This is a genomic window from Kribbella sp. NPDC049174 (assembly GCF_043197365.1).
In the GTDB taxonomy this organism is placed as follows: Bacteria; Actinomycetota; Actinomycetes; order Propionibacteriales; family Kribbellaceae; genus Kribbella.
Map to the genome: position 1 here is coordinate 165,653 of NZ_JBICSZ010000008.1, position 55,227 is coordinate 220,879.

At 69.1% G+C, this 55,227-nt stretch carries 56 protein-coding genes, 1 tRNA gene and 1 pseudogene (2 of these 58 only partly in view); 33 read left to right on the forward strand and 25 right to left on the reverse strand.

The window, feature by feature from the left end; all coding sequences use genetic code 11:
- The 9 genes from ACGFIF_RS32830 to ACGFIF_RS32870 all read left to right on the forward strand — a co-directional run.
- Positions 1-326, forward strand: the 3' end of a protein-coding gene (locus tag ACGFIF_RS32830; RefSeq protein WP_393159969.1) for a hypothetical protein. Its footprint begins 862 nt before the window's first position; only the last 326 of its 1,188 coding nucleotides appear in the window; its start codon lies beyond the left edge, outside the window; the stop codon is at positions 324-326.
- Complete coding sequence (locus tag ACGFIF_RS32835) at positions 323-934, forward strand: acyltransferase (RefSeq protein WP_393159970.1); 612 nt, start codon at positions 323-325, stop codon at positions 932-934. The genes ACGFIF_RS32830 and ACGFIF_RS32835 overlap by 4 nt, the downstream gene beginning before the upstream one ends.
- The gene (locus ACGFIF_RS32840) at positions 931-2,022 is read left to right on the forward strand and encodes a DegT/DnrJ/EryC1/StrS family aminotransferase (protein ID WP_393160224.1); all 1,092 of its coding nucleotides are present in this window, start codon (positions 931-933) and stop codon (positions 2,020-2,022) included. Before ACGFIF_RS32835 ends, ACGFIF_RS32840 begins: the two co-directional genes overlap by 4 nt.
- Position 2,023: 1 nt before the next feature.
- Entirely contained in the window at positions 2,024-3,031 is a 1,008-nt protein-coding gene (locus ACGFIF_RS32845) for a Gfo/Idh/MocA family protein (protein WP_393159971.1), read from the forward strand.
- Complete coding sequence (gene wecB / locus ACGFIF_RS32850) at positions 3,028-4,092, forward strand: non-hydrolyzing UDP-N-acetylglucosamine 2-epimerase (protein ID WP_393159972.1); 1,065 nt, start codon at positions 3,028-3,030, stop codon at positions 4,090-4,092. Before ACGFIF_RS32845 ends, wecB begins: the two co-directional genes overlap by 4 nt.
- A 94-nt stretch (positions 4,093-4,186) precedes the next feature.
- Positions 4,187-5,344, forward strand: coding sequence for an acyltransferase family protein (locus ACGFIF_RS32855; protein ID WP_393159973.1), 1,158 nt, complete (start codon positions 4,187-4,189; stop codon positions 5,342-5,344).
- Positions 5,345-5,369: 25 nt separating this feature from the next.
- Positions 5,370-6,671 carry a nucleotide sugar dehydrogenase gene (locus tag ACGFIF_RS32860; RefSeq protein ID WP_393159974.1) on the forward strand — a complete coding sequence of 434 codons (1,302 nt, stop codon included), beginning with the start codon at positions 5,370-5,372 and terminating at the stop codon, positions 6,669-6,671.
- Positions 6,668-9,268, forward strand: a complete 2,601-nt coding sequence (locus tag ACGFIF_RS32865; protein ID WP_393159975.1) for a glycosyltransferase family 4 protein — start codon at positions 6,668-6,670, stop codon at positions 9,266-9,268. Before ACGFIF_RS32860 ends, ACGFIF_RS32865 begins: the two co-directional genes overlap by 4 nt.
- A gap of 1 nt (position 9,269) precedes the next feature.
- The gene (locus ACGFIF_RS32870) at positions 9,270-10,427 is read left to right on the forward strand and encodes a glycosyltransferase (RefSeq protein ID WP_393159976.1); all 1,158 of its coding nucleotides are present in this window, start codon (positions 9,270-9,272) and stop codon (positions 10,425-10,427) included.
- A 59-nt stretch (positions 10,428-10,486) separates the two neighbouring features.
- Here the strand turns inward: ACGFIF_RS32870 and ACGFIF_RS32875 are convergent, their stop codons facing one another.
- Positions 10,487-12,427, reverse strand: a complete 1,941-nt coding sequence (locus ACGFIF_RS32875) for a CocE/NonD family hydrolase (RefSeq protein WP_393159977.1) — start codon at positions 12,425-12,427, stop codon at positions 10,487-10,489.
- A gap of 254 nt (positions 12,428-12,681) precedes the next feature.
- Here ACGFIF_RS32875 and ACGFIF_RS32880 point away from each other — a divergent pair, with 254 nt between their 5' ends.
- The gene (locus ACGFIF_RS32880; RefSeq protein ID WP_393159978.1) at positions 12,682-13,587 is read left to right on the forward strand and encodes a hypothetical protein; all 906 of its coding nucleotides are present in this window, start codon (positions 12,682-12,684) and stop codon (positions 13,585-13,587) included.
- 6 nt (positions 13,588-13,593) lie between these two features.
- Here the strand turns inward: ACGFIF_RS32880 and ACGFIF_RS32885 are convergent, their stop codons facing one another.
- Complete coding sequence (locus ACGFIF_RS32885; protein ID WP_393159979.1) at positions 13,594-14,448, reverse strand: helix-turn-helix transcriptional regulator; 855 nt, start codon at positions 14,446-14,448, stop codon at positions 13,594-13,596.
- Positions 14,449-14,548: 100 nt separating this feature from the next.
- Between ACGFIF_RS32885 and ACGFIF_RS32890 the strand changes: the two genes are divergently transcribed.
- Positions 14,549-15,295: an SDR family oxidoreductase gene (locus ACGFIF_RS32890; protein WP_393159980.1), complete on the forward strand. Its 747-nt coding sequence runs from the start codon at positions 14,549-14,551 to the stop codon at positions 15,293-15,295.
- A gap of 11 nt (positions 15,296-15,306) precedes the next feature.
- Here ACGFIF_RS32890 and ACGFIF_RS32895 read toward each other — a convergent pair whose 3' ends face one another.
- From ACGFIF_RS32895 to ACGFIF_RS32905, 3 genes are read right to left on the reverse strand one after another with little or no spacing between them, the layout of a single operon-like run.
- Positions 15,307-15,771, reverse strand: a complete 465-nt coding sequence (locus ACGFIF_RS32895) for a hypothetical protein (RefSeq protein ID WP_393159981.1) — start codon at positions 15,769-15,771, stop codon at positions 15,307-15,309.
- A gap of 57 nt (positions 15,772-15,828) precedes the next feature.
- Positions 15,829-16,713, reverse strand: coding sequence for a hypothetical protein (locus ACGFIF_RS32900; protein WP_393159982.1), 885 nt, complete (start codon positions 16,711-16,713; stop codon positions 15,829-15,831).
- The gene (locus ACGFIF_RS32905; RefSeq protein WP_393159983.1) at positions 16,710-17,702 is read right to left on the reverse strand and encodes an SPFH domain-containing protein; all 993 of its coding nucleotides are present in this window, start codon (positions 17,700-17,702) and stop codon (positions 16,710-16,712) included. The genes ACGFIF_RS32900 and ACGFIF_RS32905 overlap by 4 nt, the downstream gene beginning before the upstream one ends.
- A gap of 81 nt (positions 17,703-17,783) precedes the next feature.
- On the opposite strand from ACGFIF_RS32905, the gene ACGFIF_RS32910 reads away from it, so the two are divergent.
- Both ACGFIF_RS32910 and ACGFIF_RS32915 read left to right on the forward strand, forming a co-directional pair.
- Positions 17,784-18,467 (forward strand): NUDIX domain-containing protein, encoded by a 684-nt coding sequence (locus ACGFIF_RS32910; protein ID WP_393159984.1) that lies wholly within the window; start codon positions 17,784-17,786, stop codon positions 18,465-18,467.
- A 34-nt stretch (positions 18,468-18,501) separates the two neighbouring features.
- Positions 18,502-19,182 carry an SDR family NAD(P)-dependent oxidoreductase gene (locus ACGFIF_RS32915; RefSeq protein WP_393159985.1) on the forward strand — a complete coding sequence of 227 codons (681 nt, stop codon included), beginning with the start codon at positions 18,502-18,504 and terminating at the stop codon, positions 19,180-19,182.
- Here ACGFIF_RS32915 and ACGFIF_RS32920 read toward each other — a convergent pair.
- The 6 genes from ACGFIF_RS32920 to ACGFIF_RS32945 all read right to left on the reverse strand — a co-directional run bounded on the left by ACGFIF_RS32920 (position 19,139) and on the right by ACGFIF_RS32945 (position 23,834).
- Positions 19,139-20,032 carry a carbohydrate kinase family protein gene (locus ACGFIF_RS32920; protein ID WP_393159986.1) on the reverse strand — a complete coding sequence of 298 codons (894 nt, stop codon included), beginning with the start codon at positions 20,030-20,032 and terminating at the stop codon, positions 19,139-19,141. The two genes, ACGFIF_RS32915 and ACGFIF_RS32920, sit on opposite strands and share 44 nt — an antisense overlap.
- A 119-nt stretch (positions 20,033-20,151) precedes the next feature.
- Positions 20,152-20,781, reverse strand: a complete 630-nt coding sequence (locus ACGFIF_RS32925; protein ID WP_393159987.1) for a CoA transferase subunit B — start codon at positions 20,779-20,781, stop codon at positions 20,152-20,154.
- Between the two features lies 1 nt (position 20,782).
- Complete coding sequence (locus ACGFIF_RS32930; protein ID WP_393159988.1) at positions 20,783-21,571, reverse strand: CoA transferase subunit A; 789 nt, start codon at positions 21,569-21,571, stop codon at positions 20,783-20,785.
- Between the two features lie 135 nt (positions 21,572-21,706).
- Positions 21,707-22,633 (reverse strand): hypothetical protein, encoded by a 927-nt coding sequence (locus tag ACGFIF_RS32935; RefSeq protein ID WP_393159989.1) that lies wholly within the window; start codon positions 22,631-22,633, stop codon positions 21,707-21,709.
- Positions 22,634-22,678: 45 nt separating this feature from the next.
- Complete coding sequence (locus tag ACGFIF_RS32940; RefSeq protein WP_393159990.1) at positions 22,679-23,380, reverse strand: carbohydrate-binding family 9-like protein; 702 nt, start codon at positions 23,378-23,380, stop codon at positions 22,679-22,681.
- On the reverse strand, positions 23,373-23,834 hold the full coding sequence (locus ACGFIF_RS32945) for a hypothetical protein (protein WP_393159991.1): 462 nt from the start codon (positions 23,832-23,834) through the stop codon (positions 23,373-23,375). Before ACGFIF_RS32945 ends, ACGFIF_RS32940 begins: the two co-directional genes overlap by 8 nt.
- A gap of 148 nt (positions 23,835-23,982) precedes the next feature.
- Between ACGFIF_RS32945 and ACGFIF_RS32950 the strand changes: the two genes are divergently transcribed.
- Entirely contained in the window at positions 23,983-25,179 is a 1,197-nt protein-coding gene (locus ACGFIF_RS32950; RefSeq protein WP_393159992.1) for an RNA-guided endonuclease InsQ/TnpB family protein, read from the forward strand.
- A gap of 58 nt (positions 25,180-25,237) precedes the next feature.
- On the opposite strand, the gene lipB is transcribed toward ACGFIF_RS32950, so the two are convergent.
- From lipB to ACGFIF_RS32965, 3 genes are all read right to left on the reverse strand, one after another.
- Positions 25,238-25,867: a lipoyl(octanoyl) transferase LipB gene (gene lipB / locus ACGFIF_RS32955; protein ID WP_393159993.1), complete on the reverse strand. Its 630-nt coding sequence runs from the start codon at positions 25,865-25,867 to the stop codon at positions 25,238-25,240.
- 62 nt (positions 25,868-25,929) lie between these two features.
- Positions 25,930-26,006 (reverse strand) — tRNA-Pro (locus tag ACGFIF_RS32960).
- Positions 26,007-26,015: 9 nt separating this feature from the next.
- Positions 26,016-26,975 (reverse strand): metallophosphoesterase, encoded by a 960-nt coding sequence (locus ACGFIF_RS32965; RefSeq protein ID WP_393159994.1) that lies wholly within the window; start codon positions 26,973-26,975, stop codon positions 26,016-26,018.
- Between the two features lie 26 nt (positions 26,976-27,001).
- Between ACGFIF_RS32965 and ACGFIF_RS32970 the strand changes: the two genes are divergently transcribed.
- On the forward strand, positions 27,002-27,469 hold the full coding sequence (locus tag ACGFIF_RS32970) for a GatB/YqeY domain-containing protein (RefSeq protein WP_393159995.1): 468 nt from the start codon (positions 27,002-27,004) through the stop codon (positions 27,467-27,469).
- A gap of 47 nt (positions 27,470-27,516) precedes the next feature.
- Here the strand turns inward: ACGFIF_RS32970 and ACGFIF_RS32975 are convergent, their stop codons facing one another.
- The 4 genes from ACGFIF_RS32975 to ACGFIF_RS32990 all read right to left on the reverse strand — a co-directional run bounded on the left by ACGFIF_RS32975 (position 27,517) and on the right by ACGFIF_RS32990 (position 34,867).
- Entirely contained in the window at positions 27,517-29,916 is a 2,400-nt protein-coding gene (locus tag ACGFIF_RS32975) for a penicillin-binding protein (protein WP_393159996.1), read from the reverse strand.
- Positions 29,917-30,118: 202 nt separating this feature from the next.
- On the reverse strand, positions 30,119-32,470 hold the full coding sequence (gene lon, locus ACGFIF_RS32980) for an endopeptidase La (protein WP_393159997.1): 2,352 nt from the start codon (positions 32,468-32,470) through the stop codon (positions 30,119-30,121).
- A 206-nt stretch (positions 32,471-32,676) separates the two neighbouring features.
- Positions 32,677-33,798, reverse strand: a complete 1,122-nt coding sequence (locus ACGFIF_RS32985; protein ID WP_393159998.1) for an ArsA family ATPase — start codon at positions 33,796-33,798, stop codon at positions 32,677-32,679.
- A 118-nt stretch (positions 33,799-33,916) separates the two neighbouring features.
- Entirely contained in the window at positions 33,917-34,867 is a 951-nt protein-coding gene (locus ACGFIF_RS32990) for an ArsA-related P-loop ATPase (protein WP_393159999.1), read from the reverse strand.
- Between the two features lie 86 nt (positions 34,868-34,953).
- Between ACGFIF_RS32990 and ACGFIF_RS32995 the strand changes: the two genes are divergently transcribed.
- The 4 genes from ACGFIF_RS32995 to ACGFIF_RS33010 are packed head-to-tail and all read left to right on the forward strand — an operon-like array spanning position 34,954 to position 37,200.
- The gene (locus ACGFIF_RS32995) at positions 34,954-35,115 is read left to right on the forward strand and encodes a DUF4177 domain-containing protein (RefSeq protein ID WP_165553378.1); all 162 of its coding nucleotides are present in this window, start codon (positions 34,954-34,956) and stop codon (positions 35,113-35,115) included.
- Positions 35,112-35,573 (forward strand): RidA family protein, encoded by a 462-nt coding sequence (locus ACGFIF_RS33000; RefSeq protein WP_393160000.1) that lies wholly within the window; start codon positions 35,112-35,114, stop codon positions 35,571-35,573. Before ACGFIF_RS32995 ends, ACGFIF_RS33000 begins: the two co-directional genes overlap by 4 nt.
- Positions 35,574-35,579: 6 nt before the next feature.
- On the forward strand, positions 35,580-36,407 hold the full coding sequence (locus ACGFIF_RS33005) for an NUDIX hydrolase (protein ID WP_393160001.1): 828 nt from the start codon (positions 35,580-35,582) through the stop codon (positions 36,405-36,407).
- A gap of 16 nt (positions 36,408-36,423) precedes the next feature.
- Complete coding sequence (locus ACGFIF_RS33010) at positions 36,424-37,200, forward strand: MBL fold metallo-hydrolase (RefSeq protein ID WP_393160002.1); 777 nt, start codon at positions 36,424-36,426, stop codon at positions 37,198-37,200.
- Here the strand turns inward: ACGFIF_RS33010 and ACGFIF_RS33015 are convergent.
- Positions 37,197-37,874: a Crp/Fnr family transcriptional regulator gene (locus tag ACGFIF_RS33015; RefSeq protein ID WP_360537801.1), complete on the reverse strand. Its 678-nt coding sequence runs from the start codon at positions 37,872-37,874 to the stop codon at positions 37,197-37,199. The genes ACGFIF_RS33010 and ACGFIF_RS33015 overlap by 4 nt on opposite strands.
- A 132-nt stretch (positions 37,875-38,006) precedes the next feature.
- Between ACGFIF_RS33015 and nth the strand changes: the two genes are divergently transcribed.
- The 6 genes from nth to ACGFIF_RS33045 are packed head-to-tail and all read left to right on the forward strand — an operon-like array spanning position 38,007 to position 42,574.
- On the forward strand, positions 38,007-38,759 hold the full coding sequence (gene nth / locus ACGFIF_RS33020) for an endonuclease III (protein WP_393160003.1): 753 nt from the start codon (positions 38,007-38,009) through the stop codon (positions 38,757-38,759).
- Complete coding sequence (locus ACGFIF_RS33025) at positions 38,756-39,370, forward strand: TlpA family protein disulfide reductase (RefSeq protein WP_393160004.1); 615 nt, start codon at positions 38,756-38,758, stop codon at positions 39,368-39,370. The genes nth and ACGFIF_RS33025 overlap by 4 nt, the downstream gene beginning before the upstream one ends.
- Positions 39,370-40,137 carry an NUDIX hydrolase gene (locus tag ACGFIF_RS33030; protein WP_393160005.1) on the forward strand — a complete coding sequence of 256 codons (768 nt, stop codon included), beginning with the start codon at positions 39,370-39,372 and terminating at the stop codon, positions 40,135-40,137. Before ACGFIF_RS33025 ends, ACGFIF_RS33030 begins: the two co-directional genes overlap by 1 nt.
- Positions 40,134-41,306, forward strand: coding sequence for a MarP family serine protease (locus tag ACGFIF_RS33035; protein ID WP_393160006.1), 1,173 nt, complete (start codon positions 40,134-40,136; stop codon positions 41,304-41,306). The genes ACGFIF_RS33030 and ACGFIF_RS33035 overlap by 4 nt, the downstream gene beginning before the upstream one ends.
- A 31-nt stretch (positions 41,307-41,337) precedes the next feature.
- Complete coding sequence (locus ACGFIF_RS33040) at positions 41,338-41,859, forward strand: SigE family RNA polymerase sigma factor (protein WP_393160007.1); 522 nt, start codon at positions 41,338-41,340, stop codon at positions 41,857-41,859.
- Position 41,860: 1 nt separating this feature from the next.
- Positions 41,861-42,574 (forward strand): hypothetical protein, encoded by a 714-nt coding sequence (locus ACGFIF_RS33045; protein ID WP_393160008.1) that lies wholly within the window; start codon positions 41,861-41,863, stop codon positions 42,572-42,574.
- On the opposite strand, the gene ACGFIF_RS33050 is transcribed toward ACGFIF_RS33045, so the two are convergent.
- From ACGFIF_RS33050 to nhaA, 3 genes are all read right to left on the reverse strand, one after another.
- The gene (locus ACGFIF_RS33050; RefSeq protein ID WP_393160009.1) at positions 42,531-43,382 is read right to left on the reverse strand and encodes an alpha/beta fold hydrolase; all 852 of its coding nucleotides are present in this window, start codon (positions 43,380-43,382) and stop codon (positions 42,531-42,533) included. The genes ACGFIF_RS33045 and ACGFIF_RS33050 overlap by 44 nt on opposite strands.
- Positions 43,383-43,435: 53 nt before the next feature.
- Positions 43,436-43,867 carry a phage holin family protein gene (locus ACGFIF_RS33055; protein ID WP_393160010.1) on the reverse strand — a complete coding sequence of 144 codons (432 nt, stop codon included), beginning with the start codon at positions 43,865-43,867 and terminating at the stop codon, positions 43,436-43,438.
- Positions 43,868-43,944: 77 nt separating this feature from the next.
- Positions 43,945-45,159, reverse strand: a complete 1,215-nt coding sequence (nhaA, locus tag ACGFIF_RS33060) for a Na+/H+ antiporter NhaA (RefSeq protein WP_393160011.1) — start codon at positions 45,157-45,159, stop codon at positions 43,945-43,947.
- Between the two features lie 438 nt (positions 45,160-45,597).
- Here nhaA and ACGFIF_RS33065 point away from each other — a divergent pair, with 438 nt between their 5' ends.
- Entirely contained in the window at positions 45,598-46,356 is a 759-nt protein-coding gene (locus ACGFIF_RS33065; RefSeq protein ID WP_393160012.1) for a GntR family transcriptional regulator, read from the forward strand.
- Between the two features lie 373 nt (positions 46,357-46,729).
- The gene (locus ACGFIF_RS33070; RefSeq protein ID WP_393160013.1) at positions 46,730-47,842 is read left to right on the forward strand and encodes an ABC transporter substrate-binding protein; all 1,113 of its coding nucleotides are present in this window, start codon (positions 46,730-46,732) and stop codon (positions 47,840-47,842) included.
- A 296-nt stretch (positions 47,843-48,138) separates the two neighbouring features.
- Here ACGFIF_RS33070 and ACGFIF_RS33075 read toward each other — a convergent pair whose 3' ends face one another.
- On the reverse strand, positions 48,139-48,801 hold the full coding sequence (locus ACGFIF_RS33075) for a sugar isomerase domain-containing protein (protein ID WP_393160014.1): 663 nt from the start codon (positions 48,799-48,801) through the stop codon (positions 48,139-48,141).
- Between the two features lie 46 nt (positions 48,802-48,847).
- On the reverse strand, positions 48,848-49,507 hold the full coding sequence (locus ACGFIF_RS33080; RefSeq protein ID WP_393160015.1) for an NAD(P)-dependent oxidoreductase: 660 nt from the start codon (positions 49,505-49,507) through the stop codon (positions 48,848-48,850).
- 74 nt (positions 49,508-49,581) lie between these two features.
- Here ACGFIF_RS33080 and ACGFIF_RS33085 point away from each other — a divergent pair, with 74 nt between their 5' ends.
- Together ACGFIF_RS33085 and ACGFIF_RS33090 are read left to right on the forward strand one after the other, a co-directional pair.
- On the forward strand, positions 49,582-49,935 hold the full coding sequence (locus ACGFIF_RS33085) for a winged helix-turn-helix transcriptional regulator (RefSeq protein WP_393160016.1): 354 nt from the start codon (positions 49,582-49,584) through the stop codon (positions 49,933-49,935).
- Between the two features lie 26 nt (positions 49,936-49,961).
- Entirely contained in the window at positions 49,962-50,408 is a 447-nt protein-coding gene (locus ACGFIF_RS33090) for a MarR family winged helix-turn-helix transcriptional regulator (protein WP_393160017.1), read from the forward strand.
- On the opposite strand, the gene ACGFIF_RS33095 is transcribed toward ACGFIF_RS33090, so the two are convergent.
- Positions 50,390-50,533 carry a hypothetical protein gene (locus ACGFIF_RS33095; RefSeq protein ID WP_393160018.1) on the reverse strand — a complete coding sequence of 48 codons (144 nt, stop codon included), beginning with the start codon at positions 50,531-50,533 and terminating at the stop codon, positions 50,390-50,392. The genes ACGFIF_RS33090 and ACGFIF_RS33095 overlap by 19 nt on opposite strands.
- A 263-nt stretch (positions 50,534-50,796) precedes the next feature.
- Between ACGFIF_RS33095 and acs the strand changes: the two genes are divergently transcribed.
- From acs to ACGFIF_RS33115, 4 genes and pseudogenes are all read left to right on the forward strand, one after another.
- Positions 50,797-52,731 (forward strand): acetate--CoA ligase, encoded by a 1,935-nt coding sequence (gene acs / locus ACGFIF_RS33100; RefSeq protein ID WP_393160225.1) that lies wholly within the window; start codon positions 50,797-50,799, stop codon positions 52,729-52,731.
- A gap of 63 nt (positions 52,732-52,794) precedes the next feature.
- Positions 52,795-53,235, forward strand: coding sequence for a hypothetical protein (locus tag ACGFIF_RS33105; protein WP_393160019.1), 441 nt, complete (start codon positions 52,795-52,797; stop codon positions 53,233-53,235).
- Positions 53,232-54,975: pseudogene (gene asnB / locus ACGFIF_RS33110) on the forward strand (asparagine synthase (glutamine-hydrolyzing)). Before ACGFIF_RS33105 ends, asnB begins: the two are co-directional and overlap by 4 nt.
- A gap of 81 nt (positions 54,976-55,056) precedes the next feature.
- Positions 55,057-55,227: the start of a MarR family winged helix-turn-helix transcriptional regulator gene (locus tag ACGFIF_RS33115; RefSeq protein WP_393160020.1), read on the forward strand. Its footprint extends 246 nt past the window's final position; the window shows 171 of its 417 coding nt (coding positions 1-171); its start codon is at positions 55,057-55,059; its stop codon lies beyond the right edge, outside the window.

Consider the following 55,227-nt stretch of genomic DNA (forward strand, 5'->3'; position numbering starts at 1 on the left):
TCGGTGACGCCGACATCGTTGTAGACCAGCTCAGAATCGGCCTGTACGGCGTGGCGGCGGCCGAGGCACTCGCCGCCGGGCGGATCGTCGTCTCGTACGTCGGTGACGCCGTGCGCCGGCGGGTGCGTACTCTGACTGGGCGAGAGGTGCCGATCGTGGAGGCAGACCCGGACACGCTGGGTGATGTCGTCACCGGCCTGATCGCTGATCGTGACGCCGCCGCCGAGCGGGCGGCCGCCGGCCCCGGCTACGTGGCGGAGCTGCACGACGGAAGCCGCTCGGCCGAAGCACTCACCAGCTGGCTCACTTCGAAGGAGACCTTGTGACGTCCCGCATCGCAGCATCCGCTGACGTCGACGACAGCGCCCAGATCGGCGACGGTTCGTCGGTCTGGCACCTGGCCCAGATCCGCGAGAACGCGGTCCTGGGAGAGAACTGCATCGTCGGTCGCGGTGCCTATGTCGGGACCGGGGTCCGGATGGGCGACAACTGCAAGATCCAGAACTACGCGCTGGTCTACGAGCCGGCCACGCTCGAGGACGGCGTGTTCATCGGCCCGGCCGTGGTGCTGACCAACGACTACTTCCCGCGGGCGGTCAACCCGGACGGTTCGCCGAAGAGCGGGCACGACTGGGAGCCGGTCGGGGTGACCATGAAGCAGGGCTGCTCACTCGGTGCCCGCAGCGTCTGCGTGGCACCGGTCACCATCGGCCGCTGGGCCACCGTCGCCGCGGGTGCGGTGGTGACCAAGGACGTGCCAGACTTCGCGCTGGTCGCCGGGGTTCCGGCCCGCCGGATCAAGTGGGTCGGCAAGGCCGGCGTTCCACTGCTCGCTGTCGGGGACGGCGAGTGGAAGTGCCCGAACACGGGCGAGATGTACATCGAAACCGACGGACGGCTGCGGCCGGCCGGTGAAGACATGGAGGAGAACTGATGGTGCAGCCGATTCCGGCCGCGAAGCCGATCATCGGGAAGGAGGAGCGCGAAGCCGTCGACCGTGTGATGCAGTCCGGGATGCTGGCCCAGGGCCCCGAGGTGGCGGCGTTCGAGCAGGAGTTCGGCGCAGCGCTGGTCTCCGGCCGGGCGTGCGTCGCGACCAACTCGGGCACGTCGGGTCTCCACCTCGGCCTGCTGGCCGCGGGCGTCGGCCCCGGTGACGAGGTCATCGTGCCGTCCTTCACCTTCGCCGCGACCGCGAACAGCGTCGCGCTGACCGGCGCCACCCCGGTGTTCGCCGACATCGAGCCGACGTACTTCTGCCTGGACCCGGCCGCGGTCGAGGCCGCGATCACCGAGAAGACCAAGGCCGTCATGCCGGTGCACCTGTTCGGTCACCCGGCGAACATGACCGCGCTGCAGGCGATCGCCGACAGGCACGGCATCCAGATCTACGAGGACGCCGCGCAGGCGCACGGCGCGACCTGGAACGGCGCTCCGGTCGGCACCTTCGGCGAGTTCGCCATGTTCAGTCTCTACCCGACCAAGAACATGACGTCCGGTGAGGGCGGCATGAACTCGGTCGCGAACGCCGACCTCGAGCGCCGGATGCGGCTCTTCCGCAACCAGGGCATGCTCAAGCAGTACGAGAACGAGGTCGTCGGCCTGAACAACCGGATGACCGACCTGCACGCCGCGATCGGCCGGGTGCAGCTGGGCAAGCTGGCCGGCTGGACCAAGCAGCGGCAGGAGAACGCGGCCTTCCTGGACGCGAACCTGCAGGGTGTCGCGGTACCGGCGGTGGCCACCGAGGCGACCCACGTGTACCACCAGTACACGATCCGGGTGACCGAGGACCGCGACGGTTTCGCCGACGCGCTGCGCAACGAGTACGGCGTCGGCTGCGGTGTCTACTACCCGATCCCGAACCACCGGCTGCCCTCGTTCAAGCGTGAGCTGGACCTGCCGGAGACCGAGAAGGCCGCGGCCGAGGTGCTCTCGCTGCCGGTCCACCCCTCGCTGTCCGAGGAAGACCTGAACCGGATCGTGGCCGCGGTGAACACCGTGGCGAAGGCTGGTGCGTGAGATGGCGAACCTGAAAGCCGGACTGATCGGCCTGGGCATGATGGGGCGGCACCACGCCCGCGTGCTCGCCTCCCTCGAGGGCGTCGACCTGGTCGCCGTCGCCGACCCGGGCGGTGACAAGTTCGGCGTGGCCGCCGGTCGCCCGGTGCACGAGACCATCGAGCAGTTGATTGCCGAAGGCATCGACTACTGCATGGTCGCGGTCCCGACCCAGTACCACGCCGAGATCGCGAAGGCGCTGGCCGAGGCCGGCGTGCACGCGATGATCGAGAAGCCGCTGGCCGGGTCCTCGGCCGAGGCGACCGAGATCGCGAAGGCGTTCGAGGCCGCCGGTGTGGTCGGCGCGGTGGGTCACATCGAGCGGTACAACCCGGCGCTGCAGGCGCTCCGGGTGCGCCTCGAGGCGGGCGAGCTGGGCGACATCTACCAGATCACCACCCGTCGCCAGGGCCCGTTCCCGTCCCGGATCGCCGACGTCGGCGTGGTGCTCGACCTGGCCACCCACGACATCGACCTGACCGCCTGGGTGACCCAGTCGCCGTTCGTCACGGTGTCCGCGCAGAGCGCGCACAAGAGCGGCCGGCAGTACGAGGACCTGATCGCGGTGACCGGCAAGCTGGCCGACGGCACCGTGACCAGCCACCTGGTCAACTGGCTGTCCCCGATGAAGGAGCGGCTCACCGTTGTCACCGGCGAGAAGGGCGCGTTCATCGCCGACACGCTGACGGCCGACCTGTCCTTCCACGCCAACGGCACGGTCGCCACCGCATGGGACGACGTCGCGCACTTCCGCGGTGTCAGCGAGGGCGACATGATCCGCTACGCGATCAGCAAGCCCGAGCCGCTGCGCACCGAGCACGAGGCGTTCCGGGACGCGGTGCTGGGCAAGGAAGCCGACATCGTCACGCTGCAGCAGGGTCTGACCACCGTCCGGGTGGCCGAGGCCGTGATCCAGTCCGCCGCCGAGGACCGCACCATCAAGGTCGCCGGGGAGTCCGCCGAGTCATGAAGGTCCTGAGCGTCGTCGGGGCACGGCCGCAGTTCGTCAAGCTGGCACCGGTGGCGGAGGCGTTCGCCGCCACCGACCACCAGCACGTGATCGTGCACACCGGCCAGCACTACGACAAGAACATGTCCGACGTGTTCTTCGCCGACCTGCGGATCCCGGACCCGGACGTCCACCTCGGTGTCGGGTCCGGCAGCCACGGGGTCCAGACCGGCTCGATGCTGTCCGCGATGGACGCCGTACTGGACGAGCACCAGCCCGACTGGGTGCTCGTGTACGGCGACACCAACTCGACGCTGGCCGGGACGCTGTCGGCGGTGAAGATGCACCTGCCGGTGGCGCACCTGGAGGCCGGGCTGCGGTCGTTCAACCGGCGGATGCCGGAGGAGCACAACCGGGTCCTGACCGACCACGCGGCCGACATCCTGCTGGCCCCGACCCAGGTGGCCATGGACCACCTGGCGAACGAGGGCCTGACGGAGCGGGCGCGGCTGGTCGGCGACGTGATGACGGACGTGTGCTTCCGGGTCCGCGACGCGGTCCTTGACAAGGCCCTGGTCAAGCCGCTGGACGTTCCCTTCAAGTCTGGCGAGTACGTCGTCTCGACCATCCACCGGGCCGAGAACACCGACGACCCGGAGCGACTGGCCGCGATCGTCGAGGGGCTCGCCGCGGCCGGTACGCCGGTGCTGCTGCTCGCACACCCGCGGCTGGTCGCCAAGTGCGCCGAGCACGGGATCAAGCTGGAGCGTCCGGACGGGTCGCTGCACGTCCGGGAGCCGCTGGCCTACCCGGAGATGGTCGCGGCCGTGCTCGGCTCGGCCGGTGTGGTCACCGACTCCGGCGGCCTGCAGAAGGAAGCCTTCCTGCTCGGCCGGGTCTGCACCACGCTGCGCACCGAGACCGAATGGGTCGAGACCCTCGAGGACGGCTGGAACGTCCTCACCTCCGACGTGAGCAAGCTGCCCGAGCTGGCCGCCCGGCCGGTGCCGGCAGCAGACCGCCCCATGCCCTACGGAGACGGCCAGGCCGCCGGCCGCGTCGTCGCCGCCCTAGCGGAGTAACTACGTGACCAAAGCCGCCGAAGAACAGAGCCAGCCGCCCTCCCCGGGCTCTCCGGGGCCGGCGGCTTCGGCCGTTACCTCCAACGACGGGGCGGTGGCGACCGACAGCGGTACGCCGCCGCCGGGCGCGCCGGTCAGCGCGTTCCCGGGAGAGTCCGGAGCGCCGCCGGCCGAACCGCGCAAGCGGCTGCCGCGAGTGGAGTCGCTCACCGGTTTGCGCTGGTGGGCGGCGTTCTTCGTTTTCGCCCACCACATGACCAACCTGGCGCCGCTGCCGATCTACAAGTTCCTGAAGTACGGGACGTCCGGGGTGACGTTCTTCTTCGTGCTGTCCGGTTTCGTGCTGACCTGGTCGGCCCAGCCGGGGACGAAGATCCGCACCTTCTACCGGCGCCGGTTCGCCCGGATCTGGCCGCTGTACTTCCTCACCCTGGTCGCGGCGATCTTCGTGTTCTACCGGTTCGAGCCGCCGACCGGGATGTCGTGGATCAAGCCGGTCTCGGTCACCGTGCTGGTGCTGTCGGGCTTCCTGCTGCAGGGCTGGTCGAACAACCCGACCATCCTGTACGGCGGTAACCCGGCCGGCTGGACGCTGTCGGTGGAGGCGTTCTTCTACGCGTACTTCCCGTTCGTCTGGCGGGCCACGAAGAGGCTGAAGCCGGCCGGCGGCCTGATCCTGTGTGTCTCGGTGATCGTCCTCGGTGGGGCCTATCGACTGGCGCTCTTCCACTACCGGGACGTCGTTCCGGTGTTACCGCAGCCGGTCCTGCACTCGGTCGCGTTCCTGTTCGGGATCGGCCTGGCGATCGCGCTGCGGTCCGGCTGGAAGCCGCGGATCCCGGTCTGGTTCGCGTTCCTGGTCACCTCCGGCGGCCTCTACACCCTGTACTACTCCGGTGAGCACCCGACCCAGGTGCCGTTCGCGATCACCATGGGCCTGTGCCAGAAGGAGGTCCTGACGCTGCTGTACGGCTTCCTGATCTTCGCCGTCGCGTCCCGGGACATCCGGGGCGGCCGGTCCTGGCTGCGCAGCAAGCCGCTGGTCGCCCTCGGCCAGTGGTCGTACGCCTTCTACCTGGTGCACGCCACCATCCTGTACGCGATCAAGGAGTACCACGGTGTGGCCGGCCCGATCGGCTGGTCCAACCTGACCTGGTACGCCGGTGTCTGCGCCATCTCGATCCTCGCTTCGTGGCTGCTGTACAAGTTCGTCGAGCACCCGCTGGAACGGAAGCTGCGAGGCCCCCGATGAAGAATCACTACCTAGTGGAGTTCCTGTGCGTGTCAGTGTTGTTGCCTTAGGCAAGATCGGGCTGCCGTTGGCGGTCCAGTTCGCGGCCAAGGGTCATCAGGTCGTCGGCGTCGACATCAACCCGAAGACGGTCGAGCAGGTGAACGCCGGGCAGGAGCCGTTCCCGGGGGAGGCACACCTGGCCGAGCTGCTGGCCGAGACCGTGGCCGACGGTCGCCTGCGGGCGACCACGGACTACGCGGACGCCATCCCCGGCAGCGACGCCGTCGTACTGGTCGTGCCGCTGTTCGTCGACGAGAAGACCGGTGAGCCTGAGTTCGGCTGGATGGAGAGCGCCACCCGCTCGCTGGCCGAGCACCTGAGCCCGGGCACCCTGGTCAGCTACGAGACCACCCTGCCGGTCGGCACCACCCGGAACCGGTGGAAGCCGCTGCTGGAGGAGGTCTCGGGCCTGAAGGAGGGCGAGGACTTCCACCTGGTGTTCTCGCCGGAGCGGGTGCTCACCGGCCGCGTCTTCGCGGACCTGCGCAAGTACCCGAAGCTGGTCGGCGGTCTGTCCGAGGAGGGCGCCAAGCGCGCCACCGCGTTCTACGAGGCCGTGCTGGACTTCGACGACCGTCCGGACCTGGAGCGCGGCAACGGCGTCTGGGACCTGGGATCGGCCGAGGCGGCCGAGCTGGCGAAGCTGGCCGAGACCACCTACCGCGACGTCAACATCGGCCTGGCGAACCAGTTCGCCCGGTTCGCCGGCGAGAACGGCATCGACGTGCACCAGGTGATCGAGGCGTCGAACTCGCAGCCCTACAGCCACATCCACCGGCCCGGTATCGCGGTCGGCGGCCACTGCATCCCGGTCTACCCGCGGCTCTACCTGTGGACCGACCCGGAGGCAAGCGTTGTCCGGGCCGCCCGCGAGGCGAACCTCGGCATGCCCGACTACACCGTCGGCCTGCTCGAGGGCGCGTACGGCGACCTGGCCGGAGCCAAGGTGGTCGTGCTCGGCGCGGCGTACCGTGGTGGTGTCAAGGAGACCGCCTTCTCCGGGGTCTTCCCGGCCGTGGAGGCGTTGAAGGCCCGTGGTGCGGAGGTGTCCGTGCACGACCCGCTGTACACCGACGAGGAGCTCCAGCAGCTCGGCTTCACGCCGTACGCGCTGGGCGCGCCGGTGGACGCGGCTGTGCTGCAGGCGGACCACGCGGAGTACGCGCAGCTGACCCCGGCCGAGCTGCCGGGTGTGAAGGTGCTCGTCGACGGCCGTGACCGCACCGACCCGGCTCGTTGGGCGGGCGTGCGCCGGATTGTGATCGGAAGGTCGGTTCGACAGTGACAACTGCCGACCTGCGGGTCGTGATGATGGTCGCAAACGACGTCACCAACGACAGTCGGGTCCGCAAGGAGGCCGCAGCACTGGCCGAGACCGGGGCAGAAGTGACTGTGCTCGGGGTCTCGGCCAGCGGTCTGCCGTCGAGGGAGATGCTCGACGGCGCGCTGATCGTCCGGGTGGCGGTTCCGTTCAGCCTGCGGGAGGAGCGGAAGCGGAGTCGCAAGGCTCGCCGGGACTGGCGGCCGCCCTTGGTGGGGTACAAGCACAGGTCGACGTACGTCGCGCGCAGCCAGCGGATCCAGGCCGAGCTGAAGGAGCTGAAGTCCGACTCCGGCCATGCCGTCGTGGCGGCCAAGGCGGGCCAGGGCAATCCGCTCAAGTTCAAGGCCGGCGTGGCCACCCGGTTGCTGCGCAAGTCCCGCTGGCAGGCCGCGAAGAAGGCGACCTGGGTGCGGAAGGGTGTCGGCAACAAGGCCGACACGCCGTTCAAGTTCGGCTGGCGCGCGTATGACGGAGTGATCCACCGGATGCCCTGGCCGGCGCCGTGGCGCAAGCTGCACCCCGAGGCGCTCGACCTCGAGATCGCCTTCGGTGACTTGATCGATCGACTCGAGCCGGACGTGGTGCACGCGCACGACATGCACGTGATCGGTGTCGCCACCCGCGCCGCCGGCCGGGCCAAGCTGCGCGGCAAGCACCTCAAGGTCGTCTACGACGCGCACGAGTACGTCGCCGGCCTGTCCCGGTACGGCGCTCGCACCCGCCGGTCGATCGCGGCCTGGGCCAACCACGAGCGCGAGTACATCGGCCAGGCCGACCGGGTGATCACGGTCAGCCCGGCGATCGCCCGGACGCTGCAGCAGGAGCACAAGCTCGACCACGAGCCCGCGGTGATCATGAACACGCCGAACCCGGCGGACGTGTCGGTCGAGGTGTCCGATATCCGCAGCCGGATCGGGCTGCGCGCCGAGGTGCCGCTGCTGGTCTACAGCGGCGGCGTCACCCGGGCCCGCGGTATCGAGACCGCCGTCCAGGCGCTGGTGGACCTGCCGGACGCACACCTGGCCGTCGTCTGTGTCCCGGGGGTCGGGACGGACGCCGTCCGGGAGTTGCAGACGCAGGCCGCGGCGCTCGAGGTGCAGGACCGGTTGCACTGCCTCGACCCGGTGAAGCCGGACGAGGTGGTCGCGTTCCTGCGGACCGCGGATGTCGGGCTGATCCCGATCCTGCGCTACCCGAGTCACGAGATGGCGCTGCCGAACAAGCTGTTCGAGTACGCCTTCGCCGGTCTGCCGGTGGTGGTCAGCGACATGCCGAGCATGAAGGAGTTCGTCGACCGGACCCGGATCGGCGAGGTGTTCGTCGCGGGCGACGCGCACGATCTCGCCTCGAAGGTGCGCACGGTCCTCGGTGACCTGGACACCTATCGCGAGCGGGTGGCCGACCCGGGCTACCAGCAGGAGGTCTCCTGGGCCGGGCAGGCGGAGAAGCTGCGCGGTCTGTACGGCGAGCTGGTCGGTCGTCAGCTGGAGGTCATCCAGCCCGGTGGCCGGCCGGTCAAGGAGCAGCGCCGGTTGCTGCTCGGCCCGGTCAACAGTGCCGGTCAGGCCTGGCTGTGGGCGACCGCGATCGAGCGTGAAGTGCCCGATATCAAGGCCGAGTCGCTCACCACGGGCAGCGGCGCGTTCGACTTCCGGGTGCACCGCACGGGGACGTACCGCCAGTACCGGTCCGACCTGCGCTGGCAGTTGGAGCTGACGGCGTACGCGTTGCGCGAGGTCACCCACGTGCTGTTCGAGGCCGGCCGGCCGATGTTCGGGCAGCAGCGCGGGCAGATGTGGACGAACGACGTACCGATGCTGGACCAGGCCGGGATCAAGCACGGCCTGGTCTTCCACGGGTCGGAGATCCGCGACCCCGCGCAGCACCGGGCCCGGTACCAGTGGTCGCCGTTCCGGAACGCCGACGACGAGCTGACCACTCGTCTGCAGGCCGCGAACGACCTGCTGCGAACGCACCTGGAGGGCTACGAGGGGACGGTGTTCGTCACCACGCCGGACCTGCTCGAGTTCGTCGACAACGGCATCTGGCTCCCGCTGACGGTCGACACCGGGGAGTTCAACTCCTCCGCACCGGTGCTGGAGCGCGAGATTCCGGTCGTGCTGCACGCGCCGTCGGCCAGTGCGTTGAAGGGGTCGGCGTACGTCGACCCGGTGCTCACGGACCTGGATGCGCGAGGCCTGATCAAGTACCAGCGGGTCCAGGGCGTCCCGCACTCCGAGCTCGCCGAGATGGTCCGCAACGCCGACATCGTGGTCGACCAGCTGCTGCTCGGCTCGTACGGCGTCTTCGCCTGCGAGGCGATGGCGGCCGGCCGGGTCACCGTCGGGCACATCGCGGACCCGGTCCGCGACCTGCTGCCGACCGACCTGCCGATCGCGGAGGCGACCCCGGACGACCTGTCCGAGGTGATCGAGCGGCTGGTCGCCGAGCGCGACTCGGCCCGCAAGATCGCCGACGCCGGGCCGGAGTACGTCCGCGAGCTGCACGACGGGCGCAAGTCTGTTGAGGTTCTCCTTCCGTTCCTTGGCGGAAGGTGACATGCGGGTTCTGATGATCGCGCAGTCCCCGATCGCCGGGGACTCGCGGATCCTGCGGGAGGCGACGGCCCTCGTCGCGGCCGGTCACGTGGTTCATGTGATCGGTCGCGATGTCCCGGACGGCTTCGAGGTCGGTCCGGGCGTGACGGTCGAGTCGGTCTCCCGCTCGGCCGGACTGCGGGGTAGCAACGGTGGTCCCGCGGTCGGTCACGGCCGGAACGGGCCGAAGGTGCTGGTCCAGCGGTTCGGCCGATGGTTGCTGCTGCCGGAGCATCGCAACCGGACCGAGAAGCAGTGGCGGGTCGCGGCGGCTCCTGTTGTGGCCGCCGCTGGGCCGTTCGATGTGGTTCATGCGCATGACTTCAACACGCTCGAGCTTGCCGCTACTTATGCGGCGCGGTGGTCGGCGGCGTTGGTCTACGACACCCATGAGCTTTGGTTCGACCGGGCGTTGCCGGGGCGGCCTACGCCGATGTGGCGGGCCCGGGGGCGGCGGTTCGAGGTTTCCCTTGCCAGCCAGGCGCGCTTCGTCATCACGGTGTCCGACGGCATCGCGCAGCGGTTGCGCGAACGTGGGTTGGCTGACGTTCGCGTCGTACGGAATACGTTCCCGCGGGCTGACGACGTACCGGCGGCGCCTGATCGACCGGAGGGTCTGCTGTACGCCGGACGCGTCGGAGCCGGGCGTGATCTGCCGACGGTGGTGGCCGCGGCGCGGCAGCTGGCGCCGTTCCGGACTGTGCTGATGGGTTCGGTGGACCCGAACTACCGGCTCGACCTCGGCCCGGTGGAGACGGTGGCGGAGCGCTCCATCGACGAGGTGGACGACACACTGCGCTCGTACGGCATCTCGCTCGTCACGCTGACGAACACCTGCGAGAACCACCGCCTGGCCTTACCCAACAAACTCTTCCACGCGGTCCGCGCCGGCGTCCCCGTCGTCGCCGCAGACCTCCCCGAGATGCGTGCGGTAGTCACCCAATACAAGCTCGGAACCCTCTACAAACCAGGCGATCCGGCATCCCTGACCGCAGCCGTCCGCGACCTGATCAACAACTACACCACCTACACCGACGGCATCCGCGCCGCCGCCGCAGACCTCAACTGGGAAGCCGAGTCGGCCACCCTGGTGGCTGCCTACGCCGACCTAGCAGGCTGACACGTCTAACTACCAGCCCGCCCCGGCCTCCGGCCGGGGCGGGCTGGTTATTTGTGTAGTTAGCGGGATGCCTCGACCATCTGGCGCATGAGTTCGGCTGGGTCTTTCTCCGGCTCGGGCTGGGCTAGCTGGGTGGTGGGGATGCGGGACTGCGGGACCTCGGCGGTCTGCAGGGAAGCCGTGTAGCCGGTCAGCGGGAGCGTGAGCGAGGACCGGGCGGGATCCAGCGTGACAGTCGCGCCGGTGAACGGGATGGACGGGTTGTCCGGTTCGACCGTGAGGACGAGACCGAGCCGGTGGCCGGCGGCGAACACCACGTCGTCCGCGTTCAGCTCGAAGCTCAGGTCGTACCACTTGCCGGACTGCAGCGATTCCTTGGCATACAAGGACTTGTAGTGCCCGACATCCGCCAGCGTTCGCACCACGATCGACGTGTCCGACACCGCCGTGTTGATCCGAGTCTCGGCGTAGCACCCGGTGTCGGCCTCGTTCCCGTCACCCCAGCACACGCGGGTGTTCGGGACGTTGGTGACGTTCGTGTACCGGTTCGCCGTACCGTAGTCGACCAACCGCGCCTTGATGCCGGCGGCAACCTTGTTGACCTTCACCCGGACCGAGACCTTCCCGGTGCCGGTGACCCGGACCGCCTTCTCCAACTCGTCGCTCAGGAACACCGCACGATCCGGCCGGGCCGTGGTCGGATCGAGTACGACGGTGTCCTCGGACGGCTCCGACGTACCGGTGAAGCTGACCGGATCACTCGACGCCGCGGCGATCGACAACCCACCGGTCTTGGCACCGGACGCCTTGCTGAGCACGAGTTTCGTCGACTTCGCACCGACCGCCGGCCAGCGCGGCTCGTCGTAGAAGCTGCCGTCCTCGCGCTGCACGGTCGCCTGCGGAGTCTGCATGACGCCGTTCTGCAAGCCCTGCAGCCAGTAGTCGAACCACGGGTGCAGCTTGTTCACCCACTCGTCGCGGAAGCTGAAGCCGTCCAGGTGGACGCCCTGGTGCAGGAAGATCTTCCGCGGCACGTTGTAGCGGGCCAGCTGGTCCCACCACTCACCGAAGTGCCGGGTCTTCACGTTCTCGTCGCCGAGGCCGTGGACGACGTACACACTGGAGTGCACGTTGCCCGCGTCCAGGTTGTAGTTCCTCGGATCCCACCACTTGCTGTAGCTGCCGGTGCGGGTGTCGGAGTCCTGCTCGATCTCGTTCGTCAGCTCCACACAGCGCGGTGATGCGTCGTTGCTGACGTAGTCGTGCAGGAAGCCCATGTACTCGTCGTAGAAGGGCACTCCGAAGCTGCGGGTGTAGTCGTACCAGCTGGAGATCGCGGCGATCGGGACGATGGTCTCGAGGCCGCGGACACCGGTGCTGGCGACCGAGTTGGCGATGGTGCCGTTCCAGGAGACGCCGATCATGCCGGCCTTCCCGGTGGACCAGTCGGCCTTGGCGCGGCTGCCGTCGGCGTTGTAGCCGGGCACCCGGTTGTTCAGCCAGTCGATCACGGCCTTGGTGCCGAGCACCTCCAGGTCCGCGCCGACGTCACTGCAGCCGGTCGACCGGAACGTGCCGGGCATGTCGACGAACGCGACGGCGTACCCGCGGGGCACGAAGTAGTTGTCCAGCCAGCTGCCGAAGACCTGCCGGACGCCGTTGCCGTCGAAGTAGGCCTTGTTGTCCTGTGCGTAGTACGGCGACGCCTGGATGATCACCGGGACGTCGACGCCGGCCTGCGCCGCTTCGCCGGGCCGGATCACGTCGACGGTGATCCGGTCGGTGATCCCGTTGGCGTCCCCGTCGAGCTTGGGTACGTCGACCTCGATCCGCTCGCGGATCGCGTTGTCGTAGTCGTAGGCCGCGACGGTGGTCGTGCCCTGGACGAACGGTTTGGCCGGTACGGCGGTTGGTCCGGCGGTCGCGGTCAGCGAGGCCAGTGGGGCCAGCGCGGCGACGACCAGAAGGGTGATCCCGGTCCGGAACCGAGTTCTGCGCATACGTGTCTCTCCCCTGTGGGCGGTGGGTGGGACACACCTCAGCCCTCCCTCGACAGGGCCGTTGTGGTGAACCGCACCTTACGCAGAACGAGGCGCGTTGTCTGCACAGATCTCACCCGCGTGATCACTTCCTGTACACAACACGGGAAAAACTTCGCCCGTGATTCCTCACCGGCGACTGATCGCCCCGCAACTTCTCGGGCGCGTGCTGCATCGAGGTGAGCGAGACCGGCTGACAAAGGGGAGATCCAGAGATGTGGCGACGGGTGATGGGCGTGGGGTGTGGTGCAGTCCTGGCGCTGGGGGCGGTGGTGCCGCCGGCCGCGGAGGCCGCAGTGACAGCGCCTTGTACGACGTGGGTCGGGTCGGTGACGTCTGCGGGTGCGCATACCTTCAAGGCGATCACCACGACGACACCGCCGTCGCTCACGCGCTCCAGCACGAGTGCGGGTGTCTACGGTCCCGGGCAGGTGCGGATCGCGAGTCACTTCGAGGACTACCCCAAGTCCGGTGCCGGCAGCGTGCGGAGCGGGTACGTCGTGATCGGAGACGCGCTGTACCACAGCGGGTACGCCGTCGACGGCAGCGGCGACGTCGAGCCGCCAGGGGCCAGCCTGCAGCGGATCGGCGGTGGCTGGTCCAACTTCAGCCTGGTCGAGTGGTCGGCGTACAACGCCGGCGCGGTCGCACCGCGGACGGAGTTGTACGGGCTCCGCAAGGACGGCGTACTCGTGCGCTGGCACCGACAGGACAACGGGTGGCGCAGCACCGGTTCGTACCCGGGCTTCGGCGCGGTCAAGACGATGACGCTGATCAGCAAGCAGCCGACGTACGACACCTTCCTGGCGAACACCAATGGCGGCGCGCTCTACACCATCCGGATCCCGGTGACGTCGCCGATGAAGCCGGTGGTGAAGTCGGTCCGCACCAGGACCTGGCAGGCCTTCGAAACCTTGACCGCATCCAAGTGCGGTCAGTACGGCACGCTCCTCCTCGGCATCGACAAGGACACCAAGACAGCCTTCCTGTACGCCGTCGGCCACGCGAACGGCACCGCAACAGTCATCAAGAGCCTCGGCCAGGTTTCCTCCACCTTCCCCGACCCAGTCGACTTCCGCTGGTCCCCGGTGAGCTTCGCCGACGACCTCAACGGAGACTGATCCCGTCTACTTCCGCTGGGCTCCGATGCCCCAGACCGACGTGTTCAACGGTGGTTGAGCTGCCAGGAGGGTTTCGAGGGCGGCTTGGGTGGGTGGGTCGGCCGGGGTGTAGGTCATGACGTATTGACCGTCGTCGCCGGGGAGTTGGAGGGACTCGAGGGAGAAGGTGAGGCGGCCGGCTGTCGGGTGATGGAGGACTTTGGGGCAGTGGGCCGGAGCGGCGACGTCGTGGGTCGTCCAGAGCCGGGCGAACTCCGGGCTGGCGGCGGTGAGGTCGTCGACCAAGGTCGCCAGCTCGGGGTCGGTGGTGTACTCGGCCGACGCGCGCCGGAGATGGGCGACCGCGGCCCAGGCCACTGCTTCCCAGTCCTCGTAGAAGGTCCGTGCGGCCGGATCGAGGAAGTACAGCCGGACCAGGTTGCGCTCAGCCGGTTCGAGGGCGGCGAAGTCGGCGACGACGGCTGCGGCGCCCGGATTCCACGACAGCACGTTGCTGAGCCGGTCCACCACGATCGCCGGGACGTCGCGGAGCGCGCTGATGAGCGCTTCCAATTGCGGACGTACGACGGCACGCGGCGCACGCGGGTGTGGAGCCGGACCGGCCAGCGAAAGCAGATGCTCCCGCTCGGCCTCGGTCAGCCTGAGCGCGTCGGCAACAGCCGTCAGGACGGCGTCCGACGCGTTGTCGGCGCGACCCTGCTCCAGCCGGATGTAGTAGTCGACGCTGACGTTGGCCAGCAGGGCGACCTCTTCGCGGCGCAGGCCGGCGACCCGGCGGTCGCGGCCGGGTGGCAGGCCGACGTCCTCGGGACGGACGCGGGCCCGCCGAGTCTGCAGGAACTCGCCAAGCTGAGGTCGCACCACTCCAGTATTCCTGGCCGGACAACGACCTGGGTGGTACTGCCAGACCTAGGTTGAAGCGTCCCTTCTGAGGCGTCATCGCCCGCCGCAAGGTGGGCCCATGACAACCTCACGCATCGCACTCGTCACCGGCGCCGCCAGCGGGATCGGCGCCGCCATCGCCACCCGGCTCGCCGCCGACGGCGCCTCAGTCGCCCTGCTGGCCCGTCGCCGCGACCGCCTGGAGAAGCTCGCGGCCCAGATCTCGGAGTCCGGCGGAACGGCGCTCGTCGTACCCGCCGATGTGACCGACCCCGACGAGGTCGCGCAGGCTTCGAAGCTCGTGCAGGATCGGTTCGGCGATCTCGATCTGCTGGTCAACAACGCCGGGATGATGAAGATCGTCCCGTTCGGCGACGCGTCCGCGGCGGACTGGCGTCGTACCGTCGACGTGAACCTGGCCGGCGTACTGACCGTCACGCACGCGTTCCTCCCGGCGCTGAAACGGTCGGCAACCGCCAGGACAACAGACCTGATCAACGTGTCGTCGCTCGCCGCCGACCGCTTCGCGCCGGGCATGGCGGCGTACGGCGCCTCGAAGGCGGGCGTCAGCTACCTGACCCGGGCGCTGCGGCTGGAACTCGCCGGTGAGGGAATCCGGGTGACCAACGTCGAGCCAGGGATGATCGACGGCACCGAACTCGCCGACCAGTTCCCCGAGGACCTACGGACGATGGTCGACGAGCTCCGCACCACCCTCCCCGCCGTGCCACCATCGGAAGTCGCCGACCTGATCGCGTACGTCATCAGCCGGCCACGCGAGGTGAACCTCCCCGACCTGATCATCCAGCCTTCCAAGGAGGTCTAGATCTTCTTGGCTCAAGTGGCGTCGGGGGCCGTCGGGAAGGTGGTCACCAGGATCGCGAACACGATCACGAGGACGCCGACGCTTGTTGCCGCGATCGAGACGCGTCGGTGGATCCCGCGCAGGCCTTGCAGGCCGAGTGCGACGCCGCCGCCGGCCACGACGGCAGGGAATCCCAGCCAGGACAGCGGAAGCGCCAGTACGAGGGCGATGCCGCTGTGGATCAGCGCGGATCGGTGGACTGCCTCCGGATGGCCGGCGGCGCGCCGCACGGTGAACCCGAAGACCACCACCGCCGTGACCACAATCAAGGCGAGTGAGATGAAGAAGGTTGCCGGGTCGACCGGGAACGAGTCCGCCAGGCCGCGTTCGTTGCCCCACAGGTGATCCCACGCCATCAACCCGATCGCGAGGAGCGTGACCCCCGACTCCACGACCACGGTCCGGCGGTGCTGTTGGTCAGGTGCGATGTCAGCCATCGGCCGATTCCTTCCGTACGCCGATTGTGACCCCGGTGGGGCGGCGTGCAGAAGGGGTCATCTGATCAGGTGGAGGCGGGTTTCGGCGACGGTGAGGTCGAGGCGTTGACCCCAGCTGACGGCGAGGGTGTCGGACTCGATGCCGTCGCCGAAGACCACCAGGTCGGATTCGGCGATGACGGTGAGGCGCTGGTCCGCCTTCAGCAGGCCCTCGGTGCAGGAGGTGCCGGTCGCCGGCGACGGCCAGGCCTCGCGGACGAACCAGCTGAGTGTCGACTCGGTTGCTGTCGGCAACGTGAGCGGACTGTGCCGCTCCTGCCAGGCCGAGCGACACCAACCGGTCGAGCCGGTGCCCGTTCCCACCAGCAGGCCGGACGACGACTGGCGCTCTTCCAGGGCATCGGGCGAGAGCAGCCGATAGCGGGCCGACTGGTGGGTCCGGTGGCCGACGTACACCTCGTTGAGAGCAAGGAGTCGCTGACCGTCGTCGGTGCCGGCGGCCACCATCGTCCGGAGCTCGGCGGCCGCGGACAGATCCGATCGCAGCAGGTCGGCGATCGCGGCCGGTTCGTGCGGCACCAGTACGCCGGGATTGCGGCCAGGCTCCGGGTCCACGCCGATCACCGGCTGACCGTCGAGGTACTTCGCCACGTTCGCGACCAGACCGTCCTGGCCGACCGCGATCACCACGTCCTCCGGCCCGAACCCGAACCGGTCCAAATCGTTGCGCTCAGCAACAGCACGCCGCCAGTCCAGCGGGATCGCGGCCGACACCATCGCCAGCGCTTCCTGCTGGGCCTGGTGGCGGGCGTCGAGCTCCGCCAGATCGCGGCCGCGGCCGGCCAGGAAGAACCCGGCCTGCTGCCGCGTCCCGTGCCGGGCGACCAGCTCGGTGAGCTCGGTCGCCCGGTGCACCAGCACCGCCCTTGGTGGCAGGCTCATCGTGCTTCCGTCAGCCGGGTGAGCAGCGGGGTGATGAGGTCCGGCGTCAGGTTCAGGGTGCCGATCTCCGGCAGCGCGCCCTCCTTGATCGCCATCGCGAGGATGGTCGCCTGGTCCAGCTCGGCGTACGCGTCCAGCATCGCCTTCTCGGCGGCGGCCGCCGCTGCACCGATGACCCGCTTGGCGTCGGCTTCCGCCTCGCTCAGTGCGCGCTGACGTCCAGCGGCGGCCGCGGTCTCGATCTGCCCGGCCGCGGCCGCCTCGGTCGCCCGGAGCCGCTCGTTCTGACCGCGCTGGTTGACCAGCTGCTCCTCACGCCGGGCCAGCTCGATCTGGTTCTGCAGCTCGTTCTCCGCGATCGACCGCTCCCGCTCGACCGCCATCGCCCGCCGCTCGTACGTCGCCTTGTCCGCAGCCTGCTGCACCATCTCCCGGGTGGGAGTCTGCAGCGCCTTCTCCACGTCCCGTTCAGCCCGTACGGCGACCACGCGGACATCCTCGACGCCGATGCCCAGACCGGTCAGCCGTTGGTCCGCGCGCAGCCCGGTGCCGACCGCCTGGCGGAGCGCGCTCATGCCCTCGGACAGCGCCTCGGTCAGGCTCATCCGGGCCAGCAGGTCGAGTGCGGTCTGCTGCGCCAGCTCGGTCAGCAGGCCGCCGAGCTGCTCCAGCGGCGTGGACCGCCACAGCCCGGTGTCGGGGTCGATACCGAAGTCCAGCCGGACCGCGGCCAGCCCCGGGTCGGTCACCCGGTAGGTGACGGTCGCCTGGACGGCGACGTCCTGGAAGTCCTGCGTCCGGCCGTGGAACAGCAGCGGCTGCTCGCGGTCGTCGACCGGGATCTCGCTCAGCGACGAGTTCAGCGCGCGGAACCAGAACGCCTGGCCGGCGCCGTCGTGCACGAGCTTGCCGTTGCGCAGGTGCCGCACGTGGGTGGTCGGGTTGGCCCGCAGGTGGCTGATGAAGCGGAACCGGGTGATGTCTGCCATCGGTCGTTCTCCTCTTTGTCGTCAGTTTGACGATAATGGTCGGATCGCTTTTCGTCAATGTGACGATTAGAGTGCTGTGCCATGGACTTCGTACCGCTCGGCCTGGCCGCCGACCTGGTCATCCTGACCGTCCGCGACGGCGCCCTTCAGGTGCTGCTGATCCGCCGGGGGATCGCGCCGTACCAGGGCCGCTGGGCGCTGCCGGGCGGGTTCGTGCGGCCGGACGAGGACCTCGAGCAGACCGCCCGCCGCGAGCTCGCGGAGGAGACCGGCCTGTCCTCGGACCGGATCCACCTCGAGCAGGTCGCGACGTACGGCGCTCCCGATCGCGACCCCCGTGGCCGGGTCGTCAGCGTCGCCTACCTGGCGCTGGTGCCGGACCTGCCCGCGCCGGTCGCGGGATCGGACGCGGCGTCGGCCAGATGGGTCGCCGCCGGGGAGGTCCTGGCCGATCCGGGGCGACTCGCCTTCGATCACCACCGGATCCTGTCCGACGGGGTCGAGCGCGCCCGGGCCAAGCTCGAGTACTCGCCGCTCGCCGCCGCGTTCTGCCCGCCCGAGTTCACCATCTCGGAGCTGCGCGGGGTGTACGAAGCGGTCTGGGGTACGCCGCTCGACCCGCGCAACTTCCATCGCAAGGTCACCAAGACCCCGGATTTCGTCGAACCATCCGGCGGCACCACCACCCGCGACGGCGGCCGCCCGGCCCAACTCTTCCGCCGCGGCACAGCAACCACCCTGCACCCCCCGATGACCCGCGGTTGACTTCGACCCGACTTGAAGTGCTTCGATCCGGCGCATGACTCTGACCGGAGCACACGTCCTCGTCACCGGAGCAGGCCGCGACACCGGCCGCAAACTCGCGCTCGCCTTCGCCGCTCACGGCGCCCACGTCCTCGCCACCGCCCGGATCCAGTCCGCCGCCGAGGAGACCGTCGCCCAGATCGAAGCGGCCGGCGGCAACGCAACGCCTGCCGTCCTGGACCTCGCCGACCCGAAGTCGATCGAGCGTCTGACCGTCGATCGCCTCGACGTCCTCGTGAACAGCGGCGCCCGCTACCTGGCCGGCACCCCGTCACCGGCGGATATGGTCGACACGATCGCGGGCGGCGCGACCGGCACGATCCTGCTCACCGAACGGCTCCTACCGTTGCTCAGGGCATCCAATCGCGCCGACATCGTCACCCTGATCTCCGCCGCCGGCGAAGTCGGCCACCACCGCTCACCAGCCCACCCGGCGTTCTACGCGGCCAAGCACGCCCAGGCCGGGTACGCCGAGATCCTGTCGGAGCGACTGCGTCCGGACGGGATCCGGGTGATCTCCCTGTTCCCGCCGGATTTCGTCCAGGACGGCCGCCGGGAGACCGGCGCCGACCTCACCGCGCCGTCCGTCGTCGACTGCGTTCTGTTCGCCGTTCGTCAGCCGCGCGACTGCTTCATCCGATCGTTCTGCTTCGAACAGCCAGCTCCTCGGCCGTGATCAGGTCGGTGTGGGTGCCGGGGGAGCCGCAGGCCCAGGCGCCCGCGATGGATCCGGCCAGGGCGGCGTCGTACCAGCTGACGCCGTCGAGCCGGCGGGCCAGGAACGCCGCGACGTAGGCATCGCCGGCGCCGTTGGAGTCGACCACGGGCCGGTCGGGGAGCTGGACTGCGCCGATGTGTCGTGGCGCCTGGTCCCGGACGTGCAGGTAGCTGCCGTCGGCACCGGCCATCGCGACCACGACCTCGGCCCGGCCGTTGGCGAAGATCCAGTCGACGGCGTCGTCCGGAAGGTTGCTGGTGGAGACGAACACGATGTCGGCGGACGTCGCGAAGTCCTTGTGATAGCCGTTCCGGCCGTCCCAGTCGTGCAGGTCGGTGGAGACGGTGCAGTCCGCGGCGAGCGCGTCGGACAGGGCGTCCCGGGCGAAGTCCATGATCGAGACGTGCACGTGCCTCGCGCGTACGACGTTCGTCCGCCAGAGATCCGGGTCGACCCGCAGTCCGGCCGGGTGCCGGGCGTCGTACAAGGCGAGGCGTTGCCCGTCCGGTGCGACCAGGTTGACCGACCGGCGCGTGCCGCTGGGGTGGAGTGCAACGTGCAGTGGCATCCGGAGGCCGTCGTACAGGTGCCGGATGCGGTCGCCCTCGTCGTCGTCACCGATCACGTCCGCAAGACCGGCGCGCAGGCCGAGCAGGTGACAGCCGAGGGTGACGCCGTGCCCGGTGTGGCCGACGTACGACTCGACCGGATCGACGTGGATGGTCTCCACCGCGGGCAGCGGCAACGTCGGCACCCGCACGATCGTGTCGATCCCGACGCCGCCAATCACGAACACGTCCAATTCCATGCGTCCCGTCATACCCGACTTTCGCCAGGGGTGACAGATGTCTTTCGCGCATGTGGACAGTCAGCCGGCGGCCGAGCCGCCTGATCGGCGGCGGCTCGGCCGGCATCACGGCGTGCGGTTCATTGCTTGATGGGTGCGCCCGTCTTGGACTGGAGCTCGTCGAAGGTGACGCCGTCGGCGAGCTCGACCAGCTTCAGGCCGTCCTCGGTGACGTCCAGCACGGCCAGGTCGGTGATGATCCGGTTGACCACGCCACGGCCGGTGTAGGGCAGGTCGCACTCCTCGAGGATCTTGTGCGAACCGTCCTTGGCCACGTGTTCCATCAGCACGATCACCTTCTTGGCGCCGTGCACCAGGTCCATCGCGCCGCCCATGCCCTTGACCATCTTGCCCGGGATCATCCAGTTCGACAGGTCGCCGGTGGCCGACACCTGCATGGCGCCCAGGATGGCGGCGTCGATCGCGCCGCCGCGGATCATCCCGAACGACAGCGCGGAGTCGAAGAACGATGCCCCCGGCAAGGTCGTGACGGTCTCCTTGCCGGCGTTGATCAGGTCCGGGTCCTCGTCGCCCTCGACCGGGTACGGGCCGACGCCGAGGATGCCGTTCTCGCTCTGCAGGACGACGGTGACGCCGTCCGGGATGTAGTTCGGCACCAGGGTCGGCAGGCCGATGCCGAGGTTGACGTACGAGCCGTCCTCCAGCTCGGCGGCGGCGCGGGCGGCCATCTGCTCACGGGTGAGTGGCATCTCAGGCCTCCAGCTTCTCGCGGGCGGCCTCGTACGCCTCGCGGGGTTGCACCGTGCGCTTCTCGATCCGCTTCTCGATGTCCTTGCCGACCGCAACGACGCGCTGCACGTAGACACCGGGCAGGTGGATCTCGTCCGGGTCCAGCTCACCAGGCTGGACCAGCTCCTCGACCTGCGCGATCGTGACCCGGCCGGCCATCGCGGCCAGCGGGTTGAAGTTGCGCGCGCTCCGGTCGAACACCAGGTTGCCGTGGGTGTCGCCCTTGAGTGCGTGCACCAGGCCGAAGTCGGTGGTGATCGAGTCCTCCAGCACGTACGTCGTACCGTTGATCTCCCGGGTCTCCTTCGGCTCCGACGCCTTCGCCACCGAGCCGTCCGCGTTGTACTTCTGCGGCAGCCCGCCCTCGGCGACCTGGGTGCCGACACCGGCCAGGGTGAAGAACGCGGCGATCCCGCAGCCGCCGGCCCGCAGCTTCTCGGCCAGCGTGCCCTGCGGGGTCAGCTCGACCTCGAGCTCGCCGGACAGGAACTGCCGGGCGAACTCCTTGTTCTCCCCGACGTACGACGACGTCATCTTGGCGATCCGCTTGTCCGCGAGCAGGATGCCCAGACCCCAGTCGTCGACACCGCAGTTGTTCGACACCACGCTCAGGCCGGTCACCCCCTTGTCGTGCAGGGCGCTGATCAGTTCCATCGGGTTGCCGCACAGCCCGAAGCCGCCGACCGCGAGGCTCGCGCCGTCGCCGATGTCGTCGACCGCGGCCTGCGGTGAGTCGTACGTCTTGTCCATCCGGCTGCTCCGTTGCAGTGTCAGGGCTGGGTCGATCTCGACTCTAACCAGCCATGTGTGGCTCCCGCGAGAGCCACCTCCTGTGGCCACTGCCACAGGATGTGACAGGGGACCACAGCGGTATGTGGGCGGGCCCTACGCGGAGGCTTCGGAGTTGATCAGCAGGTTCAGCTCGTGCAGCGCCTCGTAGCGGGCGTCTTCCAGCTCTTCGGCGTCGCGGGACAGGACGACGGCCAAGTGCTCTCTGGCTGTCAGGAGGTCGCCACTGCCGCGGGCGACCCGGGCCAGCCCGATGTGGGCGGCGGCAGCGGTCTCCGGCAGGTCAGCGTGCTCAGCCAGAGCCAGCGCCCAGCTGAAGTCCTCGCCGGCCGCATCCAGGTCACCATGGTGGCGGTAGAGCTCACCGCGCTGGCACAGGAGGAGCCCGGACTCGTCGTCCGCTCGGAGCTTCTCGGCCAGCTCGAGGGCCTCGCTGATGACGTCGACCGGGTCGTCGACGATGTCTCTGAGCGCGGTGAGCGCCAGGAACATCCCCCAGCGGTCGTCGAGCATCCGGAAGCGTCCCAGCGCCGTTCGCAGGGCCTGAGCGGCGTCACCTGGGGTGGCGGCGGTCAGACCTGGATAGCCGCGGCACAGCTCGACTGCTGCCCTGGCCCAGGCGTCACCGTCCTCGTTTCGCGCCAGTACCTCTTCGACGGCCGAGGCGGACTCGAACGGCCCGAACACGAGCCCCCACAGCAGCACGGTCACCGAGTACCGGAACGGCCCCGTCGTGGCGACCACGATCTGCTGGGCCAGCTCCAACTGCTCCTGCTCAGCCGACGCGGCTCCGTGGAGCACTGCCAGCAGGTACTCCTCGTCCAGCCCCACAGGCACGGTCCGGCCGAGCATGCTCAGCACTCGCTCGGCAGCCGCCGCAGCCTCGTCCTGCAGCCCGTGCGACCACCAGTAGCCCGAGTACTCGGCTACCAGTCGCAGCGCGGCCCGGGGGTCGGTGTCACAGGCGCGCTCGATGGCGCTCACGACCTGGTCGTCGTACAGGTCGTCACCCCCGAAGTCCACGTACCTCATTGTCTCCCGGCCGTGTTAACGGCCCGTCACCGGGGCTCAGAAGCGCAGTACGCCCCATCGGTCCGGGCGGTGCATGTCGACCACGTACTGCGGCGACCAGACCCAGAAGCTCAGCTCGGTCCCCTTCACGTACTCGCCGTCGACGACCTCGTGCGGCCACTCACAGCGCATCAGATTCATCCGCCATTCGTCACCCGGATTCGGTGGCGTCGCCCGGCCCTCGTTGTACGACGCGAGGTCGGCCCACGGTACGGCGAGTTCCACCGACCAGCCGGTGTCGGTGTCGGACGGGTCGTTCAGCGTGCCGTCGATGTGCAGCGCGGTCCGCAGGCCGGGCAGGTTGGTGGGGTCCACCGGTACGCCGCCGTCGACGTACGGCTTCGGCAGGGTCAGCTCCCAGATCGTGCCGAGCGGGTTGATCTCGAACTCGTAGTAGTTCAGCCCGTCGCCGTCCGGGTCGAGGAACAGCTCGAAGTTGTTCTCCTCGAACAGCTTGGTGTTCTTCTCCCGCATCGTGGACCAGACGTGTGGTTCCTCGAGCAGACCACCGACGTACAGGAACTGGTCGTCGTACATCAGCTTCGCCCGGGTCCGGAACCGCGGGGACGGCCCGTCGCCGCTGATGTCGACGAAGTCGGTGGTCCAGGGTGCGATCTCCCAGGCCGGGTCGGTCAGCGTCCCGTCCAGGCTGGGCGCGGTCAGCGTACGAGGGCAGTCGTAGACGGGCAGGTCAGGCATCGGCACGCTCCAGCAGTCGGGCGACGAGGTTGGCGACGAGGAAGGTGATCGCGGTCAGCACCGGTACGACGGCCAGCGTCCACGGTGACGACAGGTTCTCGGTGAGGAAGGCGAGGACGAGGATCAGCATGAAGGTGACGCCGAGGAACGCCACCAGGCGGGGGTGCGGCATCGCCAGCCGGCTCAGGGCGAGTCCGCCGAGCACGATGGTGACCACCACGATGAGCACCAGCAGCGGGAGGCCGAGGGCACCGCAGTTCGAGGTGTCGCGGACCCGTTCGCAACCGCGCTCGCTCAGCCACACCAGCGCGATGGTCGCGAACCCGCACAACAGCCCGACGACGGCGAGGATCAGCACCGGCGGCAACGGCGGCGCGTCGAACCGCCCCTCGTCCGCCTCCTCGGCCTCTTCCTCGTCGGCGGCTTCCAGAACGGCCTCGAGATCCTCGGGCATCCGACCGTCGTCCTCGTCCTCGCTGGCAGGCCTGTCATGGCCCATCTGACTGGTCGCGGGATACCTCGGTCTTCTGATTGGGGAGGAGCCGCGACTGCCTCCCTTCGGAGATCGGGGACTGTCGGTCCCGGCTGATTGAGTACGTGCCATGTCCCGGTTCCGGCTGTACCCGACTCCCGCGAAGCAGGCGGCATTGCTGCAGCAATGCGGGCACGCTCGGTACGTGTGGAACCTGGCGCTCGAGCAGTGGTCGATGTGGACCCGCGACAAAGGCGCGACGCCTGGGTACGTCGAGCAGGCCCGGCAACTGACCGAGGCGCGGACCGCGTTCGGCTGGCTGCGCGCAGGGTCGCAGACCGTGCAGCAGCAGGCCCTGCGGGACTTCGACCAGGCCGTCAAGAACTTCCACGCAGGCACCCACCGGCAACCGACCTGGCGCAAAGCCGGACTGCACGAAGGATTCCGCATCGTCGGTTCCCAGGCGGGCCGTGTTGAGCAGCTGAGCCGGAAGTGGGCGCGGGTGCTGGTACCGAAGGTCGGCTGGGTGCGGCTGCGGCTGTCTCGTGCGATTCCCGACGCAAAGTCGTACCGCATCACCCGCGACCGGGTCGGCCGCTGGCACCTCGCGTTCGCTGTCCTCCCGCCGCCGATCCCCGCACCGGGCACGGGCGAGGTCGTCGGCGTGGACCGCGGCGTCACCGTGTCGGCGGCTCTGTCCACCGGGGAACGCCTGACCTGCCCCGGGCTGTCGGAGACCGAACAGATACGCCTGAAGCACCTGCAACGCTGGCTCGCCCGGTGCCGTCGCGGCTCCAACCGCCGCCGCCGGGTGAAGACTGCGATCGCGAAACTGCACGCCCGCGCCGGCGATCGCCGCAAGGACTGGGTCGAGAAGACCAGCACCGACCTCGCACGCGGGTTCGACGTCATCCGCGTCGAGGACCTGCGGGTCGCGCAGATGACCAGGCGCCCCAAGCCCAATCCAGACCCCAAACGACCGGACAGGTATCTGCCGAACCGTCGCCGCGCCAAAGCCGGACTCAACCGCGGCATCCTCGCCAACGGGTGGGGACTGCTCGTTCAGCGCCTGGAGCATAAAGCCGCGGGACGGGTCGAGAGAATCAATCCTGCGTACACGTCGCAGACCTGCAGCGTCTGCGCGCACTGCGCACCGGAGAACCGCAAGAACCAAGCGGTCTTCCGATGCGCAGCCTGCGGACACCAGGCGAACGCGGACGTGAACGCGGCAGTCAACATCGCGGCCGGACGGGCCGTCAGCGCACGCCGAGAGACGCCCGTACGGGTCTCGCCGAAGCGTGAACCTCAACACGCTACCTCCGCGTAGTCGTTGAAATCCCCGTCGTTCATGGCCGGGGAGGACGTCAATGCCGCAGGCTACCGACTCAGGCAGCGCCAAGCGATCGCGCAATCGCATCCCGTACGTCGGAATCCGTCGGAGCCGGCCCACCACGCTCCGCCGCCAGCTCGGCCAGCGAGACCATCGTGACGTCGTGCAGCCCGCAACTCGTGAACGTGTGAAACACCGACATGTCCGGATCGACGTTCACCGAGAACCCGTGACTGGTCACACCGCGCCGGATCCGCATCCCGATCGAGCACAGCTTGCGGCCGTCCTCGGTCCACACCCCGACCAGACTGCTCGCACCCTTCGGCGTGTCCCGTCGTACCACTGGGAAGCCGAGCGACCCGAGCGCCTCGATCAGCCCGTTCTCCACCCAGCGCACGATGTCCACCGGACCGCGCTGCTTCAGGTCGATGACCAGATAGCCGACCAGCTGTCCCGGCCCGTGGTAGGTCGCGAACCCGCCCCGGTCCACCGCCACCGCCGGTATCTCGGCCGTCTCCGCAGGCAGATCGGCCGGCACCGTCCGCGGCCCGTACGTGATCACCGGCGGATGACTCAGTAAGAACAACCGATCCCCGGCCGCCCCCTCGACCCGCTCCTCGACCCAGCCCCGCATCTCCTTGGCCGCGACCTCGTAGTCGACCTCACCCAACTCCACGCGCTGCATGAGATCAGCGTAGGTCGGTGGGAAACAGCACGAGGGCGGTGACCGGAGTCACCGCCCTCGATTGGTCGGGCTGACAGGATTTGAACCTGCGACCTCTTCGTCCCGAACGAAGCGCGCTACCAAGCTGCGCCACAGCCCGAAGCCGGAGTTAGCTTACATGCGCGTGCGGCTGGGACGAAATCGGGTTAATTCGTGGGACCAGCGTGAGCAATGTGGCCTCGGGCCGGCAGGCGAAACGGACCGGTGCGTACGGCGAGGTGCCGAGCCCGGCGGACACGTGCAGAGCCGCCTGGCGGCCGTTGTGACCCCAGGTGGACATGCCCTTCACCCGGGACGTGTCCAGGTCGCAGTTGGTCACCAGGGCGCCGTACAGGGGCACCGCGAGCTGGCCGCCGTGGGTGTGACCGGCCAGGACCAGCGGGTACCCGTCGCCGACGAAACCGTTCAGGACTCGTTGGTACGGCGCATGCGTCACGCCGATGGACAGGTCGGCCCCGGGGTCCACCTCGCCGGCGACCTCGTAGTACCGGTCGCGCTTGATGTGGGGGTCGTCGGTACCGGCGAAGTCCAGCCGCAGGCCGTTCACCTTCAGTGTCGCCTTCGCGTTGTTGAGGTCGGTCCAGCCGGCGTCGGTGAAGGCGCGGCGCATCTCCTCGTACGGCAGGTCCGGGCCGTGCGGCTTGTGCCGCTGCTTGTGTGCGGGCAGCAGGTACTTGCCCGGGTTCTTGAAGTGCGGCTTCCAGTAGTCGTTGGAGCCGAACACGAACACACCCGGTACGTCGAGCAGGTCGCCGAACGCCCGTAGCAGCGGCTGCACCGACCTCTCGTGCGAGAGGTTGTCACCGGTGTTCACGATCAGGTCGGGCTCGAGCGCGGCCAGGTCGTTGACCCAGCTGATCTTGCGCTCCTGTGTCGGCATCAGGTGCAGGTCGGACAGGTGCAGCACCTTCAGCGGGGTGCTGCCCTCCGGCAGCACCGGGACCGTCACCCGGCGCAGCGTGAACCAGCGCACCTCGATGCCGGCCGCGTACGCGACGCAGGCGGCGCCCACGGCGCCGACGACCGCCGTGGCCTTCAGGGTGGTGGTGGCAAGCCCGCTCAAACTCATTTCACCAGCCTGCCACAATCTCTGGTATGTCCAACTCCGGTATGAAGCAGCGGCTGCACGACGACATGACCGCGGCCCTCAAGGCGCGTGACGAGATCCGCAAATCGACCCTGCGGATGGCGCTCACCGCGGTGACCAAGGCGGAGGTGGCCGGTAAGGAGGCCCGCGAGCTCAGCGACGCCGAGATCGTCGACGTGCTGAGTGCGGAGGCGAAGAAGCGCCGCGAGTCCGTCACCGCGTACCGCGACGCAGGCCGGCCCGAGCTCGCCGACAAGGAACAGGCCGAGGCGGACATCCTGGCCGAGTACCTCCCCGAGCAGCTCTCCGAGGAGGAGATCGTCGCCCTGGTCACCGAGACCATCGCCGCCACCGGCGCCGCCGAGCTCGGCCCCCGCGGCATCGGCAAGGTGATGGGTGCCCTCCAGCCGAAGACCAAGGGCAAGGCCGACGGCGCCGTCGTCTCCGCCGAGGTGAAACGCCAGCTCGGCGCCTGACGAACAAAGGGCCCCACGGATGGGGCCCTTTGGTCTATCTACTTGGTCTATCTACCGCCGCAGTTCGGATACTTCGGGTTCCACGGTGGGCAGTTCGGGTTGATCGTGGTCGGCGGCTTGCCCGGGGGTTTCGTGGTCGTCGCCGGTGGGGTGGTCGAGGTGCTCGGCTGGTTCTTCTGGGTGCCGTTGGAGATGTGGATGGTGACGGTCGAGCCTTCGGGGGCGCCCTCGCGTTGGCGCGGGGTGGTGTAGGCGACCGTGCCGGCGGTCTCCTCGGAGTTCACCGTGCCGGGCGCGATCGCGACCTCGAAACCGGCCTGCCGGATCTTGTTGGCCGCGTCCTCCGGGTTCATACCGTTCACGAACGGCAGATCCTTCACGTCACCGCGGACGGTCTTGTCCGACGGCGCGACGAACTTGGTCGTCGGGTAGTAGGCCAGCGCGCCCTCCATCGCCGTCTGCCACAGCGGACCCGCGGTACCCGAACCGGACGCGTCGGTCATCTTCTTGCCGTCGAGCGTCTGGCCGATCAGGTTGCGGTACGGCAGGGACGCGTCCGCGACGACAGAGGCGGCGGCCAGCTTGCTCGAATAGCCGGCGTACCAGACGGCCTCGTTGTCGGTGATCGTTCCGGTCTTGCCGGCCAGGTCGCTCCTGCCGAACTTCAGCCTCGCACCGGTACCGCCCGGCTCCATCACCTGGTGCAGTACGGCGTTGACGCCGTCGGCAACCTCAGGAGCCAGCGCCTGCTTGCAGTCGGCGCCGGGAGCGTTGATCGCCTTGCCGTTCGGGCCCTTGATCGCGGTGACCAGCCACGGCTTGCAGTACATGCCACGCGCGGCGAAAGCGGCGTACGCGCTCGCCATCTGCACCGGGGTCACGTACCCGACGCCCAGCGTCATGGACACGACCTGATCGAGCGCGCCGCCGGACTGTGCGTCGTACAGGCCCAGGGACGAGGCGATCTTGGCGATCGGGCACAGGCCGACCTGCTGGGAAAGCAGCAGGAAGTAGGTGTTGGTCGACTTCTGCGCCGCCTGGATCATGGTCGGAACGGGCACGTTCTGGGTGGAGTTGCCCGGCGTGTAGCTGGGCGCCGAGGTGGTCCCGCTGCAGGTGCTGAACTTCTTGCCGCTCAGGTCGATCCGGTCCGGCGAGTTGATCTTGTAGTTGAGCGGGAAGCCCTTCTGGATCGCGGCCGCGATCGTGAAGGCCTTCATCGTCGAACCGTTCTGGAAGCCGCCGTACCCGCCGGCGTAGGACTTCTCGACGTTCAGGTTGTACGACGTCTGGCCGCGCTTGTTGCCGTACGTCCGGTTCTGCACCATCGCCTTCACCAGGCCGGTGCCCGGTTCGACGATCGTGATCGCGGCGATCGCCTGGTCGGTCGCCTTCGAGTGCTCGTTGATCGACTTCTGCGCGGCGGCCTGGATCTTCGGGTCGAGCGACGTACGGATGGTGAGACCGGCGGTCTTGAGGTAGTTGCCGGCGTCGGTCTCGTTCTTGCCGAAGGCCTTGTTCTGCTTGAGTTGCGCGACGACGTACTCGCAGTAGAACGGGTACTTCGAGTTGGCGCAGCCGAGCTTGTTCGGGCGGATCTTGGTCAGGTCGATCACCGGCGTCTTGAGCGCGGAGTTCGCCTGGCTGAGCGAGATGACCTTGAGCTCGAGCATCCGGCGGATCACCACGTCGCGGCGGTCCTTGGCGCGCTTCATGTCGTTGGTCGGGTCGTAACCGGTCGGGTTCTTCACCAGGCCGGCCAGCAGCGCCGCCTGCGGCAGGGTCAGCTGGGACGCGTGCACCTGGAAGTAGTGCAGGGAGGCGGCCTCGATACCCCAGGCGCCGTCACCGAAGTTGGCCAGGTTCAGGTACTTCTCGAGGATCTCGTTCTTCGAGTACTCCTTCTCGACCGCGATCGCGTAGCGCAGCTCGGCGACCTTGCGCTGGTACGTCTCGGCCGTCGCGGCCGCGACCTCCTCGGGCGTGTTCGCCTTCTCGACCAGGCTCATCTTCACGTACTGCTGGGTGATGCTCGAACCACCCTGCTGCACGGTGCCCTCGGACTGGTTCCGCAGCAGCGCGCGCAGGGTGCCCTTGAGGTCCAGCGCGCCGTGCTCGTAGAACCGGTCGTCCTCGATCGCGACCATCGCCTTCTGCATGATCGGCGCGACCTGGCTGAGCTTGACCGGCACCCGGTTCTGCTCGGCAAGCGTGGCGATCAGACTGCCGTCGGCGGCCAGGATGGTGCTCTTCTGTTTGAGCGGTACCTCGTCGAACTGCTGCGGCAGGTCCTGCAGGGTCTCTGAAGTCTTCTCGGTGGTGAACCCGGCGAGGCCGGCGAACGGGATGGCAAGACCGGCGGCCAACGCCCCCGACAGCACGCTCACCCCTAGGAACAGAACAACAGATTGGACGACTCCCCGGTCGTCCTTTTCCCTGACGCGCATGGTTATAGAGGGTACGGGATGGCGGTGACAGTCCGAATTCGAAAATGTGAGACACGTCACGTCAACCTGAGCGTGAATCTGCGCGTCAGGAAGGCCTTTTCGGACGCCTCAGCACGCACAGTGCCCGCAGATTTCGTCCAAAAGGAGGAGGGACCGGACCACCCCGTCCAGTGGGTGGTCCGGTCCCTCGATCAGTACGACGTCAGGCGGCGTACTGATGTGCGTCGACCTGGGCCGGTTCCAGCGCCAGGTCGAGGACCTCGCGGACGTCGCTGACCGGGTGAACCGTCAGCTCCGCCAGCACGGACTCCGGCACGTCCTCCAGGTCCGGCTCGTTCCGCTTCGGGATCAGGATCGTGGTCAGCCCGGCCCGGTGGGCGGCAAGCAGTTTCTGCTTCACCCCACCGATCGGGAGGACCCGTCCGGTCAGCGACACCTCACCGGTCATCGCGACCTCCGAGCGGACCGGCCGCCCGGACAGCAGCGACGCCAGCGCGGTCGTCATGGTGACACCCGCCGACGGCCCGTCCTTCGGGACCGCACCGGCCGGAACGTGGATGTGCGCGTTCCGCTCGGCCAGGTCGCCGACCGGCAGCCCCAGCTCCGCGCCGTGCGAGCGCAGGTACGACAGGGCGATCTGCGCCGACTCCTTCATCACGTCACCGAGCTGTCCGGTCAGTGTGACTCCGGTCGGACCGGTCTCCTTGTCGGCCAGCGACGCCTCGACGAAGAGCACGTCACCACCCGCACCGGTCACCGCCAACCCGGTCGCCACACCCGGAAGCGCCGTACGCTCGCCGGACTCCGGTGTGAACTTCGGTGAGCCCAGGTACCCCTTCAGGTCGCCCGAGCCGATCGTCAGCGCACCCAGGTCGTCGCCCAGGGCAAGCTTTGCCGTCACCTTCCGCAGTACGCGGGCGATGGACCGCTCCAGCTGCCGTACGCCGGCCTCACGCGTGTACTCACCGGCGAGCAACCGCAGTGCGGAGTCGTCGACGGTCACCTCATCCGCCGTCAGGCCCGCCCGCTCCAGCTGACGCGGGAGCAGGTGGTCACGGGCGATGACAACCTTCTCGTCCTCGGTGTACCCGTCCAGCTGCACCAGTTCCATCCGGTCCAGCAGTGGCGCCGGGATGGAGTCCAGTACGTTCGCCGTGGCCAGGAAGACCACGTCGGACAGGTCCAGCTCGACCTCCAGGTAGTGGTCCCGGAAGGTGTGGTTCTGAGCCGGGTCGAGCACCTCCAGCAGGGCGGCCGTCGGGTCACCCCGGTAGTCCGCACCCACCTTGTCGATCTCGTCCAGCAGCACCACCGGGTTCATCGACCCGGCCTCGGTGATGGCCCGGACGATCCGGCCCGGCAGCGCGCCGACGTACGTACGCCGGTGACCGCGGATCTCGGCCTCGTCCCGGACACCGCCCAGTGCGACCCGGACGAACTTCCGGCCCATCGCACGGGCGACGGACTCGCCCAGCGAGGTCTTACCCACACCAGGAGGACCGACCAGGGCCAGTACGGCGCCACTGCGGCGTCCACCGACCACACCGAGACCACGGTCCGCGCGGCGACGCCGTACAGCCAGGTACTCGGTGATGCGCTCCTTCACGTCGTCCAGACCGGCGTGGTCCGCGTCCAGCACGGCCCGGGACTCCCGGATGTCGTAGCTGTCCTCGGTCCGCTCGTTCCACGGCATCTCGAGAACGGTGTCCAGCCAGGTCCGGATCCAGCCGACCTCAGGCGACTGCTCCGCGGTCCGCTCCAGCTTGTCGACCTCGGCGAGCGCGGCCTTGCGCACGTGCTCGGGGAGGTCGGCCGCCTCGACGCGGGCCCGGTAGTCCTCTTCCTCGGACTCGGCCTTACCGTCCAGTTCGGCCAGTTCCTTGCGGATCGCGGCCATCTGCTGGCGCAGCAGGAACTCCCGCTGCTGCTTCTCCATGCCCTCCTGGACGTCCTTCTGGATCGTCTCGGACACCTCGAGCTCGGCCAGGTGGTCGCGGACCCAGCCGATCAGCTTCTCCAGCCGCTCGGTCACGTTCGCGTTCTCGACCAGCCAGGACTTCTGCTCGTTGGTCAGGTACGACGCGTAGCCGGCCAGGTCAGCCAGCTCCGCCGGGTCGTCCACCTGCTTCACCGAGTCGATCACCTGATAGGCGCCGCGGCGCTGCAGGACCGACGTCACCAGGGTCTTGTACTCCCGCGCCAGCTCGGCCGAGCGGGCGTCGGTGATCTCGTGCAGTACGGTCGCGCCGACCCAGAGGGCGGCACCCGGACCGGTCGTCCCGGCCCCGATGAGGACCCGCGCCGTACCGCGGATGACGGCTGCCTGGGCTCCGCCCGGCAACCGGCCGATCTGCTCGATCTCACCGAGCGTCCCGGCCTTGGCATATTTCCCGTCCAGCCGCGGTACCAGCAGCACCTGGTCCTGGCCGGAGGCCTGGGCAGCATCGATGGCCGCCCTGGCCTCGCTGTCGGCCAGTCGGACCGGCACGACCATTCCCGGCAGGACGACGATGTCGTCCAGCGGCAGAACAGGAAGATTCAACGTATCGGTCACGCTGTCACACCCTTACGAAAGATTGAGTCTGACAGGCTCAACCGTGGGTGCGACCAGGTCATTCCCGGCGTTCGCTGACGGTGAAACTCTATTGAATGCCACGCCTCCGGCGCGGCGAGTCATGGGGCTGGAACTCCCGGCCTTCCCTCGTCGCTCCAGTCGCTGCGCTCCCTCCACTCCTCAGTCCAGGCCGGGAGGCCCCATGACTAGGCGGTCAGCAGGTCGCCGATCTGGCGTAGACCGGTTAGGTCGTGGATGTCGTCGGCCAGGGCCGGCACCTCGACCGTCGGGATCGCGCGGTGACCGCGCCGGAACCGGTCCGCCCGTTTGTGGTCCCCGACCACCTGCTGCATCTTGTCCGCGTGCAATCGCAGTACGGCGGCCGCTAGCGGGGACTTGTCCGCTTCCTCCAGCCGCTCCGCCGCGGCGAGTGAGCGCTCCGCGGACAGATCCGGCGCGTGGGTGTTCGTGACCCGGTTCAGGACCACGCCGGCCAGCGGCATGCTCTCCTCGCGCAACCGCTCCGCGAAGTACGACGCCTCCCGCAGCGCGTCGTTCTGCGGAGCCGCCACCACCAGGAAGGACGTGTGCGGCTCACGCAACAGCGCCACCGTCTGCTCGGCCCGCTGCCGGAAGCCGCCGAACAACGTGTCGAACGCCGCCACGAACGTCTGTACGTCGGTCAGCACCTGCGCGCCGAGCACCTTGTTCAGCACCGACATCGCCATGTTCACCCCGGCCGACATCAGCCGGAACGGCCCGCGCGCCGGCGCGAGCAGCAACCGCAGGAACCGGCCCTCGAGCAGCGACGCCAGCCGCTCCGGCGCGTCCAGGAAGTCCAGCGCCGACCGCGACGGCGGCGTGTCCACGACGATCAGGTCCCAGTCGCCAGTCCGCTCGGCCTGCTTGTGCAACTGGCCGAGCTTCTCCATCGCCATGTACTCCTGCGTCCCCGCGAACGACGACGACAGCGCCATGTAGAACGGATTCGCCAGGATCTGCTCGGCCTTCTCCGGGGTCGCATGGGCCAGCACGACCTCGTCGAAGGTCCGCTTCATGTCCAGCATCATCGCGTCCAGCCGGCCACCGTTCGCCGTACTCACGTCGGCCACGGCCCGCGGGGTGTTGTCCAACTCGGTCAACCCGAGCGCCTGCGCCAGCCGCCGGGCCGGATCGATCGTCAGTACGACGACCTTCCGCCCCCGCTCCGCCGCCCGCAGCCCCAACGCCGCCGCCGTGGTCGTCTTGCCAACCCCACCCGCACCACAGGTGACAACGATGCGCGTCTCGGGGTCATCGATCAGGGCATCCAGGTCCAATGCGGTCATGGGGCCTCCCGGCCTGGACTGAGGAGCGGAGGGAGCGAAGCGACTGGAGCGACGAGGGAAGGCCGGGAGTCAAAGCCCCGTGACCACGCCGGCGCCGAAGGCCCGGCCAAAAGCACTGTCATGGGCGCAGCTCCTCGGCCAGGTCGAACAAGGCGCCTTGGTCGATTCCCTCTGGCAGCAGCGGCAGCTGGGTCACCTTCTTGCCCAGGGCATCTATGCGGTCACGGTTCTCGCGTTCCAGACCGACGCGGACAGCATGGTCACGGGCCTCCGCGGCCAGGGTGGCGACCAGGTCCTTGGACGCGGTGATGCCGGCCGCCCGCAGGCCCTTGGAGAGCTCGACCGTGGGGAGTTTCTCCTTCACCGCAAGGGCGAGCGCGTCGTCGTCGAGCGGACTGTTGCGGACCATGTTCACCACGATCGACCCGATCCGCAGGTCGAGCGCCTCCATGTGCTCGACCGCGTCGAGGGTCTCCTGGACCGGCATCTCCTCGAGCAGCGTGACCAGGTGGATCCGGGTCACGTCGGAGCGCAGCATGCCCATGATCGCGTCCGCCTGGTTGCGGATCGGCCCGACCTTGGCCAGGTCGGCGACCTCGTGGTTCACGTTCAGGAACGGCGCGATCCGCCCGGTCGGCGGTGCGTCCAGGACGACAGCGTCGTACGCGAGCCGCCCGTGCGCCTTCCGCCGGGTCGCCTCGTAGACCTTGCCGGTCAGCAGTACGTCGCGCAGCCCCGGTGCGATCGTGGTGACGAAGTCGATCGCCCCCACCTTGTCGAGCGCTTTCCCGGCCCGGCCGAGGTGGTAGTACATGTCCAGGTACTCCAGCAGGGCGGCCTCGGCGTCCACGGCCAGCGCGAACACCTCGCCACCGCCCGGACCTTGCGCGATCCGGCGTTCGACGTACGGAAGAGGTGCTACGTCGAACAGCTGGGCGAGCCCTTGTCGGCCCTCGACCTCGACGAGCAGGACACGCTTGCCCTGCTCGGCCAGCGAGAGCGCCATGGCAGCCGCAACAGTCGTCTTCCCGGTGCCACCCTTACCGGTGACCACATGCAGCCTCGCCATACGGTCCAGGGTAGGACGTGGCCCACAGCACACTGGGTCTGACCGGGGCCGGGAAGGTATCCGGACAGCCAGTTAGAGTCCACCTCATGAAGAAGTTCGAGTACTTCACCGCGCCGCTGCTGGTCCACTCGACCAAGGAGATCCTGGACAACTTCGGCCAGGACGGCTGGGAGCTGGTCCAGGTCGTCCCGGGCCTGAACCCCGAGAACCTGGTCGCCTACTTCAAGCGGGAGATCGAAGACAAATGAGCCACCCCGAGGAGAAGCTGGCCGAGCTCGGCCTGAAGCTGCCTGACGTGGCCAAGCCGGTCGCCGCGTACGTGCCGTCGGTACGCACCGGGAACCTGGTCTACACGTCCGGCCAGCTGCCGCTGCGTGACGGCGCCCTGATCGCCACCGGCAAGGTCGGCGACGCCGTCAGCGCCGAGGTCGCGAGCGAGTGCGCCCAGCAGTGCGCGCTGAACGCGCTGGCCGCGGTCAAGGCCGAGATCGGCGACCTGGCGAACGTGAAGCGGATCGTCAAGGCGGTCGCGTTCATCGCCTCCACACCGGACTTCACCGGGCAGCCGCAGGTCGCCAACGGCGCCTCGGAGCTGTTCGGCCAGGTGTTCGGCGAGGCCGGTCAGCACGCCCGCAGCGCGGTCGGCGTCCCGGTCCTGCCGCTCGATGCCCCGGTCGAGGTCGAACTGATCGTCGAGGTCGGCTGACGGCTCGTGCGGGAGCTGAAGTCTGCGCTGTTGTCCGGCCGCATGGCGGAGGCCGCGCTGACCCATGTCCGGGAAGGCCGGACACCGGTCGAGCCGCGGCCCGCGTCGACGGTGATCCTGCTGCGTGACACTGCCGCCGGACCGGAGGTCTACCTCCTCCGGCGGCAGCAGACGATGGCGTTCGCGGCCGGGATGACCGTTTTCCCGGGCGGCCGGGTGGATCCAGGCGACGCGTCGGTCGCCGATTCGTGGGCCGGTCCCTCGGCGGACTGGTTCGCCGAGCGGATGGGGTGCTCGGCCGAATCCGCGGCTGCTTACGTGGCGGCCGCCGTACGGGAGACGTTCGAGGAGTCCGGCGTACTGCTGGCGGGTCCGTCGGCGTCGTCGGTGGTTGGGGACACGACTGGTGACGACTGGGAAGCGGACCGGGTGGCGCTCGAGGCGGGGGAGTTGCGGTTCGCCGACTTCCTGCATCGGCGTGGGCTCGTGGTGCGGGCCGATCTGCTCGGTGCCTGGGCGCACTGGATCACGCCCGAGTTCGAGCCCCGGCGGTACGACACCCGCTTCTTCGTCGCCGCACTTCCGGCCGGTCAGGTCACCCGCGACGTCACGAGCGAGTCCGACCAGGTCGCCTGGATGCGCCCGGCGGACGCCGTCGCCGCTGTCGAGGCAGGTGAGTTGCTGATGCTTCCTCCGACGTACGTCTGCTGCCGCGATCTCACGCCGTACGACGACGTGGCCGCGATCCTCACCGCCGCCGGCGAACGCGAGATCCGCGCGGTCCTCCCGACCGTCCGCGTAGACGGCGACCAGGCCTACCTGGAAACCACATGACCGCTCTGGAGACCAAGTGACCGCCCAGATCGTGACCGACTACGCCACCCGGGTGCTGGCCGACAACCCTGGGCTGATGACCCTGGACGGGACCAACACCTGGATCCTGCGGGCGCCGGGAGCCGGTCGGTCGGTGGTCGTCGACCCCGGTCCGATGCTCGAGGACCACCTCCGCGCCGTCCTGGACACGGCCGGCGAGGTGGCCGTCGTCCTGCTGACGCACAAACACCCGGACCACTCCGAAGGCGCCGCCTGGTTCGCGAACCAGGCGGGTTGCGGGGTCCGAGCCGTGGACCCGGCGTTCAGGCTCCCCACCGACCACGCCCACGGCCTCTCCGAGGGCGACGTCATCACCGCCGACGGCCTCCGCGTCGAGGTCCTCCCGACCCCCGGCCACACGATGGACTCAGTCTGCTTCTGGCTCCCGCAGGACGGCTCACTCCTCACCGGCGACACCGTCCTGGGCCGCGGCACCTCCGTCGTAGCCCACCCGGACGGCGCCCTCGGCCCCTACCTCGACTCCCTGGACCGCCTGCTCGCGTTCGCCAACTCCGCCGCCGGTGTAAACCGCCTACTCCCCGGCCACGGCTCGGTCATCGAGGACCCCACCGACGTCCTCACCTTCTACATCACCCACCGCCGCGAACGCCTGGACCAGGTCCGCGCCGCCGTCGCGGCAGGCCACACCACCCCGGAAGCCGTCGTCGAACACGTCTACGCCGACGTCGACCGCAGCCTGTGGCCCGCAGCCGAGCGCTCAGTCCGCGCCCAGCTGGACTACCTCGACTCCTAGCGGGCGCGGCGCTGCAGCCGGTCGACGTCCAGGAGTACGACGGAACGCGGCTCCAGGCGGACCCAGCCTCGGGAGGCGAAGTCGGCGAGGGCCTTGTTGACGGTTTCGCGGGAGGCGCCGACGAGTTGGGCCAGCTCCTCCTGGGTCAGGTCATGGTGGACGTGGACGCCGTCGTCGGCGGTGCGGCCGAAGCGGCTGGCCAGGTCGAGCAGGGCCTTGGCGACCCGGCCCGGTACGTCGGAGAAGACCAGGTCGGCCACCACGTCGGAGACCTTGCGGAGCCGGGAGGCGAGCTGGAGCAGCAGGCCGCGGGCCACCTCGGGACGGCCGGCCAGCCAGCGGAGCAGCTCGTCGTGGGTCAGCGACATCATCGAGGCGTCGGTGACCGCGGTGACGGTCGCGGACCGCGGTCCCGGGTCGAACAGCGACAGCTCGCCGAACATCTGGCCCGGGCCGAGGACGGCGATCAGGTTCTCCCGGCCGTCGGCGGAGGTGCGGCCCAGCTTGACCTTGCCCTCGACCACGACGAACAGCCGGTCACCGGAGTCGCCCTCGTGGAACAGGACCTGGCCGCGGCGCAGCCGGTTCTCGGTCATCGACGCGGCGAGCGCGTCGGCCGCCTCGTCGTCGAGCTGACTGAACAGCGGTGCCTGTCGGAGCACTGCGGCATCCACTTGGGCCTCCTAGGACCTTCGACCACGACTTACGGGCGGGGTCCGGCCTCGCCCGGCACCGGGCCGTTACCACCCGGTTGCCCCAAAACCGTAGCCCCTCGGGTGTCGGCACCGCCACGTAGGCTTGCCTCCATGCCATTCCAGCGTGTCGCGGAGCCGCCTCTGAAGCTGCCCCGCAAGGCCCCGGTCTATACCGACGAGACTCCCGCTCAGCTGGTCCGCCGGGCCCGCAAGATGCACCGGGTGCTCACCGAGACCTATCCGGACGCTCACTGCGAGCTGGACTTCACCAACCCGCTCGAGTTGCTGGTGGCCACCATCCTGTCGGCCCAGACCACCGACGTGACGGTGAACAGGGTGACCCCGACCCTGTTCGCCAAGTACCCGACGGCCCTGGCTTACGCGGAGGCCGACCGGGACGAGATGGAGGCCATCCTCAAGCCGACCGGCTTCTTCCGGGCCAAGACCAACAGTGTGATCAAACTCGGCCAGGCCCTGGTCGACGAGTACGACGGGGTCGTCCCGGGCAAGCTCGAGGAGCTGGTGAAGCTGCCCGGCACCGGCCGCAAGACGGCCAACGTGGTGCTCGGCAACGCCTTCGGTGTCCCCGGGATCACCGTCGACACGCACTTCGGCCGGCTGGTCCGCCGGTTCGGGTGGACCACCGAGGAGGACCCGGTCAAGGTCGAGCACATCATCGGTGCCCTGTTCCCGAAGAAGGACTGGACGATGCTGTCGCACCGGCTGATCTTCCACGGCCGTCGCCGCTGTCACGCCAAGAAGCCCGCCTGCGGCGCCTGCCCGGTGGCCCAGTGGTGCCCGTCGTACGGCGCCGGCCCGACCGACCCCGAGGTCGCCGCGAAGCTGGTGAAGGTCCCGGCGTGAACCACAAGCTCGGATCCCGTACGACGCTGTGCCTGATCGCCGGTCTGGTCGCCCTGACCGGCGTGGCCGCGTGCGGACCCGAGCAGGCCGGATCCGAGCAGGCCGACGGCTCCCAGCCGAAGGCCTCGAGCAAGGCGGTTCCCGGCGCGGACCAGGTGGCCGCCTGCCCGTCGACGCCCTCGAAGCCTCCGGTCAGTAACGCTCTCCCAGACGTCACCCTCCCGTGTCTCGGCGACGGCCCGGACGTCCGGCTCGCCGACCTGCGTGGTCCGCTGGTCGTGAACGTCTGGGCCCAGTGGTGCGGTCCGTGTCGCGACGAAGCGCCGTACCTGGCCGAGCTGGCGAAAACCGGCAAGGTGCAGATGCTCGGGATCGACTACGCGGACCCGCGGCCTGAGCTCGCGGTGAAGTTCGCGACCGACGAAGGGCTGGCCTATCCGCATCTGGTCGACGCGGACAAGACGATCCAGCGGCCGCTGAAGGTCGCCGGCCCGCCGTTGACCGCGTTCATCGACAAGGACGGCGCGGTGGTCTACGTGCACCGTGGCGTCCTCACCTCGCAGCAGCAGCTCGACCAGTTGGTGCGGGACAAACTGGGAGTGACGCTCTGATGTTGGACGGTGTGGAGATCCCGGAGTGGCTGAAGCCGTTGGCGAAGGCGTCCGAGGAAGTGGACCCGAGCCAGTTGTCCAGGTTTCTGCCGCCCGACGATCCGTCCGTGCGCAAGTCCGCCGTACTGATCTTGCTTGCTGATGGCAACGACGGGCCGGAGGTGCTGCTCACCGAGCGGGCCTGGACGTTACGTCGGCATGCCGGCCAGATGGCGTTCCCCGGCGGCGGTGTCGATCCGGAGGACGGGACCGGCGACCCGGGGCTGGTGCGGACCGCGCTGCGGGAGGCCGAGGAGGAGACCGGGGTCGATCCGGCCGGGATCGTGCCGTTCGCGGTCTGGCCGGCCTTGTGGGTGCCGGTGAGCAACTTCGGCGTGTCGCCGGTGCTGGCGTGGTGGCGGGAGCCGTCGCCGGTGGCCGTGGTCGACCCGGCCGAGGTCGCGTCGGTGCACACCGTGTCGGTGCACGCGCTGGCGGACCCGGCGAACCGGATCAGCTGTCAGCACCCGTCCGGGTTCACCGGGCCGGCGTTCACCATCGGCGAGCTCTACATCTGGGGATTCACCGCCGGACTGCTGGACAAATTGCTGGTTCTGGGTGGATGGTCGCGCGACTGGGACCCCTCGGTCGTCGTACCGTTGCCCGACCGACTGGTCGAGGCGGCCTGGCGGAGCGAGGGACGGCGGCCGGAGGACGTGCGGCGGCTGACCGCCATCGAGCACGACCTCGGCCAGGCGCAAGGGGTCCAGTCGGAAGGTGTGGAGTGAGCAAGCTCGACTACGCGCTGCTAATCATCACCGGGCTGGTGGCGATCTCGGGGTACATCGAGGGTTTCGTGCTGGGCGCGTGCGCCACTCTCGGCCTGCTCGGCGGTGCCGCGGTCGGCGTCTGGGTCGTGCCGCGGGTGCTGGACAACTTCTCGCCGAGCGTGTCGGTGTCGTTCGCGGCGCTGGTGCTGGTGGTCATCCTGGCCTCGATCGGCCGGACGATAGGTGCCGTCCTCGGGTCCAGACTCAGAAACAAGATCTCCTGGACCCCGGTGAAGGCCGTCGACGCGCTCGGCGGTGCCGCGCTGGCCGCGGTGTCGGTGCTGATCGTGTCCTGGGTGCTCGGTGTCGCGGTGAGCGGTGCGCGGATCCCGAGCGTGACGTCCGCGGTGCGCGGCTCGCAGGTGCTGGCGAAGGTCGACCAGGTGCTGCCCAACCGGGCCGACCAGGCGCTGCAGGCGTTCAACGACGTGGTGAACACCGACCTGTTCCCACGGTTCCTCGACCCGTTCGTGCCGGAGCGGATCCGCGAGACCCAGCCGCCGGACGGCGAGATCGCCCGGCAGCCGGCGGTCCGGGCGGCGTACAGCCGGATCGCCAAGATCACCGGCGTGGCCAACTGCTCGCGCGGTCTCGAGGGCAGCGGATTCGTCTACGCGCCGCAGCGGGTGATGACGAACGCGCACGTGGTCGCCGGTGTCGGCTCACCGCAGGTCGAGGTCAACGGGCAGTCGTACGAGGCGAACGTGGTGGTGTTCGACCCCGAGGTCGACATCGCGGTGCTGTATGTCCCCAAGCTGACCATCAACCCGCTGAGCTTCGACTTCACCGGCAAGGCGGACGACCCGGCCGTCGTCCTCGGCTACCCGGAGAACGGCCCGTTCGACTCCGAGCCGGCCCGGATCCGGTCCGAGGAGCGGCTCCGCGGCCCGGACATCTACGGCGACCGGACGGTCACCCGGGAGGCCTTCTCGATCTGGGCCTCGGTCCGCCCCGGCAACTCCGGCGGCCCGCTGCTGTCCACCAAGGGCACCGTGTACGGCGTGGTGTTCGCCGCCTCGGTCGAGGACAACCGCACCGGTTACGTGCTCACCGCCGAGCAGGTCTCCGACGACGCCAGGGAAGGCGCAACGGCCACCCAGGAAGTTTCCACCCAAACCTGCACCTGATGCAGCAGAACTCGGGGCCCGTCGCGTTGTAATGGGTGTGACGGTCACGACGGGTGGGACGGGGCGGACCTTGTCGTTCGACGAACTGGTGGTGTCGACCGAGCGACGGCTGCTGCGGCTCGGCCTGATGCTGACCGGCGGGGTGCACAGCGCGGAGGACCTGGTCCAGACGGTGTTCGCCCGGGCGCACCGCAAGTGGGACCGGATCAAGGCCCTGGACAACCCCGAGGCCTACCTGCGGACGATGGTGCTCAACGAGTTCCTCAGCTGGCGCCGCCTGCTCAAGAACGGGGAGGTGCCGGTCGCCGAGACGGGCGACCGCCCGTCCGCCGAGGACATCGGTGCCCGGCAGGCGCAACGGGACGCGACCTGGCGACTACTGGCGGGGTTGCCGCGCCAGCAACGCGCCGTACTGGTACTGCGGTACTACGAAGACCTGCCCGACGACGAGATCGCCGCCGTACTGGGGTGCGCGCCGGCCACGGTCAGGTCCAATGCCGCCCGCGGGCTGGCGACACTACGGAACCGTCTGCCCGCCGAGGAGGAGCGCTGAGATGGCCAAGCTGACAGACGAGGAGCTCGAGCGGCTGCTCCGCGAAACCTTTGCGGACAAGGAGGAACTGCTCGATAGCTTGCCGCAGGCAACCAAGCGCTGGCGCCCGGTCGCGCCGCTTCTGCTGGCGGCCGCGGCCGTCCTGGTCGTCCTCGGCAGCATCCTGTACGGCGTGAACCGCGGCGGCGACCTGGATCCGGTACCCCCTGTCGCGACGGCCTCGACGTCGGACGACGCCGACATCTGGGCCGCCGCCATCGCGACGATCGCGCAACGGCCCGACCAGGCGGCCCACCTGCAATCAGTGCAGACGGTGCTCCTCTCGGAAACGACGGCGACCGTCACCGGGGCGGAGCGCGCGAACAAGGTTCGGGCGTTCTCCGCCGCGGAGAAGGACCGGATCGCGGACCTGGTCGGCAAGTCCACTCACCTCCAAGTCAGGTGGAGCGAAGGGGGTTTTCACCCTCGCGACGCGCGGTGCGTTCAGACGCTCGCGAGCGTGTCGGTGGGCACGGTGGTCGACAAAGGCGACCACAGGGAGGTTCGTACGAGCATCGCGTACGACTGTGGTTACCAGTACTTCGCGACCTACCGCGTCGAGAAGCGGGACGGCATCTGGTCCGTGACCGGAATCGTGGGTGTTCCACGGGGCGTCGTCCCGGCCAGCTGTCCTATGAGCGGAAGGACGCCAGCCAGTCCACAAGCAGGGTGTTGAACAGGTCGGGGACCTCTTCGTGGGGGAAGTGGCCGGCCGGGGTGAGAAGTTCGTGGCGGAGTGGTGCCGTGACCAGGTGCGGAGGGGTGACCGCGGTCGGCGACACCGCCGGGTCCTGGGCTCCGTGGATCTGCAGCACGGGTACGGCGACCGGAGTACGCATCCTGGCCGAGTACTTGCGCCCGTCAGGGCGTAGCCGGGAGCGGGCGAACCAACGGTGGTACTCGAGGGCACAGTGCGGAGCCGGCCAGACCTGCAGCGCGGCCCGGTAGCGCCGGGACGACTCGGCGTCGGGGAAGGTGCCGCCGGGCGCGGACCAGGCTCGAAGCAGCTGCTCGATGTGGATGCCGTCGTGCGCGAGCAGGCGACGCTCCGGGAGGATCGGCAGCTGGAACCAGGCCGTGTGGGTCAGCGCCTTCCGCTGACCGGACCGGGCCAGCAGCAACGGGTGCGGCGCGGAGACGACTGCCAGCCCGCGGATCTGTCGTGGTGTGAGTACGGCGGCCGACCAGCCGATGAAGCCACCCCAGCCGTGCCCGACGACCACCGCATCGGTGGCGCCGAGGGACCGGATCACGCCGGAGACGTCGGCAGCGGCGGTGGAGGGGTCGTAACCACGTGGGGTCTTGTCGCTGGCGCCGTACCCGCGCAGGTCCATCGCGACGGCGCGGTAGCCGGCCGCGGCGACGACCGGAAGCTGGTGGCGCCAGGCCCACCAGAACTCGGGGAAGCCGTGCAGGAAGAGCACCAGCGGACCGTCCGCCGGCCCGCACTCCGCGATATGGAACCGTGCCCCGTTGGCCGCCACCAGCGAGTGCGACCAGGGGCCGTCGACCAGCAGGTCGACGACACCCGCCGGGCTCAGCGCCGCACGCCCGATTCGGTCTCTTCGGCGTCCTTGCCGATCGCCTTGAGCACCTCGACCGACTCCTTCGACGTCTCGATCGCGCGCTGCGGGCCCTTCGCACTGCCGAGTGCCCGCTTGCCGAGCAGCACCAGCACCGCGCCGATCAACAGGTAGAACACAGCAACGATCAGGAACGCCAGCGCCGGGTGCAACCCGAGTGCGGTGAGCCCGTACGCCGCCGCGATGGACAGCAGGATGATCGCCAGCAGCGCCAGGAAGGCAGCAGCGCCGAACATGCCGGCGCCGGTCCCGGCCGCCACCGCGGTCTTCTTCAGTTCGGTCTTCGCCAGCTCGAGCTCGCTGCGGACCAGGTTGGACAGATCCTTGCTGGCGTTCGCGACGAGTTGCCCGACCGTGGGCTCACTCCCGTTCGGCCCCATCGACATGGCACTCCTTCCACGCGCTCCGAACCCCGACACTACCGCCGACTCCACCCAACTACGGGTACCCCGGCGCGAGAAGGTCAGTCGGCGTACTCGCGATTGCGCCGGGACAGCAACAGTGCCGCGATCAGAGCGGCCAGCAAGGACGCGACCAGTACGGCGGCCTTGGCCCGCTCGACCTGGGCGACATCGTCCTCGAAGGCCAGCTGGGCGATCAGCAGCGCGACCGTGAACCCGATCCCGGCCAGCACCGACACCGCACCCACGTCCCGCCAGGCCAAGTCGGAATTCAGCTCGGCTCGGGTGAACCGCGCGGTCAGCCACGAGCCGCCGAACACCCCGATCATCTTGCCGAACAGCAACCCGGCGACGATCCCGATCGCGACCGGGTCGGTCAGCATTTCCCGCATCGCTCCACCGCTCAACGTCACGCCGGCAGCGAACAACGCGAACAGCGGTACGGCGACGCCCGCGGACCACGGCCGGAGCCGGTGCTCGATCCGCTCGGCCGGTGCGTGCTCCTCACCCGGATCCGCCAGCACCCGGGTGACCAGTCCGAGCGCGACCCCGGCGATGGTGGCGTGGATCCCTGACTCCTGCATGCACCACCAGGCGCCGATCGCGACCGGAACGTACAGGAACGGCGTCCGGATCCGGCGTCGCTGCAGCAGGTACCAGACCGCGATGAGCGTGACCGCGCCCAGCAGCCAGAGCGGATGGAACCCGTGCGAGAAGAACACGGCGATCACCAGGATCGCGCCGAAGTCGTCGACCACCGCCAGCGTGAGCAGGAAGGCCCGCAGTGCGCTCGGCAGCGACGAGCCGACGATCGCCAGTACGGCAAGGGCGAACGCGATGTCCGTTGCCGTCGGCACCGCCCAGCCGTGCGGCCGCCCGTTGTCGGCGGCAAGGTTCACGATCAGGTAGATGATTGCCGGTAGCACCATTCCGGCCAGAGCAGCGACCACCGGGACAACGGCTTCGCTGAGCCGCGACAGCGTGCCTACCACGAACTCGCGCTTCAACTCGACGCCGGCCAGGTAGAAGAACAGCGTGAGTGCGCCGTCGGAGGCCCACGCCTCGACGGTCAGCGGTCCGAGGTTGGTGTCGCGCACCTGGTGATAGGCGTCCTGCCAGGGCGAGTTGGCCCAGACCAGCGCGACCACCGCGGCCGCGAGCAGCAGCAGACCGCCGGTCGTCTCGGCCCGCAGCGTGTCGGCGAGCACCGCCCGCTCCCGGCCCAGAATGCGCGGGAACGCACGCTTCTTCTGCCGGATCCGCGGCGGCTGGCTCATCGTCGGCCCTTCGGTCGGGGTCGTTGATAACACTGCCGACCAGGCTTCCCGGCACACCTACGCCACCCGTCGGGCGGCGATTCCCACTCGCCGATTCTAACGGCTGCCGCGTCCGGAGCCAGTCGTCGAGCCCGGTCGATCAGCAGTGCCGCTCCGAGCCGGTGAATCTGTTGTCCGGCCGCTTCCACTCTCCGCTCAGTGCGCTGTCCCTCACGAACTGTGCAGGGCTCATAGCGTTGGAACTACCCCACGCCGGAATCGCCCAGTCCGCCCCGTCACTGGCCGTGAACCGGGAGCGGACGTTACAGTCTGGCTGACAAGGTCGTCCGCGACAGCGATGTCGCGGACAGCCGGCACAACCGAACGATCAGGAGCACGCCCCGGCTCGCGTCCCCCGGCAACCGGTTTGCCGGGCACATTCCCAGGGATACTGACCTCATGGCCCGCCCAAGGAACAACCCCGGCGACCTCGCCGAACTCCCCACGGAGCTTCGGACCGATCGGCCGAAGGGTGACCAGATCCGCGAGATTCTGGAGAAGCTCACCCGTTCGCTGGCCGTCGGTACCGTGCTGCCGTCCGAGCGTGTCCTCGCCGAGCGCTTCGGCGTGGCCCGGATGACGGTGCGGCAGGAGGTGGACCGCGTGGTGGCCGAGGGTCTGGCCGCCCGGCGCCCCGGCGGCGGCACCTTCGTGGCCGAGCCGCGCCCGTCCCGGATGCTCGCCTCGTCGTTCAGCCAGGACATGATCAACCGCGGCATCAAACCCGGCGCCAAGGTGCTCGAGCACCGGGTCGGCACCGCCGACGAGGTCCTGGCCCGCGAGCTCGAGGAGCCGGTCGGCACCCCGGTCCTGCACCTGACCCGCCTGCGCACCGCCGACGGCGAGCCGATGGCGGTCGAGCGCACCGCGCTGTCCCTGCACCGGTACCCCGGCCTCGAGGACATCGACTTCGCCGAGACCTCCCTGTACCGCGAACTGTCGTCCCGCTGGGGTGTCACCCTGGGCATGGTGTCCGCCTCGATCGTCGCGGCCCCACCGGACCCGGTCGACGCCGAACTGCTCGAGATCGACTCGGCCACGCCGTGCCTGATCATCACCTCAGCCCCCCGGACCGCCTCCGACGAAGTCATCGAGTTCGGCCGCTCGGTCTACCGCTCCGACCGCTACGACATCACGGTCGCCTACCGCGCCACCTAGTCCCTCCCACGCGTGCTGCGCAGCCGCTCCTTCGTCGCGTCGGCTACGCGCGCTCCCGCCCGCCCCCCGGCTCGTCGCCGATGTGTTCTTGGCCGGCTTCCGCCGGCGGACGGGCTTGTCGCCCGGTTTGCGGGGCCATCGCCCGCTGTCCTGGCTTGCCGCCAGATCTTGCGGGGCTGACGCCCGCGGTCTGCGGGGCTGCCGCACCGCTGCTGGGTGCTCCTAATCGCCGCATTCGCTGAGGCTGATGTGATCCGCATACCGACTGTTCATCGTGCCGGCCCACTTGGCTCGACTACTCTCGGCGCCACTGACGTGCACTCTGCGATCCGGGCACACGCCAACCGAGTCGTCACACGGGAGACGCCAACGCATGAACACGCCGCCATCGCCACCTGGAGCCGAGCAGGCTGATGAGTCAGCCGTCCAGATCGGCGCTCTCGTTCCGCTGACTCGGCCCGGCTGGGTCGCGGCAGGCCAACACCTGCTCGCTGGACTCGAATTGGCCGTTCGCGACGTCAATGACGCCGGCGGGATCGTGGGAAGACCGCTCGAGCTGGTGGTCCGAGACACCGCTGCTGATGCACAAAGAGCCGCGGCGGCTGTCGATGAATTGGCCGGCATGGGCGTGGCTGCCCTGGCGGGCGAGTATCACAGCGTCGTCGCCCGCGCCGCTGCCGCCAGGGCCGACGCCCTCGGCCTGCCGTTCCTCTGCTCGTCGGCGGTCCTCGACGCGCTCACCGAACAGCCAACGGAATGGGTCGCGCGCCTCGCCCCGGCGCAGTCCCACGGCTGGCGGATCTACGCAGACTTCCTCCTCAGCGCGGGCCACAGTCGAATCGCCGTAGCAGCCCAGCCGAGTGTCTACTGGGCATCTGGGACCCGCATCCTGCGGGACTACCTCGCTCCCCGCGGCGGGACCGTCATCGAACTCGACATGAGTGCGCTCACCCCCGCGGCGGTGTGCGACGAACTCGTCGCCAATCGCGCCACGGCCCTCCTTCTTCTGGTCGGCCAGCCGGAGCCGGCAGTGTCGATCGTCAAGTCTGTCCGCGGCGACCAGCGCCTCGCCGAGATCATGATCGGTGCTCCGGCCGGGCAACCGGAGTTCGCCGAGTGGGCGACGTTGCTGGGCGACGACGGCGCCGCGATCCCGTTCCTGCGCTACCTGCCCGAGAGCCTCAGCCCACTGGGTGAACGAGTCGAGAAGGCCCTCCGGGAGCGGCTGGATGAAGCGCCGTCCTTCGTCGCCTTCGAGGGGTACGACACAATCGCGGTCCTCGCGGATGTGCTGCGTTCTCATGGGGTGGATCGGGCGCGCGTTGCCAAAGCCTGGCCGCGCGTTGCCGTCGACGGCACTCGCGGGCAGGTCCGGTTCTCCCGCACGCCAGGCATCAGCGTTTGGCAGTGGGCTTGGACGTCAGTCCAGGTCGTCGATCGAGATCCGGCGGAACCCGATCGATACCGGGTTCTCCACACCGGATGAGAGCACGGGCCGCGGACCATGTGGTTTGCGCCCGTCGGCATGAGACGAGTCGCCTCCCGGTCCAGACCCGCCTGGCAGTCGACGCGCGCGACGCAGGAGCGAGCACGCAGGCCGCGGGCGTCAGCCCGCAAGACCGGCGGCAAGCCACGGACGATGCGGGTGATAGCCCCGCAACCGGGCGATAAGCCCGTCCGCCGGTGGGAGCCGGTCAAGAACACACCGGCGATCAGCCGGGGGGCGGGCGGGAGCGCGCGTAGTGGGCGCGACGAAGGATTGCCTGCGTAGCACGCGTGGGTCTACACGTTCAGGCTGCGTAGCACGTTTGGGGTCTCGCCGCGGGCGGCCAGCCGACTCACGATCTCCACCGTCAACGCCTGAACCAGCATCGCCCCCACCAGCGTCGACGTCGCGCCCGTCCGCTCCGGGCTCCCCTCGACCTCGATCAACGCGTCACCTGGCTCGCCGCAGTTGTCGAGCACCACATCCGCGACCTCGAACAGCCGCTGACCACCCGGAGCTCGCGAGCTCACCGCCGTACTGTGCGCCAGAGAAGTCAGCGCGATCACCTTCGCGCCCTTGGCCTGGGCCCCGATCGCAAACTCCACCGGTACGGCGTTCCGGCCTGAGTTCGACACGATCAGTACGACGTCGCCCGGGCCGATGTCGTGGGTCTGGAGCAGTACGTCGGCCAGCCCGCTCAACCGCTCCAGCAGCGAGCTCTTCAGCAATCCCTCGTGCAGCATCAGCCCGGGCTCGAGCACGGCCCGCACGTCGGCCAGCCCGCCGGCGCGCCCGTACAGCTCCTCCGCGATGACGTGGCTGTGCCCGGTCCCGAACACCCAGAACACCTTGGCGTCCAGCACCAACTCGGCCGCTCGCGCGATCGCGTCCCCCTGCGTCTCCGCGGCCCGCGCCGCCACCTCCAACGCCCGCCGCATGAACTCCTCAGCCCCAGCCATGGGCCCGAACCTACCGGCACCGACGGCGGGACCCCCAGAAATCCGACTAGACCACTCCGACGGCTTGTCGATGGTGAGCCGCACGGTCGTACTCGTCCAGCAGCGCGATGGCGAAGTCGGCGTACGACGTCAGGGCGGTCGGGTCACCGGGACCGAGGCGGTAGCTGCCGGTGCGGGTCGGGTCGGCGTGATTGAAGTCGCCGGCGGGAGCGAGGGAGACCCAGTCGAGCGACGAGGCGGCGAAGGTGTCGAGCGCGGCCTGATGGGCCAGGAAGAAGGATCGGTACTCCTGGGGATAACCAGGGGAGTCCATCAGCGGAGTGCCATCGGAGCCGGGGAGGTTGGATGCGAGACCGACCCAGATCAGGCGGGTCTCGCGCAGACCGTCGACCAGGGCCCGCGCGGCCTTCGGAAAGAACTCGGTCGGGTCGGTTCCGCCGTCGTACACGGCTGCGATGACCGCGTCGTGCCCGGCAGCGAGCTCGGCGATCCGCGCCGCGTCCGTCACGTCCCCCGCGACCAGACCACCCGGCGAGCCGTCCGTCGTACCCGCAGCCAGATCGCCCGGCGTACGCGCGACCAGACCACCCGGCGAGCCGTCCGTCGTACGCGCGACCGGTGTCACCTCATGACCGCGCCTGCGCGCCTCCTCGACGGCGGCCCGGCCGGCCCGTCCACGGGCGCCGACGACCAGAATCTTGCCCATCACAACCTCCTCAGGTTCGCTGATGCGGCGACCGTAGAAGGCGACGTAGTTACCGATTGGGTACCGTGAACGCCGTGGAGGCACTGCGGGAGGACATGTTCGAGGAGATCTGCCCGTCGACGTTGCTGCCGTTCCGGATCGGTGCCGACAAGTGGGCGGCGCTGGTGATCGCGTGCCTGGAGGACGGTCCGCGCCGGTTCTCCGAGCTGCGGGTGCCGTTGGCCCGGGTGTCGCCCAAGGTGCTGACCCAGTCCCTGCGCACGCTGGAGCGCGACGGCTTCGTGCTGCGGACGGTGTACGACGAGCCGGTGCGACGGGTCACGTACGAGCTGACCGACCTCGGCCGCAGCCTGCTCGAACCGATGCGGCTGATGTGCGAATGGGCCGCGGACCACTGGGACGAACTCCTGGATGCCCGCGAATCGTAGGTTCAGCCAACGCTAGACTCGCAGCTGTGGACGAGCAGACGCCGAGTGTGTTGTTGCAGACGCCGAGCTGGTTGCTGACCCAGAGCGCCGCCCACGCAGGGCGGATCATCGGCGAGGCTTTCGCCGCCGGCGGCGCCCGGATGTACCACTTCCGGCTCCTCGCGACCCTGGTCGAGTTCGGACCGGCCAGTCAGGCGGCTCTCGGCCGGCACACCGGCATCGACCGCAGCGATGTGGTTGCCGCCCTCAACGAGCTCGCCGCCGACGGGTACGTCGATCGCACCCCGGACCCGGCCGACGGCCGCCGCAACATCATCACCCTGACCGCGTCAGGCCGCCGCCAGCACAAACGCCTCCTGGCCCTGGTGGAGCAGGCCCAGGACGAGATCTTCGCCCCACTCACTCCCGCCGAGCGGGCCCGCCTGACGACCCTGCTCAGTCGGCTGCTCGCCTATCACCAGACCGGCAGCTGAGCCCGCGCGGCCTTCTGGGTACGACGGACGCGGTACTCGCGGGCGTGGACCCGCCGCCGGGCCGCCCGGGAGATCTTCCGCGGGGCACCTTCGTGCGTCTCGACCTGGTGCTGAGAAGTCTGCATCGCGTTCACACTTCTACCGATGCACGATCGGCCCGATCGGTTCCGTCGTACCGTGAAATCGTGCCGTTCGGCTGAAAATCCGATCGGTTGAGCGCAGATCGGGTGCTGCTGGGCGATACGGCGGTTCCGTGCGGGGGGCCGCATTGGTAGAAAGGGGACCGGGCGCTCCAGCGCGCCGAAGCTAGCGAGGAGGAGTCCGCGACGTGACGAATGCAGAGTCACCCCAGTCCGAAGCCGCCCAGTCCGAGGCGCTCTCGAACCTGATGCACGAGGAGCGCAGGTTCGAGCCGCCCGCCGATCTGGCCGCGAACGCCAACCTCACGGCCGACGCCTACCAGCAGGCCGAGAGCGACTTCGAGGGGTTCTGGGCCGAGCAGGCCAAGCGGCTGACCTGGGCGGTCGAGCCGACCCAGACGCTGGACTGGAGCAATCCGCCGTTCGCCAAGTGGTACGCCGACGGCAAGTTGAACGCGGCGTACAACTGCGTCGACCGGCACGTCGAGAACGGTCTCGGCGACAAGGTCGCGTACTACTTCGAGGGTGAGCCCGGCGACACCCGCGAGATCACCTACGCCCAGCTGAAGGACGAGGTGAGCAAGGCGGCCAACGCGCTGCTCGAGCTGAACGTCCAGGCCGGTGACGTGGTCGCCATCTACATGCCGATGATCCCCGAGACCGTGGTCGCGATGCTGGCCTGCGCCCGGATCGGCGCCCCGCACACGGTCATCTTCGGTGGCTTCTCCGCGGACGCGCTCAAGGGCCGGATCCTGGACTGCGACGCCCGCGTCGTGATCACCTCCGACGGCGGCTACCGCCGCGGCGCCCCGGCGGCGTTGAAGCTGGCCGTCGACGCCGCGCTGGTCGACTGCCCGGACGTGCGGAACGTGCTCGTGGTGAAGCGGACCGGCCAGGAGACCGCGATGGTCGAGAACCGCGACCTGTGGTGGGAGGACTTCGTCGGCAAGCAGTCGGCCGAGCACACCCCGGAGGCGTTCGACGCCGAGCACCCGCTGTACGTGATGTACACGTCCGGCAGCACGGGCAAGCCGAAGGGCATCCTGCACACGACCGGCGGCTACCTGGTCGGGACGGCGTACACCCAGTGGGGCGTGTTCGACCTCAAGCCGGACACCGACGTCTACTGGACCGCCGCCGACATCGGCTGGGTCACCGGCCACAGCTACATCGTGTACGGCGCCCTCGCGAACGCGACCACGTCCGTCCTGTACGAAGGCACCCCGGACACCCCGCACCAGGGCCGCTGGTGGGAGATCGTGCAGAAGTACAAGGTCTCCATCCTGTACTGCGCGCCGACCGCGATCCGCACCTTCATGAAGTGGGGCGCGGACATCCCGGCGAAGTTCGACCTGTCCTCGCTGCGCGTCATCGGGTCGGTCGGTGAGCCGATCAACCCGGAGGCCTACATCTGGTACCGCGAGAACATCGGCGGCAGCAAGGCGCCGGTCGTCGACACCTGGTGGCAGACCGAGACCGGGATGCACATGATCTCGCCGCTGCCCGGCGTGACCGCGGGCAAGCCGGGTGCCGCGATGAAGGCGATCCCGGGCGTCAGCGTGGACGTCGTCGACGACGCGGGCAAGTCGGTACCGGACGGCTCCGGCGGCTACCTGATCATCACCAAGCCATGGCCGGCCATGCTGCGCACGCTGTGGGGTGACGACGAGCGCTTCAAGGACACGTATTGGTCGCGCTGGCCGGGCGTGTACTTCGCCGGCGACGGCGCGAAGAAGGACGAGGACGGCGACATCTGGCTGCTCGGCCGGGTCGACGACGTGATGAACGTGTCCGGCCACCGGCTGTCCACCACCGAGATCGAGTCCGCGCTGGTCTCGCACCCGAAGGTCGCCGAGGCCGCGGTCGTCGGCGCGTCCGACCCGACCACCGGTCAGGCGATCGCCGCGTTCGTCATCCTCCGCTCGGAGGCCGGCGACGGCGGCCCGGACGTGGTCCAGGAGCTCCGCAACCACGTCGCCAAGGAGATCGGCCCGATCGCCAAGCCGCGCCAGATCATGGTCGTCGCCGAACTCCCGAAGACCCGTTCCGGCAAGATCATGCGCCGCCTCCTCCGCGACGTCGCCGAGAACCGCGAGGTGGGCGACGTCACCACCCTCGCCGACTCCACCGTGATGGACCTCATCAGGACCAACCTGGAGGCAGGCAAGTCCGACGAGGACTGACACACCCGTCCCGCGAACGGCTCCGGCACCCCGCCGGGGCCGTTCTCGTTTAGGCTGCCGCGCATGACAGTCGTCGTCGCGATCGTGCATGCAGGGTTGGCGGCGGCCTGGGTCGGTGGGATGGCCTACTCGTTGTTCGTGGTCCGGCCGAAGCTGGAGAAGTTCTTCGGGCCGGACCGGGACGGGCGGGAGGCGCTCACCACGGTGATTGCCTCGGGCAACCGCTGGAAGGTGATCGGGCTGATCGCGGTGATCGCGCTCAGCGGTCTGGTCCTCCTCCTGGTCGAGCGCGAGCACTGGTGGATCCACGCGGTCAAGGGTCTGTTGCTGCTCGGCGCGACCGCGATCTTCTGGTACGTCTCCTGGCGGCACTGGCCCCGCAGGGTGTTCGCGACGTCCACGGAGCTACCCGCACTGCAGCGACGCCTCGTCGTTCTCGCGACCACGATGCTCGGGCTCACCGGACTCGCCTTCGCCCTCGGAGTGGCCGCCGTACAGCTATGAGGTTCGTCACGGATTCGTTCGTTGGGATCACACCTGGTCAGAAATACATTGGAGACAAATGTATTTCGGAGAGGGGTGACCATGTGTGGCATCACCGGCTGGGTGGCCTACCGGCGCGACCTGAGCACCGAGCACGAAGTGGTCGACGCGATGACGGAGACGATGTCCTGCCGCGGGCCGGACGCGCGAGGCACCTGGTGGGCGGTCACCCGTTCAGCACCGACTCGGACACCGAGGTCGTCCTGCGCGCCTACGCCGAGTGGGGTACGGCGTTCGCCGAGCGGCTGAACGGGATGTACGCGCTGGCCATCTGGGACCCGCGGATCGAGACCCTGGTGATGGTCCGCGACCGGATGGGCATCAAGCCGTTCTTCTACTACCCGACCACCGATGGCGTGCTGTTCGGCTCCGAACCCAAGGCGATCCTGGCGAACCCCGACGTCCCGGCGGCGGTCGAGGTCGACGGGCTGCGCGAGCTGTTCACGATGACGAAGACGCCCGGCCAGCCGCTGTGGGCCGGGATGTCCGAGGTCGAGCCGGGCACGGTCGTCACCGTCGACCGGGCCGGCGTCCACGCCCGCCCGTACTGGCGGCTGGAGACCAGGGCCCACACCGACGACCAGGACACGTCCGTGGCCCGCGTGCGCGAGCTGCTCGACGACATCACGCGCCGCCAATTGATCGCCGCCGTACCACGGTGTGTCCTGCTGTCCGGTGGTCTCGACTCCAGCGCGATCACGGCCCTCGCGGCCGGTCAGCTGGCCGAGGAGGGCCGCAAGGTCCGCAGCTTCGCGGTCGGCTTCGGTGGTCAGACGGACAACTTCCGGCCCGACGAGTTGCGCAGTACGCCAGACGCGCCGTACGTGCACGACGTCGCGGACAAGGTCCACTCGCAGCGTGCTGGACAACGCCGCACTGACCGATCCGGAGATCCGGCGGAAGGTGATCCGGGCGAACGACGCACCGCTGGCCGGCGACATCTTCGGCTCGCTCTACCTGCTCTTCAAGGCGATCCGCGAGCAGTCCACGGTCGCGCTGTCCGGTGAGTCGGCGGACGAGGTGTTCGGCGGGTACCTCTGGTTCCACGACCCTGCGGTCCGGTCGCGGCCGATGTTCCCGTGGATCGCCTACCTGGCATCCCGGCGTGGGGACGGACCGGTGAGCGTGCTGCGCCCAGAGGTGCTGCAGCGGCTCGACCTGCGCGGTCATCTGCGCGATCGGTACGCCGAATCCGTTGCCGAGGTCGAGCGGCTCGACGGGGAGACCGACGACGAATGGACGATGCGGAAAGTCTGCTACCTGCACCTGACCCGGATGGTGCGGATCCTGCTGGACCGCAAGGACCGGATGAGCATGGCCGTCGGGCTGGAGGTGCGGGTGCCGTTCTGCGACCACCGCCTGGTCGAGTACGTCTACAACACACCGTGGTCACTGAAGACGTTCGACGGCAAGGAGAAGAGCCTGCTCCGGGCAGCGACCCGGGACGTGCTGCCCGAGTCGGTTGCCGAGCGCAAGAAATCGCCGTACCCGCAGATCCAGGATCCGGCGTACGTCGAGGTGCTGGCCAACCAGGTCCGCGGCCTGCTGGCCGACCGTCACCCGGTCTTCGACCTGGTCGATCGGCAGGCGGTCGAGTCGATGGTCAGCGGGGCTGAAACTCGTGCTCGCCGTCACCTGGAGCAGACGCTGTCGTTGGCCACCTGGCTGGACATCCACCAGCCCGACCTCCGGCTGACCTGACCGGCGCACCACTTCTCATCCTTAGGAGATCGCGCCCTGACTGTGCCAGGATGACGCATCCGTTCGGAGGAGGTGATCGCGATGGCACAGGAGACCCTGCAACTCCTGGTGAGTATGCACAGGATCGTCCGGCACCTGCGCCGGAGCCGGACCACCACGGTTCTGCACCCGACGCAGTTTCTCGCGCTGATGCTGATCGCCGACGAGCAACCGATCCGGATCGGCGAGATCGCGAGCCGGGTTCCGTGCTCC

What these genes read in the sequence shown, in the direction of transcription:
- ACGFIF_RS32995 (WP_165553378.1), top strand. Translation starts at nt 34,954, where the DNA reads ATGAAGAAGTTCGAGTACTTCACCGCGCCGCTGCTGGTCCACTCGACC.
- ACGFIF_RS32930 (WP_393159988.1), bottom strand. Translation starts at nt 21,571, where the DNA reads ATGGACAAGACGTACGACTCACCGCAGGCCGCGGTCGACGACATCGGC.
- ACGFIF_RS33055 (WP_393160010.1), bottom strand. Translation starts at nt 43,867, where the DNA reads ATGTCGATGGGGCCGAACGGGAGTGAGCCCACGGTCGGGCAACTCGTC.
- ACGFIF_RS32945 (WP_393159991.1), bottom strand. Translation starts at nt 23,834, where the DNA reads ATGCCCGAGGATCTCGAGGCCGTTCTGGAAGCCGCCGACGAGGAAGAG.
- lipB (WP_393159993.1), bottom strand. Translation starts at nt 25,867, where the DNA reads ATGCAGCGCGTGGAGTTGGGTGAGGTCGACTACGAGGTCGCGGCCAAG.
- ACGFIF_RS32915 (WP_393159985.1), top strand. Translation starts at nt 18,502, where the DNA reads ATGACTCTGACCGGAGCACACGTCCTCGTCACCGGAGCAGGCCGCGAC.
- ACGFIF_RS33070 (WP_393160013.1), top strand. Translation starts at nt 46,730, where the DNA reads ATGAACACGCCGCCATCGCCACCTGGAGCCGAGCAGGCTGATGAGTCA.
- ACGFIF_RS32925 (WP_393159987.1), bottom strand. Translation starts at nt 20,781, where the DNA reads ATGCCACTCACCCGTGAGCAGATGGCCGCCCGCGCCGCCGCCGAGCTG.
- ACGFIF_RS33045 (WP_393160008.1), top strand. Translation starts at nt 41,861, where the DNA reads ATGGCCAAGCTGACAGACGAGGAGCTCGAGCGGCTGCTCCGCGAAACC.
- ACGFIF_RS32900 (WP_393159982.1), bottom strand. Translation starts at nt 16,713, where the DNA reads ATGAGCCTGCCACCAAGGGCGGTGCTGGTGCACCGGGCGACCGAGCTC.
- nth (WP_393160003.1), top strand. Translation starts at nt 38,007, where the DNA reads ATGCCATTCCAGCGTGTCGCGGAGCCGCCTCTGAAGCTGCCCCGCAAG.
- ACGFIF_RS32875 (WP_393159977.1), bottom strand. Translation starts at nt 12,427, where the DNA reads ATGCGCAGAACTCGGTTCCGGACCGGGATCACCCTTCTGGTCGTCGCC.
- ACGFIF_RS33080 (WP_393160015.1), bottom strand. Translation starts at nt 49,507, where the DNA reads ATGGGCAAGATTCTGGTCGTCGGCGCCCGTGGACGGGCCGGCCGGGCC.
- ACGFIF_RS32880 (WP_393159978.1), top strand. Translation starts at nt 12,682, where the DNA reads ATGTGGCGACGGGTGATGGGCGTGGGGTGTGGTGCAGTCCTGGCGCTG.
- ACGFIF_RS32970 (WP_393159995.1), top strand. Translation starts at nt 27,002, where the DNA reads ATGTCCAACTCCGGTATGAAGCAGCGGCTGCACGACGACATGACCGCG.
- ACGFIF_RS33030 (WP_393160005.1), top strand. Translation starts at nt 39,370, where the DNA reads ATGTTGGACGGTGTGGAGATCCCGGAGTGGCTGAAGCCGTTGGCGAAG.
- ACGFIF_RS32990 (WP_393159999.1), bottom strand. Translation starts at nt 34,867, where the DNA reads ATGGCGAGGCTGCATGTGGTCACCGGTAAGGGTGGCACCGGGAAGACG.
- ACGFIF_RS32845 (WP_393159971.1), top strand. Translation starts at nt 2,024, where the DNA reads ATGGCGAACCTGAAAGCCGGACTGATCGGCCTGGGCATGATGGGGCGG.
- ACGFIF_RS32985 (WP_393159998.1), bottom strand. Translation starts at nt 33,798, where the DNA reads ATGACCGCATTGGACCTGGATGCCCTGATCGATGACCCCGAGACGCGC.
- acs (WP_393160225.1), top strand. Translation starts at nt 50,797, where the DNA reads ATGCACGAGGAGCGCAGGTTCGAGCCGCCCGCCGATCTGGCCGCGAAC.
- nhaA (WP_393160011.1), bottom strand. Translation starts at nt 45,159, where the DNA reads ATGAGCCAGCCGCCGCGGATCCGGCAGAAGAAGCGTGCGTTCCCGCGC.
- ACGFIF_RS33000 (WP_393160000.1), top strand. Translation starts at nt 35,112, where the DNA reads ATGAGCCACCCCGAGGAGAAGCTGGCCGAGCTCGGCCTGAAGCTGCCT.
- ACGFIF_RS32920 (WP_393159986.1), bottom strand. Translation starts at nt 20,032, where the DNA reads ATGGAATTGGACGTGTTCGTGATTGGCGGCGTCGGGATCGACACGATC.
- ACGFIF_RS32965 (WP_393159994.1), bottom strand. Translation starts at nt 26,975, where the DNA reads ATGAGTTTGAGCGGGCTTGCCACCACCACCCTGAAGGCCACGGCGGTC.
- ACGFIF_RS33065 (WP_393160012.1), top strand. Translation starts at nt 45,598, where the DNA reads ATGGCCCGCCCAAGGAACAACCCCGGCGACCTCGCCGAACTCCCCACG.
- ACGFIF_RS32895 (WP_393159981.1), bottom strand. Translation starts at nt 15,771, where the DNA reads ATGGCTGACATCGCACCTGACCAACAGCACCGCCGGACCGTGGTCGTG.
- ACGFIF_RS33075 (WP_393160014.1), bottom strand. Translation starts at nt 48,801, where the DNA reads ATGGCTGGGGCTGAGGAGTTCATGCGGCGGGCGTTGGAGGTGGCGGCG.
- ACGFIF_RS32910 (WP_393159984.1), top strand. Translation starts at nt 17,784, where the DNA reads ATGGACTTCGTACCGCTCGGCCTGGCCGCCGACCTGGTCATCCTGACC.
- ACGFIF_RS32905 (WP_393159983.1), bottom strand. Translation starts at nt 17,702, where the DNA reads ATGGCAGACATCACCCGGTTCCGCTTCATCAGCCACCTGCGGGCCAAC.
- ACGFIF_RS32975 (WP_393159996.1), bottom strand. Translation starts at nt 29,916, where the DNA reads ATGCGCGTCAGGGAAAAGGACGACCGGGGAGTCGTCCAATCTGTTGTT.
- ACGFIF_RS33105 (WP_393160019.1), top strand. Translation starts at nt 52,795, where the DNA reads ATGACAGTCGTCGTCGCGATCGTGCATGCAGGGTTGGCGGCGGCCTGG.
- ACGFIF_RS33095 (WP_393160018.1), bottom strand. Translation starts at nt 50,533, where the DNA reads ATGCAGACTTCTCAGCACCAGGTCGAGACGCACGAAGGTGCCCCGCGG.
- ACGFIF_RS32870 (WP_393159976.1), top strand. Translation starts at nt 9,270, where the DNA reads ATGCGGGTTCTGATGATCGCGCAGTCCCCGATCGCCGGGGACTCGCGG.
- ACGFIF_RS32890 (WP_393159980.1), top strand. Translation starts at nt 14,549, where the DNA reads ATGACAACCTCACGCATCGCACTCGTCACCGGCGCCGCCAGCGGGATC.
- wecB (WP_393159972.1), top strand. Translation starts at nt 3,028, where the DNA reads ATGAAGGTCCTGAGCGTCGTCGGGGCACGGCCGCAGTTCGTCAAGCTG.
- ACGFIF_RS32950 (WP_393159992.1), top strand. Translation starts at nt 23,983, where the DNA reads ATGTCCCGGTTCCGGCTGTACCCGACTCCCGCGAAGCAGGCGGCATTG.
- ACGFIF_RS33040 (WP_393160007.1), top strand. Translation starts at nt 41,338, where the DNA reads ATGGGTGTGACGGTCACGACGGGTGGGACGGGGCGGACCTTGTCGTTC.
- ACGFIF_RS32940 (WP_393159990.1), bottom strand. Translation starts at nt 23,380, where the DNA reads ATGCCTGACCTGCCCGTCTACGACTGCCCTCGTACGCTGACCGCGCCC.